This is a genomic window from Streptomyces incarnatus, assembly GCF_001027185.1.
GTDB classification, from domain to species: domain Bacteria; phylum Actinomycetota; class Actinomycetes; order Streptomycetales; family Streptomycetaceae; genus Streptomyces; species Streptomyces puniciscabiei.
The window spans coordinates 5932291-5986796 of sequence record NZ_CP011497.1 but is presented as its reverse complement, the minus strand read 5'-3'; the positions used below and the strand labels follow the sequence as shown (position 1 = coordinate 5986796).

At 71.4% G+C, this 54506-nt stretch carries 54 protein-coding genes, 1 tRNA gene and 2 pseudogenes (1 of these 57 running past the window's edge); 28 read left to right on the top strand and 29 right to left on the bottom strand.

What is annotated here, in order from left to right; translation table 11 throughout:
* Positions 1 to 1434, bottom strand: the 5' portion of a protein-coding gene (locus ABB07_RS26980; RefSeq protein ID WP_208901131.1) for an MDR family MFS transporter. The gene continues 606 nt to the left of window position 1, outside the view; 1434 of the gene's 2040 nt are visible here — the first part of the coding sequence; the start codon lies at positions 1432 to 1434; its stop codon lies off the left edge, out of view.
* Between the two features lie 140 nt (positions 1435 to 1574).
* Here ABB07_RS26980 and ABB07_RS26975 point away from each other — a divergent pair, with 140 nt between their 5' ends.
* Positions 1575 to 2489, top strand: coding sequence for a peptidoglycan-binding domain-containing protein (locus ABB07_RS26975; RefSeq protein ID WP_208901130.1), 915 nt, complete (start codon positions 1575 to 1577; stop codon positions 2487 to 2489).
* Positions 2490 to 2510: 21 nt separating this feature from the next.
* On the opposite strand, the gene ABB07_RS26970 is transcribed toward ABB07_RS26975, so the two are convergent.
* Both ABB07_RS26970 and ABB07_RS26965 read right to left on the bottom strand, forming a co-directional pair.
* Positions 2511 to 3179: an HAD-IA family hydrolase gene (locus tag ABB07_RS26970; protein WP_208901129.1), complete on the bottom strand. Its 669-nt coding sequence runs from the start codon at positions 3177 to 3179 to the stop codon at positions 2511 to 2513.
* Positions 3180 to 3381: 202 nt separating this feature from the next.
* Entirely contained in the window at positions 3382 to 3963 is a 582-nt protein-coding gene (locus ABB07_RS26965; RefSeq protein ID WP_208901128.1) for a TMEM165/GDT1 family protein, read from the bottom strand.
* Positions 3964 to 4357: 394 nt separating this feature from the next.
* On the opposite strand from ABB07_RS26965, the gene ABB07_RS26960 reads away from it, so the two are divergent.
* Positions 4358 to 5002, top strand: coding sequence for an HNH endonuclease family protein (locus tag ABB07_RS26960; RefSeq protein ID WP_208901127.1), 645 nt, complete (start codon positions 4358 to 4360; stop codon positions 5000 to 5002).
* A gap of 106 nt (positions 5003 to 5108) precedes the next feature.
* On the opposite strand, the gene ABB07_RS26955 is transcribed toward ABB07_RS26960, so the two are convergent.
* Positions 5109 to 5720: a DedA family protein gene (locus ABB07_RS26955; RefSeq protein ID WP_244189803.1), complete on the bottom strand. Its 612-nt coding sequence runs from the start codon at positions 5718 to 5720 to the stop codon at positions 5109 to 5111.
* A gap of 246 nt (positions 5721 to 5966) precedes the next feature.
* Between ABB07_RS26955 and ABB07_RS26950 the strand changes: the two genes are divergently transcribed.
* Positions 5967 to 6503, top strand: a complete 537-nt coding sequence (locus tag ABB07_RS26950; protein WP_208901125.1) for a superoxide dismutase family protein — start codon at positions 5967 to 5969, stop codon at positions 6501 to 6503.
* 68 nt (positions 6504 to 6571) lie between these two features.
* Here ABB07_RS26950 and ABB07_RS26945 read toward each other — a convergent pair whose 3' ends face one another.
* Both ABB07_RS26945 and ABB07_RS26940 read right to left on the bottom strand, forming a co-directional pair.
* Complete coding sequence (locus ABB07_RS26945; RefSeq protein WP_208901124.1) at positions 6572 to 7027, bottom strand: DoxX family protein; 456 nt, start codon at positions 7025 to 7027, stop codon at positions 6572 to 6574.
* A gap of 302 nt (positions 7028 to 7329) precedes the next feature.
* Positions 7330 to 7560, bottom strand: a complete 231-nt coding sequence (locus ABB07_RS26940) for a DUF2277 domain-containing protein (protein WP_208901123.1) — start codon at positions 7558 to 7560, stop codon at positions 7330 to 7332.
* 93 nt (positions 7561 to 7653) lie between these two features.
* Here ABB07_RS26940 and ABB07_RS26935 point away from each other — a divergent pair, with 93 nt between their 5' ends.
* The gene (locus ABB07_RS26935; protein ID WP_208901122.1) at positions 7654 to 8568 is read left to right on the top strand and encodes a ketopantoate reductase family protein; all 915 of its coding nucleotides are present in this window, start codon (positions 7654 to 7656) and stop codon (positions 8566 to 8568) included.
* Between the two features lie 98 nt (positions 8569 to 8666).
* Positions 8667 to 9008: a hypothetical protein gene (locus tag ABB07_RS26930; RefSeq protein WP_208901121.1), complete on the top strand. Its 342-nt coding sequence runs from the start codon at positions 8667 to 8669 to the stop codon at positions 9006 to 9008.
* A gap of 35 nt (positions 9009 to 9043) precedes the next feature.
* On the opposite strand, the gene ABB07_RS26925 is transcribed toward ABB07_RS26930, so the two are convergent.
* Positions 9044 to 9115, bottom strand: a tRNA-Val gene (locus ABB07_RS26925).
* 235 nt (positions 9116 to 9350) lie between these two features.
* Here ABB07_RS26925 and ABB07_RS26920 point away from each other — a divergent pair.
* From ABB07_RS26920 to ABB07_RS26905, 4 genes are all read left to right on the top strand, one after another.
* Positions 9351 to 10121 carry a DUF4097 family beta strand repeat-containing protein gene (locus tag ABB07_RS26920; RefSeq protein WP_208903645.1) on the top strand — a complete coding sequence of 257 codons (771 nt, stop codon included), beginning with the start codon at positions 9351 to 9353 and terminating at the stop codon, positions 10119 to 10121.
* Between the two features lie 35 nt (positions 10122 to 10156).
* Entirely contained in the window at positions 10157 to 11548 is a 1392-nt protein-coding gene (locus tag ABB07_RS26915; protein WP_425264765.1) for a coiled-coil domain-containing protein, read from the top strand.
* Between the two features lie 100 nt (positions 11549 to 11648).
* Positions 11649 to 12179, top strand: coding sequence for a DUF4383 domain-containing protein (locus tag ABB07_RS26910; protein WP_208901119.1), 531 nt, complete (start codon positions 11649 to 11651; stop codon positions 12177 to 12179).
* A 9-nt stretch (positions 12180 to 12188) separates the two neighbouring features.
* On the top strand, positions 12189 to 12407 hold the full coding sequence (locus tag ABB07_RS26905; RefSeq protein WP_208901118.1) for an FmdB family zinc ribbon protein: 219 nt from the start codon (positions 12189 to 12191) through the stop codon (positions 12405 to 12407).
* A 53-nt stretch (positions 12408 to 12460) separates the two neighbouring features.
* Here the strand turns inward: ABB07_RS26905 and ABB07_RS26900 are convergent, their stop codons facing one another.
* The 3 genes from ABB07_RS26900 to ABB07_RS26890 are packed head-to-tail and all read right to left on the bottom strand — an operon-like array spanning position 12461 to position 16942.
* Positions 12461 to 13297 (bottom strand): HAD family hydrolase, encoded by an 837-nt coding sequence (locus ABB07_RS26900; protein ID WP_208901117.1) that lies wholly within the window; start codon positions 13295 to 13297, stop codon positions 12461 to 12463.
* Positions 13297 to 15741, bottom strand: a complete 2445-nt coding sequence (locus ABB07_RS26895) for a phosphoribosyltransferase (protein WP_208901116.1) — start codon at positions 15739 to 15741, stop codon at positions 13297 to 13299. The genes ABB07_RS26900 and ABB07_RS26895 overlap by 1 nt, the downstream gene beginning before the upstream one ends.
* A gap of 34 nt (positions 15742 to 15775) precedes the next feature.
* Positions 15776 to 16942 carry an HpcH/HpaI aldolase/citrate lyase family protein gene (locus ABB07_RS26890; protein WP_208901115.1) on the bottom strand — a complete coding sequence of 389 codons (1167 nt, stop codon included), beginning with the start codon at positions 16940 to 16942 and terminating at the stop codon, positions 15776 to 15778.
* Between the two features lie 186 nt (positions 16943 to 17128).
* Between ABB07_RS26890 and ABB07_RS26885 the strand changes: the two genes are divergently transcribed.
* The gene (locus tag ABB07_RS26885) at positions 17129 to 17857 is read left to right on the top strand and encodes a TerD family protein (protein WP_208901114.1); all 729 of its coding nucleotides are present in this window, start codon (positions 17129 to 17131) and stop codon (positions 17855 to 17857) included.
* 117 nt (positions 17858 to 17974) lie between these two features.
* On the opposite strand, the gene ABB07_RS26880 is transcribed toward ABB07_RS26885, so the two are convergent.
* The 6 genes from ABB07_RS26880 to ABB07_RS26855 form a co-directional block, all read right to left on the bottom strand.
* Positions 17975 to 18709, bottom strand: a complete 735-nt coding sequence (locus ABB07_RS26880) for a TerD family protein (protein WP_208901113.1) — start codon at positions 18707 to 18709, stop codon at positions 17975 to 17977.
* Positions 18710 to 18862: 153 nt separating this feature from the next.
* Positions 18863 to 20002 carry a DUF475 domain-containing protein gene (locus ABB07_RS26875; protein WP_208901112.1) on the bottom strand — a complete coding sequence of 380 codons (1140 nt, stop codon included), beginning with the start codon at positions 20000 to 20002 and terminating at the stop codon, positions 18863 to 18865.
* 109 nt (positions 20003 to 20111) lie between these two features.
* A complete protein-coding gene (locus ABB07_RS26870; RefSeq protein WP_055704056.1) occupies positions 20112 to 20690 on the bottom strand; it encodes a TerD family protein in 579 nt (192 codons plus the stop codon).
* 107 nt (positions 20691 to 20797) lie between these two features.
* Positions 20798 to 21373, bottom strand: coding sequence for a TerD family protein (locus ABB07_RS26865; protein ID WP_208901111.1), 576 nt, complete (start codon positions 21371 to 21373; stop codon positions 20798 to 20800).
* Between the two features lie 148 nt (positions 21374 to 21521).
* Entirely contained in the window at positions 21522 to 21980 is a 459-nt protein-coding gene (locus ABB07_RS26860; RefSeq protein ID WP_055704058.1) for a peroxiredoxin, read from the bottom strand.
* Positions 21981 to 22114: 134 nt separating this feature from the next.
* Positions 22115 to 22552 (bottom strand): DUF3052 domain-containing protein, encoded by a 438-nt coding sequence (locus ABB07_RS26855; protein WP_208901110.1) that lies wholly within the window; start codon positions 22550 to 22552, stop codon positions 22115 to 22117.
* Positions 22553 to 22978: 426 nt separating this feature from the next.
* On the opposite strand from ABB07_RS26855, the gene aceE reads away from it, so the two are divergent.
* Positions 22979 to 25726 (top strand): pyruvate dehydrogenase (acetyl-transferring), homodimeric type, encoded by a 2748-nt coding sequence (gene aceE, locus ABB07_RS26850; protein ID WP_208901109.1) that lies wholly within the window; start codon positions 22979 to 22981, stop codon positions 25724 to 25726.
* Between the two features lie 158 nt (positions 25727 to 25884).
* A pseudogene (locus ABB07_RS26845) lies at positions 25885 to 26206 on the top strand (potassium channel family protein); the annotation flags it as partial.
* Positions 26207 to 26320: 114 nt separating this feature from the next.
* Here ABB07_RS26845 and ABB07_RS26840 read toward each other — a convergent pair.
* Positions 26321 to 26626: a hypothetical protein gene (locus tag ABB07_RS26840; protein ID WP_055704090.1), complete on the bottom strand. Its 306-nt coding sequence runs from the start codon at positions 26624 to 26626 to the stop codon at positions 26321 to 26323.
* A gap of 239 nt (positions 26627 to 26865) precedes the next feature.
* Positions 26866 to 28485, bottom strand: coding sequence for an MFS transporter (locus tag ABB07_RS26835; RefSeq protein WP_208901108.1), 1620 nt, complete (start codon positions 28483 to 28485; stop codon positions 26866 to 26868).
* A gap of 66 nt (positions 28486 to 28551) precedes the next feature.
* Between ABB07_RS26835 and ABB07_RS26830 the strand changes: the two genes are divergently transcribed.
* From ABB07_RS26830 to ABB07_RS26820, 3 genes are all read left to right on the top strand, one after another.
* Complete coding sequence (locus ABB07_RS26830) at positions 28552 to 29187, top strand: TetR family transcriptional regulator (protein ID WP_208901107.1); 636 nt, start codon at positions 28552 to 28554, stop codon at positions 29185 to 29187.
* Positions 29188 to 29270: 83 nt separating this feature from the next.
* On the top strand, positions 29271 to 30488 hold the full coding sequence (locus ABB07_RS26825; protein WP_208901106.1) for an alpha/beta hydrolase: 1218 nt from the start codon (positions 29271 to 29273) through the stop codon (positions 30486 to 30488).
* A gap of 66 nt (positions 30489 to 30554) precedes the next feature.
* Positions 30555 to 31403, top strand: a complete 849-nt coding sequence (locus ABB07_RS26820) for a DUF4429 domain-containing protein (protein WP_208901105.1) — start codon at positions 30555 to 30557, stop codon at positions 31401 to 31403.
* A gap of 1 nt (position 31404) precedes the next feature.
* Here the strand turns inward: ABB07_RS26820 and ABB07_RS26815 are convergent, their stop codons facing one another.
* Both ABB07_RS26815 and ABB07_RS26810 read right to left on the bottom strand, forming a co-directional pair.
* Entirely contained in the window at positions 31405 to 32421 is a 1017-nt protein-coding gene (locus ABB07_RS26815; protein WP_208901104.1) for an aldo/keto reductase, read from the bottom strand.
* Complete coding sequence (locus tag ABB07_RS26810; protein ID WP_208901103.1) at positions 32418 to 32882, bottom strand: MerR family transcriptional regulator; 465 nt, start codon at positions 32880 to 32882, stop codon at positions 32418 to 32420. Before ABB07_RS26810 ends, ABB07_RS26815 begins: the two co-directional genes overlap by 4 nt.
* Positions 32883 to 32978: 96 nt before the next feature.
* Between ABB07_RS26810 and ABB07_RS26805 the strand changes: the two genes are divergently transcribed.
* The 3 genes from ABB07_RS26805 to ABB07_RS26795 are packed head-to-tail and all read left to right on the top strand — an operon-like array spanning position 32979 to position 36170.
* Complete coding sequence (locus ABB07_RS26805) at positions 32979 to 33455, top strand: GNAT family N-acetyltransferase (protein ID WP_208901102.1); 477 nt, start codon at positions 32979 to 32981, stop codon at positions 33453 to 33455.
* A gap of 19 nt (positions 33456 to 33474) precedes the next feature.
* On the top strand, positions 33475 to 34311 hold the full coding sequence (locus ABB07_RS26800) for a serine hydrolase domain-containing protein (RefSeq protein ID WP_208901101.1): 837 nt from the start codon (positions 33475 to 33477) through the stop codon (positions 34309 to 34311).
* 53 nt (positions 34312 to 34364) lie between these two features.
* Positions 34365 to 36170: a serine/threonine-protein kinase gene (locus tag ABB07_RS26795; RefSeq protein ID WP_208901100.1), complete on the top strand. Its 1806-nt coding sequence runs from the start codon at positions 34365 to 34367 to the stop codon at positions 36168 to 36170.
* 4 nt (positions 36171 to 36174) lie between these two features.
* Here ABB07_RS26795 and ABB07_RS26790 read toward each other — a convergent pair whose 3' ends face one another.
* Positions 36175 to 36828, bottom strand: coding sequence for a pirin family protein (locus ABB07_RS26790; protein WP_208903644.1), 654 nt, complete (start codon positions 36826 to 36828; stop codon positions 36175 to 36177).
* Between the two features lie 73 nt (positions 36829 to 36901).
* On the opposite strand from ABB07_RS26790, the gene ABB07_RS26785 reads away from it, so the two are divergent.
* The 5 genes from ABB07_RS26785 (at position 36902) to fabF (ending at position 41896) form a co-directional block, all read left to right on the top strand.
* Positions 36902 to 38119, top strand: coding sequence for a PucR family transcriptional regulator (locus ABB07_RS26785; protein WP_208901099.1), 1218 nt, complete (start codon positions 36902 to 36904; stop codon positions 38117 to 38119).
* Positions 38120 to 38207: 88 nt separating this feature from the next.
* Positions 38208 to 39164, top strand: coding sequence for an ACP S-malonyltransferase (locus tag ABB07_RS26780; RefSeq protein WP_208901098.1), 957 nt, complete (start codon positions 38208 to 38210; stop codon positions 39162 to 39164).
* 10 nt (positions 39165 to 39174) lie between these two features.
* The gene (locus ABB07_RS26775) at positions 39175 to 40206 is read left to right on the top strand and encodes a ketoacyl-ACP synthase III (RefSeq protein WP_208901097.1); all 1032 of its coding nucleotides are present in this window, start codon (positions 39175 to 39177) and stop codon (positions 40204 to 40206) included.
* A gap of 81 nt (positions 40207 to 40287) precedes the next feature.
* Positions 40288 to 40536, top strand: a complete 249-nt coding sequence (locus ABB07_RS26770; protein WP_018545314.1) for an acyl carrier protein — start codon at positions 40288 to 40290, stop codon at positions 40534 to 40536.
* 88 nt (positions 40537 to 40624) lie between these two features.
* Complete coding sequence (gene fabF, locus ABB07_RS26765) at positions 40625 to 41896, top strand: beta-ketoacyl-ACP synthase II (protein WP_208901096.1); 1272 nt, start codon at positions 40625 to 40627, stop codon at positions 41894 to 41896.
* 71 nt (positions 41897 to 41967) lie between these two features.
* On the opposite strand, the gene ABB07_RS26760 is transcribed toward fabF, so the two are convergent.
* A complete protein-coding gene (locus ABB07_RS26760; RefSeq protein ID WP_208901095.1) occupies positions 41968 to 42462 on the bottom strand; it encodes a DUF3145 domain-containing protein in 495 nt (164 codons plus the stop codon).
* Between the two features lie 276 nt (positions 42463 to 42738).
* Between ABB07_RS26760 and ABB07_RS26755 the strand changes: the two genes are divergently transcribed.
* Both ABB07_RS26755 and ABB07_RS26750 read left to right on the top strand, forming a co-directional pair.
* On the top strand, positions 42739 to 43632 hold the full coding sequence (locus ABB07_RS26755) for an SGNH/GDSL hydrolase family protein (RefSeq protein ID WP_208901094.1): 894 nt from the start codon (positions 42739 to 42741) through the stop codon (positions 43630 to 43632).
* 25 nt (positions 43633 to 43657) lie between these two features.
* The gene (locus ABB07_RS26750; RefSeq protein ID WP_208901093.1) at positions 43658 to 44629 is read left to right on the top strand and encodes an aldose epimerase family protein; all 972 of its coding nucleotides are present in this window, start codon (positions 43658 to 43660) and stop codon (positions 44627 to 44629) included.
* Positions 44630 to 44651: 22 nt separating this feature from the next.
* Here ABB07_RS26750 and ABB07_RS26745 read toward each other — a convergent pair whose 3' ends face one another.
* Together ABB07_RS26745 and ABB07_RS26740 are read right to left on the bottom strand one after the other, a co-directional pair.
* Complete coding sequence (locus tag ABB07_RS26745; protein WP_208901092.1) at positions 44652 to 45656, bottom strand: hypothetical protein; 1005 nt, start codon at positions 45654 to 45656, stop codon at positions 44652 to 44654.
* 133 nt (positions 45657 to 45789) lie between these two features.
* A complete protein-coding gene (locus ABB07_RS26740; RefSeq protein WP_208901091.1) occupies positions 45790 to 48228 on the bottom strand; it encodes a glycoside hydrolase family 3 protein in 2439 nt (812 codons plus the stop codon).
* 106 nt (positions 48229 to 48334) lie between these two features.
* Here ABB07_RS26740 and ABB07_RS26735 point away from each other — a divergent pair, with 106 nt between their 5' ends.
* The gene (locus ABB07_RS26735) at positions 48335 to 48916 is read left to right on the top strand and encodes a TetR/AcrR family transcriptional regulator (protein ID WP_208901090.1); all 582 of its coding nucleotides are present in this window, start codon (positions 48335 to 48337) and stop codon (positions 48914 to 48916) included.
* A gap of 102 nt (positions 48917 to 49018) precedes the next feature.
* Here ABB07_RS26735 and ABB07_RS26730 read toward each other — a convergent pair whose 3' ends face one another.
* Genes ABB07_RS26730 through ABB07_RS26720 form a run of 3 tightly spaced genes read right to left on the bottom strand, consistent with a single transcriptional unit; the run spans position 49019 to position 50941 of the window.
* Positions 49019 to 49633 (bottom strand): LysE family translocator, encoded by a 615-nt coding sequence (locus ABB07_RS26730; RefSeq protein ID WP_208901089.1) that lies wholly within the window; start codon positions 49631 to 49633, stop codon positions 49019 to 49021.
* Positions 49630 to 50460, bottom strand: coding sequence for an EI24 domain-containing protein (locus tag ABB07_RS26725; protein ID WP_208901088.1), 831 nt, complete (start codon positions 50458 to 50460; stop codon positions 49630 to 49632). The genes ABB07_RS26730 and ABB07_RS26725 overlap by 4 nt, the downstream gene beginning before the upstream one ends.
* 43 nt (positions 50461 to 50503) lie before the next feature.
* The gene (locus tag ABB07_RS26720; protein ID WP_208901087.1) at positions 50504 to 50941 is read right to left on the bottom strand and encodes a MarR family winged helix-turn-helix transcriptional regulator; all 438 of its coding nucleotides are present in this window, start codon (positions 50939 to 50941) and stop codon (positions 50504 to 50506) included.
* Between the two features lie 91 nt (positions 50942 to 51032).
* Here ABB07_RS26720 and ABB07_RS26715 point away from each other — a divergent pair, with 91 nt between their 5' ends.
* Together ABB07_RS26715 and ABB07_RS26710 are read left to right on the top strand one after the other, a co-directional pair.
* Positions 51033 to 52031 (top strand): NADP-dependent oxidoreductase, encoded by a 999-nt coding sequence (locus tag ABB07_RS26715; RefSeq protein WP_208901086.1) that lies wholly within the window; start codon positions 51033 to 51035, stop codon positions 52029 to 52031.
* 108 nt (positions 52032 to 52139) lie between these two features.
* Positions 52140 to 52559, top strand: coding sequence for an organic hydroperoxide resistance protein (locus ABB07_RS26710; protein WP_208901085.1), 420 nt, complete (start codon positions 52140 to 52142; stop codon positions 52557 to 52559).
* A gap of 67 nt (positions 52560 to 52626) precedes the next feature.
* On the opposite strand, the gene ABB07_RS26705 is transcribed toward ABB07_RS26710, so the two are convergent.
* Positions 52627 to 53781, bottom strand: a complete 1155-nt coding sequence (locus ABB07_RS26705) for a serine hydrolase domain-containing protein (protein ID WP_208901084.1) — start codon at positions 53779 to 53781, stop codon at positions 52627 to 52629.
* A 320-nt stretch (positions 53782 to 54101) separates the two neighbouring features.
* Positions 54102 to 54506 (bottom strand): annotated as a pseudogene (locus ABB07_RS26700) (SCO2400 family protein); the annotation flags it as partial.

Sequence of the window (54506 nt, the reverse complement as noted above, 5' to 3'; positions counted from 1 at the left end):
CGCGTACGCGTGCAGGGCCGCCGGGCGCAGGGCGGGCGGCAGGGCGGCGATGCCGCGCGGGTCGGACTTCAGGGCGTTCGCGTTCACGCCGGGCGGCAGATGGGCGCCCCGGAAGGCGGCGGCGAGTTTGTCGCCGAGGCGGCTCGCGAACACCGTGCCGAAGATCGCCACGCCGAAGGAGGCGCCGATGGAGCGGAAGAAGGTCGCGCCGGAGGTGGCGACGCCCAGGTCCTCGTACGACACCGCGTTCTGCACGATGAGGACGAGGACCTGCATGACCAGGCCGAGTCCGAGGCCGAACACGAAGAAGTAGACGCTCATCTCGGCGGTCGAGCTGTGCTCGTCGAGCCGGTGGAGCAGGAGCAGGCCGATGGTGGTGACGGCGGTGCCGGTGAGCGGGAACACCTTCCAGCGGCCGGTGCGGCTGACGATCTGCCCCGAGATCGTGGACGACAGCAGCAGGCCGACCACCATGGGCAGCATGTGCACGCCGGACAGGGTCGGCGAGATGCCGTGCACGACCTGCAGGAACGTCGGCAGATAGGTCATCGCGCCGAACATGGCGAATCCGACGATGAAGCTGATGACGGCGGCGAGGGTGAAGGTGCGGATGCCGAACAGCTTCAGCGGCAGCACGGGTTCGGCGGCCGTCCGCTCGACGGCCACGAACGCCACGGCCAGCAGCAGGCCAAGCCCGATGAGCCCGACGATCTGCGTCGAGCCCCAGGACCAGGTCGTGCCGCCGAGGGAGGCGACCAGGACCAGGCAGGTGGCGACGGCCGCGATCAGGAAGGTACCCAGGTAGTCGATGACGTGGTGGGCGGTGCGGCGCGGGATGTGCAGGGCGGTGGCGATCACGACGAGCGCCACGGCACCGACGGGCAGGTTGACGTAGAACACCCAGCGCCAGCTCAGATGCTCGGTGAACAGCCCGCCGAGCAGCGGGCCGAGCACACTGGTCGCCCCGAACACCGCCCCGAACAGCCCCTGGTAGCGCCCGCGTTCACGCGGCGGCACGATGTCGCCGACGATCGCCATGGACAGCACCATCAGCCCGCCGCCGCCCAGCCCCTGCAGCGCGCGGAAGCCGATCAGCTCGGGCATGTTCCGCGCCATGCCGCACAGCGCGGAGCCGATGAGGAAGATGACGATCGCGGTCTGGAACAGCCGTTTCCGCCCGTATTGATCGCCGAGCTTGCCCCACAGCGGGGTCGCGGCGGTCGAGGCCAGCAGATAGGCGGTGACCACCCAGGACAGGTGCTCCAGACCCCCGAGATCGCTGACGATGGTGGGCAGCGCGGTCGACACGATCGTCTGGTCGAGCGCGGCGAGGAGCAGCCCGAGGAGCAGGGCGCCGATCGAGACGAACACGTTGCCGGGGACGTGCTCGGCGGCCTTGATCTCCTTCTCCGTGCCGTGCGTGTCCAGGGCCATGGAGACCTCCCGGGGCTCGGGTGCACCTCTTCCATCGTGGTCGGTGTCACCGTGTATGGCCTGTCGAGTCCCGCGTTTCCCCGGGCGGATGCGAAGAAGATGCGCATAGTGTCGGGAGGTGCCGAGGGGAGGGCGAACACGTGAGTGAATCCGAGGGCCACAGCTGCCCGGAGTGCGGGACGCCGAGGGGCCCGGATCTGAGCCCGGCCTGCGACTGCACCGAGCGCGCGGCCGAGGCCCTCCACGAGACCCGCACGGCCGAGGCGGCAGCGGCGGAGGACTTCGATCCGCTGCGCATACGCCCGTACGTGAAGGTGCAGCCGACCGAGACCACGCTGCCGTGGATGCGCCCCAAAGGGGCGCGGGGAACTGCGCGACCAGCCACAACGGCGCCGCACCCGAAAGACGACCCACCACACCCGAACGACAACCCCCCGCACCCGAACGACGACTCACCCCGGCCCAACCGGCGGAGCCCCCTCCGCACGCTCCTCCTGTCGGCCGCAGCCGCCGGCACGGCGATCGTCGCCGGCACCGCACTGGCGGGCGGCCTGCTCGCGTACCGCACGCCGTCCCGGGACCAGGCGGCCCAGGAGGTCAGGGAGCGGGTCCCGGCGGTGACCGCACCGGACCCCACGGCACCGGCACCGGCGTCCTCCCCCGCCCCGCCCCGCGTGCCCCCGCCCGCGCCCCCCGCTCCGGTGACCCGCCCGAGCCCGTCGGCCACGCCGTCCGCGTCGCCGACCCCGGCCGCGTCCGCCGGCCCGTCCCGCCCGGCCTCCCCGACCGCCGCCACGACGACCTTCGCCGCCCCGCGGAGCACCCCGGTCGCTCCGGTGCTGCAACGCGGCGACCAGGGCCCGCAGGTGACCGAACTGCAGGAGCGGCTGCGGCAGTTGAACCTCTACAGCGACCGGATCGACGGCGTCTTCACCCGCCCGGTCGAGGACGCCGTGCGCACCTACCAACTGGCCCGGGGCATCCAGGGCGACACCCTGGGGGTGTACGGGCACGCGACGCGACAGAGCCTGGAGGCGGAGACGTCCGAGCCGTGAGAGCGGGCGCAGGCCGGCGCGTCAGCCGATGTGGAGCCGGATCGCCCCGTCGCCGGTGGCCTCGACCCGCACCCGGGTGAGGTCCGGCACGACCACATCGGGCCCGTGCAGACCGGCGCGCGGCCCGACCCCCACCACCGTCATGCCCGCGGCCCGCCCGGCGGCGATGCCCGCACCGGAGTCCTCGAAGACGACACAGTCCGCCGGATCCACCCCGAGTTCGGCGGCGCCCTTCAGGAACCCCTCGGGATCGGGCTTGCTCGCGCCCACCGACTCGGCGGTGACGCGGACCTCCGGCAGCGGCAGCCCGGCGGCGTTCATGCGGGCGGTGGACAGCGGCACGTCGGCGGAGGTCACCAGGGCGTGCGGAAGACCGCGCAGGGAGGCGAGGAAGGTGCTCGCGCCGGGGATCTCGACCACGCCGTCGGTGTCGGCGGTCTCCTCGGCGAGCATGCGGGCGTTGTCGGCGAGGTTCTGCTCCACGGGCCGGTCGGGCAGCAGTACGGCCATGGAGGCGTGCCCCTGCCGGCCGTGGACGACCTTCATCACCTCGTCGCCGTCCAGCCCGTGCCGCCCGGCCCAGCGGCGCCAGATCCGCTCGACGACGGCGTCCGAGTTGACGAGGGTGCCGTCCATGTCGAGCAGGAGGGCGCGGGCGGTGAGGACGGTGGGCGTGGTGGTGGCCGTCATCGGCAGCTCCAGGAAGCTCCAGGGAGGAAAAGCCCCAGCGGACAGGACCCCGGGGCCAGGGACAAGGCGGCCCCGCCCGCCGGTCAGGGAAAACGGGCGGGAGCCACTTTGTTCCTCCACGGTACAAAACCCGGGGCGGATCCCGCCACCGCCTTCCGGAAGCGTTCACCCACCGTTCGGTTCGGACGCCTCGGGGCAGGGCTCAGCCCGCCACCGCCTCGTACAGGCTCCACGCGCCGAGCGCGAGCATCAGCAGCGCCGCGATCTGCGTGATCAGCCGCAGCGGCACCCTCTTCATCAGGGCCTTTCCGCCGACGATGCCGAGTCCGGCGACGGCCCACAGCCCGAGGACGGCGCCGAGGCCGACGGAGATCGGGTCGTCGTAGCGGGCGGCGAGGTTGGCGGTCATGATCTGGGTGAGGTCGCCGAACTCGGCGACGAGGATCAGCGTGAAGCCCGTACCCGCGACCCGCCAGAAGGACTGGTCGGCGGGCTTCCTGATCTCCTCCTCGTCCTCGTCCTTCTTCAGGAGCAGCATCGCGGCGCCGCCGAGGAAGAGGACGCCGGTGACGGCGTGCACGCTCTGCTGGGGCAGCAGGGTCAGCACGCTGCCGGCCGCGACGGCGAGCACGACGTGCAGCAGGAAGGCGGCGGCGACGCCCGCGAAGACGTAACTCGCGCGGTAGCGGGTGCCGAGGACGAGGCCGGCGAGCGCGGTCTTGTCCGGCAGTTCGGCGAGGAAGATGACGCCGAAGACGAGCGCCGTCACGGTGATGCTGATCAAGGTTCCTCAATCGGTCGGGGCCGCCCCGCCGAGAGTGCTGCGTCATGCGATGACACCTCGGCACGGCAGCACACTGGGCGTCCGTGTCGCGGGGACACGGACGTGCACTGCTTGCCGAAGGTCTCGCCGGCGGCCCTCGAAAGACTCGAAGATCCGCCTCCGGGCGCCGGCTCAGGCTGGCTGAGCAGTATGTCGACGGTCCGGCGGAGGGCTACTCCCCTTCTGCGCTCCCCATCGTAAGGGATGTGAAGGTTCCGCCCCGAAGTCCGCCATCGCCTTGATATGACATGAGCACGTCACTATTTTCTTACCGAGCGCTCACCTCACGGCAACGCGGCCTCGCGAGCATTCCCCCGCTCGCACCCAAAACCCCACCCTCGCAAGGGAGTTCACCATGTCCAGGCTCTACGCGCGTCGACGGCTGAGCATACTCGCCGCCCTTACCGGACTCATAGCCTCCGCCGCCCTGTTCGACTCCCCGAGCGCGTCCGCCGCCCTGCCCACGCCGGTCAGCGCCGCCACCGCCCGCGGCTACCTCTCCCAGCTCACCGTGGCCACGGAGAACCGCACCGGCTACAGCCGCGACAAGTTCCCGACCTGGATCACCATCTCCGGCACCTGCAACACCCGTGAGTGGATCCTCAAGCGGGACGGCACGAACGTCGTCACCGACTCCGCCTGCACCGCCACCAGCGGCAGCTGGTACTCCCCCTACGACGGGGCCACCTGGACCGCCGCCTCCGACGTCGACATCGACCACCTCGTCCCGCTCGCCGAGGCCTGGGACTCCGGCGCGAGCAAGTGGACCACCGCGCAGCGGCAGGCCTTCGCCAACGACGTCACGCGCCCCCAGCTCCTCGCCGTCACCGACAACGTCAACCAGGCCAAGGGCGACCAGGACCCGGCGACCTGGGTCCCGTCCCGGTCCGCCTACGTCTGCACCTACGTCCGCGCCTGGGTGCAGGTGAAGTACTACTACGACCTCGCGGTCGACTCCGCCGAGAAGACCGCGCTGACGAACTACCTGGCGAACTGCTGAACTTCGGCACCTCTGAGCCGGGCGGCACGACGCCAGTGCCCGTACCAGGGGGCTCCGCCCCCTGGACCCCGGTCCTGCCCGGCCGGCCCGGGAAGTGACCCGATCCCTACACCGCCCGGCGCCGCACGAGGAACCCCGCCGCCGCGCCCACGGCGAAGAGCGCCGCGAACGAGACGCCCGTGGCCACCCATGTCGCGCCGAGCCACTGGGCGCCGTAGTAGCCGAGGGCGACGCTGTACGCGGCCCAGGAGAGGCCGGCCAGGGCGGACCAGGGAACGAAGTCGCGGGCCCGGCGGTGGGCGGCGCCGGCGCCGAAGGAGACGACCGAGCGGCCCGCCGGGGCGAACCGGGCGAGCACGACCAGCGCGCCGCCGCCCCGCGCCAGGGCATCGCCGAGACGTTCCTGCGCGGTGGTCAGGCGCCGGGAACGGGCGATGGCCCGGTCCAGCCGCGCACCGCCCCGCCAGGCCAGGCGGTACGCCACCAGATCGCCGAGGACCGAGGCGGTCGCCGCCGAGAGGATCAGGGCCAGCAGGTCCGGTACGTCGTGCGGGACCCGGCCGGCCGCCGCGCCCGAGCCCGCCGCCGCTGCCGTGGCCGCCGTGATGACCAGCACGCCGCTCGGCAGCACTGGCACGAACACGTCAAGCAGGACGGACACGGCCACCGCGGCATAGATCCACGGTCCGGCGGCCAGTGACCCCACATCCTCGAACACCACGACTCCCGTTGCTCCCCCGTTGACAGCCATACAGCGTACGCCGGGGGTGTGACAGAAGGGGTCGTGGGGGCGAAGAGGGGCTCAAGCGGTCCATGAGGCCTCACGTGCGCCCTGGCTCACCCGAACAGCGCACGCTGTGCGGCGCAGCCCTTCCGCGTCCGTCGCAATGGAGACAGGCCTGTCCTGAACTTCAGGCACACATTCGAACGAAACGGCGCAGAAGCGCAGAAAAAGGTGCACATCATGGTGGCAGCCATATACGCGGGCACCCTCGCCGCAGCCCTGTTCGCGACCGGGACCGGAAGCCCCGCCCACGGTGGCTCCTGGCTGAATACGTTCGGCGTGTTCTCCCCGCCGAACGCCTCCCACACCTCGAAGGCGGTGGCGTACGACCAGGGCCTCGTCCCGGCGGGCTCGCGGATCCAGATCCGCCAGCTCACCAAGCCGAACGGTGTCACGACCGTCGAGCTGCGGGTGGCCGGCGTCAAGCCCAACCATCTCTTCGGGGTCCACGTCCATCAGAAGGCCTGTGGCGCCGACCCCGCCGCCGCCGGCATGCACTACCAGAACCAGCCCGGCATGGACGCCGCCCACACCACCAAGGACAACGAGATCTGGCTGGACTTCAAGTCCGACGCGCGCGGCAAGGGCACCGCCGTCACCAAGCACAGCTGGGCCGTCCGGAAGGGCGAGGCGGGCTCGGTGGTGATCCACAGCGAGCCCGGCACCAAGGGGGCCCGGGTGGCCTGCTTCACCGTGCCGTTCCGCAGCACGTCGTAAGCGGCGCCGGCCCCGGCGGACAGGACGGCGCCCTTCCCCCTCGTGGCAGGGAAGGGCGCCGTGCCGCGTCAGGCGGCTATCGGGGCCTGCTCGGTGGCGGCCCGGCCGTCCGCGGCGGTGCGGCGGGCGACGAGCCGGTCCAGCCCGAAGGCGCCGGACCCGGAGAAGACCAGCAGGAAGAAGGCCCAGCAGAACAGGACCGACAGTTCGCCGCCGTTCTGGATGGGCCACAGGGCGGCCTGCTGGTGCACGTCGAAGTAGGCGTACGCCATCGAGCCCGAGGCGATCAGCGCGGCCCCGCGGGTGCCGAGGCCGAGGAGCACCAGGCCGCCGGCGACCAGCTGGATCACGGCCGCGTACCAGCCGGGCCAGGTGCCGGCCGGGATGGTGCCGCCCTGGGTGCCGGCGGCGCCGCCGAGGACGCCGAAGAGGGACGCGGCGCCGTGCACGGCGAAGAGCAGGCCCACGACGATGCGGAAGAGGCCGAGGACATAGGGCTGAGCGGAGTTGAGACGTGCGGTCATGAGGGGGGGTTCTCCTCTTCGGTGTCGGTCGGACCGGCCGGGGACGTCCAAGTGGCCGGTCGTGGGGGAGCGGCGGTACCGAACGAGGAACACAGGTTAGGCCCACCTAACCTGTGCTTGCAAGTTCAACATTTGGCCATAACTCCGGTTCCGCTTGCGGCTCCCCTCCGGAAAAGCCGCACACACGGGACGGCCACGCACGCCCTCCACGGGCATGCGCAGGCCCAACTACCGTGGCACGATGCTGTCCTGATGGACGATCAGAAAGAAAACGGCTCCGCTGCTACGGGGAGCCGCTCGTTCTACGGGGCGCTGCGCGCCGACTGGCCCCGCACCTCCAAACCCCCGAGCAGTTCCGCCGTGGCCTCGGCCACCGCGGCCACGGCGCGGTCGAAGACCTCGCGGTTGTGCGCGGCAGGGGCCCGGAACCCCGAGACCTTCCGCACGTACTGCAGCGCGGCAGCGTGGATGTCCTCCTCCGTGGCCTCGGTGGGCAGCACGGGCGGACGCAGCGTCTTGATACTCCGGCACATGAACCCAGTCTCACGCACGCCGCGTCCCGGTGGGATGATCGCGCCGAAGGCGGCCACCGACTCCCGGGGCCGACCGTCGAAAGGAACAGCCTCATGGCGAACGCCCTCACGGCGACCAGGAACACCGTGGCCGTGCTCGGCCCCGGCGGCACCGGCGGACTCCTCGCCGCCCTGCTCTCCCGCTCCGGCCACCGCGTGATCTGCCTGGCGCAGGACCGCACGGCCGACACCCTGCGCCGTACCGGAATCACCGTCCGCAGCCCGCAGTTCGGCGAGTTCACCGCCCCCGTCGAGGCGGACACCGAGCTGCGCGAACCGGTGGACGCCTGCCTGATCGCCGTCAAGCACACCGCGCTGGACGCCGCCCTCACCCGGGTGCCGCCCGAGGCTCTGGGCGACGCCCTGGTCGTACCGCTCCTGAACGGCGTCGAGCACCCCGGCCGGCTCCGCGCCCGCTATCGCGCCGACCGGGTCGCCCCGGCGGTGATCCGCGTGGAGTCCACCCGGGTCGCTCCGGGGCTGATCGAACACGGCAGCCCGTTCACGGAGCTCGACCTGGCCGGGGACGCCGTACCCCGCGCCCGGCTCGACGGCCTCGCGGCCACCCTCGTCTCCGCAGGGGCGACGGCCCGTGTGACCGAGGACGAGACGGCGGCCCTGTGGGCCAAGATGGCGTTCCTCGCCCCGTTCGCCCTGCTCACCACGCGGTACGGCCTGCCCCTGGGCGAGGCGCGCACCCGGCACCGCGAGGAGCTGGCCGCCCTGGTCGCCGAGACCGCCGCGGTCAGCCGTGCGTGCGGCGCCCCCGCCGACCCGGCCCAGGCGCTGGCCCGGTACGACGCCTTCCCGCCGGGCGCCAAGTCGTCCATGCAGCGCGACGCCGAGGCGGGCCGTCCGCTCGAACTCGACGCCATCGGCGGCGCGCTGCTCCGCGCGGCCGAGCGGCACGGCGTCCCGGTGCCGGTGACGGCCCGTCTGGTCGCCGAACTGCGCGCCGCCGGCCAGTGAGGAGCCTCGCTCGCCCCGGGCCACCCGTTCGGCTGAACCTCCCTCGGACCCCAGGAACGAACTCGCCACCCAAAATCGAACAGGCGTAGCATTGGCGTGTGGCTACGACCTATGAATTCCCCAGTGACCTCCGCGCCGGTCAGGAGGAGCTGCATCAGGTCCGGGCCGAGCTGGCGGCCCTGCTCAAGCGCCTGCCCTGGTCGGTCGAGCCGATGGACGGCTTCAGCGACGACACCGGCTGGCGGAAGGTGGAGCGGCCCGCGTCCCCTGGCTGGACGGCGGACGAGCAGGCCGAGGTGGAGAAGCTGCGCCGGCGCGAGCACGAGCTCGCGGTGTTCGTCAGCACGCACCGGTTCTGGGCCGAGGTCGCGGCAGCGGACCGCATGGACGCCCGCACCAAGCTGAAGCACGCACACGAGCAGGACAGCGAGGAGGAATGACAGAGCCCCCGGCCGCAGGGCCGGGGGCTCGACTGTGGGCGCGGACGGTTTCGAACCGCCGACATCCTGCTTGTAAGGCAGGCGCTCTACCCCTGAGCTACGCACCCGGACACCCGGGCTGCGCGCCCAGGACGAGTCGACAGCCTACCTTGCCCGGACCGGTGCACCGCAAACCCGTAACGCCGGGCCACGGGCCGTTTACGGGGGTTAACCCCACCCCCGCTCCGGGAGGCTGCCGGATCGGGGCGGGACCCGGTGATCACTTAGGGTCGGCGGAGACCGAGTTGCTCCGGCCGCCGTCACCCGGCGGGCCGGTTCAGGGGGAGATGCCGCATGGCCCGTATGGCCCGTTCCGTTCTTGTCCGCACCGCCGCCACGGCCGTCGTCACCGGCGTGCTCGCCGCCGGGGTGAGCGCCTGCGGAGCCTCCGCCGGTGACGACAAGCATCCCGACCACCGGTCCTTCGCCCTGCCCGGCCGCACCCTCACCGTGGACTCCGACGACGCGGACCTCGAGATCGTCGCGGCGCCGGCCAACAAGGCGGGGACGGTCCAGGTCACCCGGTGGTTCAAGGGCCGGGTCGTCGTCGGCGGCTCACCCCGGGTGAGCTGGTCGTTCCAGGACGACCGGCTGAAGCTGCGCATGCACTGCGACGGGTTCATCGCCGACTGCTCGGCCAAGTACCGGATCGAGGTGCCGCGCGGGATCCGGGTCACCGTCGACGACGGGAACGGCGACGTGCAGGCGCGCGGCTTCACCGATCCCCTCGGCATCCACACCAGCAACGGTGCCGTGCACGTCACCGACTCCACCGGACCGCTGGACCTGCACTCGGACAACGGCGCGGTCCGCGGGGACGTCTCCGCGCCCCGGGTGCGGGCCGAGACCAGCAACGGCGAGGTGGACCTCACGCTCCGCCGGGTGCCCGACCGCGTGGACGCCACCTCCGACAACGGCGCGGTGACGGTCGCGCTGCCCCGCGCCGCCTACCACGTGACGGCGGAGTCGGACAACGGAGGGGTGTCGGTGTCCGTGCCCCGGGACGACAGGAGCCCGCGGACCGTGTCCGCCGACTCCTCGAACGGGAAGGTCACGGTCCGTACGGCGAACTGACCGGCCCGTGTGTTTCGTCTACAACGGGTGGGAGAATGACACCACCCACGGCGGATCACACACGGGAGAGGGATGTGACGGCGACACCGGGCACGCCAGCGACGCGGTCCGCCCTGCGTGACACCCTCACCCTGCTCGGCCTGCCGCTGCTGGCCGCGCTCGCGCTGCCCGCCGCGTTCGCCGGCGGCGGCACCCGGCGCTGGTTCGGCGGCCGGGCGGAGAGCCAGCGGGCCGAGGCACAGGCCGCGAAGGACGCCGCGGCAGCCGCGTTCTACGAACTCGACACCGCCCAGCGCGACTTGAGGATCTCCATCGAGACCATCACGGCCGTGGACGACTCCCCCGCCGCCCGGCGTGCCGCCACCGACTTCGCGGCGCTCGGGCAGCGGATCGACGAGGTCAGCCAACGCTACATCCAGGCCGTCGACGCCCATGACCTGGACCGCGACGATCTGGAGGCCGCCGCGGCCTCCCGGGCGCGTGCGGAGCTGACGTCCGCCAAGGACGAACTGGTCCGGGTCAAGCAGGAGCTGGACCGTTTCGGCAGCTCGCTCGGACCACTGCTCGGCAAGGCCGAGACCCAGCTGGCCCGGCTGGCGCCCGCCGTGGAGCGGGCCCGGCAGGCGCTGCTGGGCGCGAGCAACGCCCTGGACGCCGTACGGGAGCGGGGCCTCAGGGCCGATGACCTGGCCGGCCGGCTCGCGGCCCTCTCCCCCGAGCTCACCAAGCTGAACCAGGGCGCCGGGCAGCACGGCCTGGCGCAGACCCTGGAGCGCGCCGAGCGGGTGCAGCGGGAGGCCGGGGCGATACGGGCCGAGGCGGAGCGGCTGCCGGAGAAGGCCGCCGACATCGACCACCGGCTGGTCAGCCTGCGCACCCGGGCCCAGGCGCTGACCACCAGGGCCGGGCAGGTGGACCCGGTGCTGAGCGAGCTGCGGCGCCGGTTCTCGGCCGCCTGCTGGCAGGACCTGCAGCACGTGCCCGAGCAGGCCGCGGAGAACGTACGGCAGGCCGAGCTCAAGCTCCGCGAGGCCCAGGCGGCACGGGACGCCCAGCGCTGGCCGGACGCCACCTCGCTGCTGTCGACGGTACGGGCCCTGCTGAACGTCACCGACGAGGCCGTGTCGGCCGCGGGTGAGCGGCTGCGGCGGCTGAACGAGGTGCAGAAGGATCCGCAGGCGGAGATCGAGCGGACCCGGTTCGCCATCCGGGACGCCCAGCGGCTGGCCATGACCGGCCGTACGACGCCGGATCCCCGGCACGCCCGGCCGCTGGACGACGCGGTGGGGCGGCTGGAGCGGGCGATCGGTTCGCTGAAGACCGGGCGGCACCCTGACTACTGGCACTTCCTGACCGAGACGGAGGCCGTACGGCAGACGGCCGCCCGGGTGGTGGGGCAGATCCGGGAAGAGCGCGGAGGGAACTGAGCGGGTGCACGCGCTGTAGTCCCGTCGGTTGCAGAGCGCCGTGGGGCAGGCGGATATTGGATGGACGGATGGCCTCCGCTAGCGCCCGAGGGAGGCGGACATGGCCACACACGTGCACACGACGCCGCGACGGCGGATCCGGTTCGACGAGCACCTGCCCGTCGACCACCGGCTGAACACGGTCTACCGGATCGGGGCGGGCCTGATCGGCGCGTTCCTCGTCGCGTTCGGCATCCTGGGTCTGATCAACCACATCGGCTTCTTCGACACCGGCGGCAACTCGGTCGCCGGGCTGAACACCAACGGAACGCTGAGCGTGCTGTCCATCGTCGTCGGGGCCATCCTGCTCGCGGGCATGGCGATCGGCGGCAATGTGGCGTCCACGCTGAACATGGTGTTCGGAGTGCTGTTCCTGCTGAACGGCTTCCTGAACCTCGCCCTGCTGGACACCGACTACAACTTCCTGGCGTTCAAGATCCAGAACGTGTTCTTCAGCTTCATCGTGGGCCTGCTGCTGATGACCTTCGGCATGTACGGCCGGGTCGGCTCGACCCTGCCGCACGACAATCCGTACTGGCGGGCCCGCCATCCCGAGGCGACCGAGCGGGAGCGTCCCCGGGACGCCGGTTAGTCTGTGCGCATGCCTCGCTACGAGTACCGCTGCCGTACCTGCGGCGACACCTTCGAACTGAGCCGTCCCATGGCCGAGTCCGCCGCCCCCGCGACGTGCCCTGCGGGGCATGGCGACACCGTCAAGTTGCTGTCGACCGTGGCGGTGGGCGGGGTCGCACAGAGTGCGGGGTCGCCTGCGGGGCAGGGCGGGGGCGGGGGTTGCTGTGGTGGGGGCTGTTGCGGGTAGTCGCCTACGGGGGTGCCACGGGGCGCCGTCGTGCGGGTGCGGGTGCGTTGTGGTTATGCGCGCAGTTCCCCGCGCCCCTGGGTTGGCTGCCGTACCGCCCTCAGAAACTCCCGTACGATTCTCTCCCCCGCCAGGACCCCCCGCTCCGGCAGTGCGCTGACCTCCGGCGCCGCCCAACCCGAGTCGGCCAGTTCTCCGTGCCCCGGGCGCCAGCCCCGGTCGGCTGCGAGGAGGAGGTCGGCGTCCAGGAGGGAGTCGCCGGCCGCGAGGGTCAGGTCCGCGCCGGTGCGGCGGGCGATCTCGTGGACGGCGGCGCTCTTGGTGAGCGGCTTCGGGACGGCGTAGATCTTGCGGCCCTGGAGCGAGACGGTCCAGCCGCGGTTCTCCGCCCACACCGCGAGCTCCTTCACCCAGTCCTCGGGCAGCAGCTCGCGCTCGACGACGAGGTAGGCGAACAGGTCCTCGGCGATGCGCTGCTTGCGCACCCAGGCCGGGTCCGCCGCGCGCATCAGATGCTCGTGGACCTCCGCCAGCGGCGCGCACTCGTCGGCGAGGCGGGCGAGCACACCGGCATGCCAGTCGGCGTCCGTCACGCCGTCGACCAGCAGATGGCCGCCGTTGGCGCAGATCGCGTACTTCGGGGGCGGTCCGGGCAGGTTGATCCGCTGGTACTGCTTGCGCGTCCGGGTCGTCGTCGGCACGAAGACGGCCGTGTCACCGAGGTCGGTGAGCAGCTGGGCCGCCGTCTCGGTCATGTACGACAGCGGCCTGCTCTCGTGCACCTCCACGCACAGCAGCCGGGGTGCCCGCGCGTCCGGCATGGTCAGCGCGAGGGCCGCCGAGGAGTAGATCAGCGTACGGTCGAGGTCGCTCGCCACCAGCACCGGCATCAGACGTTCACCGCCTTGCCGTCGGCGCCCGTGGCACCGCGCGTGTACTTGGGGTGGATCAACCCGACACAGGTGTACGGCAGTTCTCCGACCTCCTCGACGGGGACGCCCCGTTGCCCGGCGAGCAGGCGTACGTGGTCGAGGTCGGCGCCGGCCCCTGCGCGCGCGAGGATCTTCCAGGGCACCCGGCGCAGCAGCACCCGGGTGGTCTCGCCGACTCCGGGCTTGACCAGGTTCACGTCGTGGATGCCGTACTCCTCGCTGATCCGCTCGACGGCCCGCCAGCCGGCCCAGGTCGGGGCGCGGTCCTCGGCCATCAGTTCCTTGACCGCGGTGCCGACGGCGTCGGCGACCTCCGGGAAGCGGGCGGATACGGCGTCGAGGAAGGCCACGGAGACGTCGGCACCGGCGAGTTCCCGGTAGAACTTCGCGCCGTGGAAGTCGTCCGGGCCGACCAGGTCGGCGCGCAGCACCGTACGGGAGATCAGGCCGGAGACGGTCGAGTTGAGGCAGGCGGAGGGTATGAGGAAGTCCTCCCGGGTGCCGTAGGTGCGCACGCAGGATCCCGGGTCGGCGAGCACGGCGATCTCCGGGTCGAAGCCGGTGATGCCCTCCTTCGCCTCGAACTCCTCGATGGCCTGGGCGAGTTCACGGGTGATGGCGCCCTTGCCGGTCCAGCCGTCGACGAACACGACGTCCCGCGGGTCGTGGTGGGCGGCGAGCCAGCGCAGCGCGTTGGCGTCTATGCCCCGGCCGCGCACGATCGACACCGCGTAGTGCGGCAGGTCCAGGCCGTGCCGGTACTGGGCCCAGCGGCGCATCAGGATGCCGACCGGCGTGCCCGCGCGGGCGAGCGAGACCAGCACCGGGCGCGGCGACCGCTCGGCGATGACGGCCTCGGTCACCACGCCGACCGCCTGGGCGATCCGGGCCGCGGAGGTGTCCAGGGCCGCGTGGAACAGCTCCTGGTACTGCTCGCTGGGCTGGTACTCCACCGGCAGCGACTCGGCGTAGTGCGCGCCACCGCTCTGGATGGCCTCCTCCCGCTCCTCGGTCGGCGCCTCCAGCGTGACGTCGGAGAGGTCCTGGAGCAGCCAGCCGACCTCCTCGGGCGCGTAGCTGGAGAATGCGGGGCCACGGAGGGGCTCGGGCAGCATGGCCGGCCTTTCGGGAGCGTGCGGTACGTACGACGGGACCACCGCGAGCAGGACGTGCGGGGTGTGGGCGGCGAGGCGGGCCAGCAGGCCGTCGGGCGCGTGCAGGGCGGGGGTGTCGGCGACCGAGTCGACCACGGCGACGACGGCGTCGAAGCCGCCGCCCGCGACGTTGTAGGCGTAGCGTTCGCCGGGGCCGTCGGCCGGGTCGTCGTGGGCGGGGAAGACCAGCCGGGTCCGGATCGCGTACCCGGGGTCGTCCAGCGCGAGGACGGGTGAGCGGGTGGTGGTGGAGAACCGCACGTCCGCGTCCGTGACCTGCTCCAGCTCACGGGCGAGCCGCAGCGGGGCGTACATCAGCTCTTCGAAGCCGAGGACGAGGACGCGACGGGCGTCGGGGGGCAGGGCGTCGCTCAGTCGGGCCGCCATCTCGGGGAGCGCGGTCTCCAGACGGTCCCGGTGGGCGGGGGTGAAGCCGTGGCGCCCGCCGTCGGGGAGCCGGTGCGGCCACCGCAGGTCCACACGAACCGCCGCGTGGGCGCGGGTCACCTCATCGGACCCGCACCCGGCGACGTCATGGTGCGCCACCAGTCGCCGCCCCTTCTCCAGCACATCCGACGGCAGCCGTACGATCCCGGACGCGGCGGCGACCAGGTCCACCCGCGCCCCGATCTCGTCGGCGAACCGCTCCATCCGCTCGACGTCCTCCGCCGACCGCATGTCGACCAGCGCGACCACCACGTACCGCCCCCGCGGATACCGTGTATGCAGGTCACGGATGGTGTTCAGCACGGTGTTACCGGTGGAGAACTCGTCGTCGACGAGCACCAGCGCGCCGTCACCGGCCAGCAGCCCGGGATCCTCGGGCAGCAGAAGATGCGACGTGGCATGCGAGTGCGACTCCTCGAAGCCGCCCGCCCGGGCGACCCCGGGCACCGGCCGACGCGTGGAGTGCAGATACGGCGCCGTGCCGAGGCCGTCGGCGACCGCGTGGCCCAGCCCGGTCGCGGTCTCCGCGTAGCCCAGGACCACCGCGTTCCGCGCCTCGGCCGCGGAGAGCAGCTCGGCGACCTGTCGGCCGAGCCGGAACCCATGGCCGTACACCACCGTCGGCGACTGCGGCACATGCTTGCCGAGGACGTTCGAGACCAGCAGATGGGCCCGCTTGGGGTTGCGCCGCAGGGCGAGCCCGAGCAGGGCCCGCAGGCCGTCGTCCCCCGCGAGTTCGACCCCGAGCCGCTCGGCGACCCAGCTGCCGGACCAGACCCCGTCGTTCACAGCGTTCTTCATGCGTTCCTTGACGTCGTTGAAAGATCGGCCCGGCTCAGCCGGGTATCCCGGCGGCGAGCAGCTCCACGAAGCCGACGTCCTCGTGGGCCACGCCGAAGACCTCGGCGCGCAGCAGAGTCCGCTCGGCCCAGGCGCGGTGCGGCTTCACCTCGTTCATCTTGTTCGTGTAGGCCGACCGGAGTACACCCCCGCCGCCGCGTTCCGGCCGCAGGATGTCCTGGGCGTCGCTGTACTCCTCGTGGCTGACCACGGACAGCGCGTGGACGGGCAGCACGTGGGAGGGGTGGATGCACGTCTTGCCGAGCAGACCGTTGGCCTGGTCGAGGGAGATCTCCCGCAGCAGTCCGTCCATGGCGTGCTCGATCAGCCGCTCGCGCAGCCCGACGGCCTGCACCTCCAGGAAGGGGCTCTGCCTCAGCTGCGGCTTGAACATGCGCTCGGAGACCCGGAAGTACTCCCACACGGGCCCGGTCACGGTGAATCCGGTGCCGTCGGCCCGGGCCAGCATGTTCACGACGTCGGCGATCACCGAGGCGACGATCTGGACGTCGTAGGCGGTCATGTCGGGGGCGCGGCGCAGGCCGTAGCTGGAGCAGAAGTCGGTCACGCCGAGGCGCAGCGCCAGGACCCGGTCGCGGTACTTGTCGACCGCGCGGGCGATGCCCTCCAGGGTGTCCACCCGGGACTCGCGGTAGAGCAGTTCCGGGGACTCCAGGACGGGCATGGCGAACAGCCGGTGCCCGCTGACCGCCTCGGCGGCCGTCAGGGCCTCGAGGAAGGGGATGCCGCGTTCCTCGGTGAACTTGGGCAGCACGAATCCGGACAGCAGCCGGACGGACGGGCCGAGGCGCCGTACGAGGTCGGGTATCTGCTCGGGCGCGCGCACCCGGATGAAGAGCAGCGGCGGCTCGACGCCGGGCCGGGCGGCCAGGTCGGCGAACTGGCGGACGAGGTTCTCCTCGCCGGCCACGACGTCCGCGTCGTCGATCGAGTCCTCCAGGCACAGCACCATCGAGACCACGCCGTTCCCGGCCTGCTTGACGATGTCGTCGGCGAGCCGCGGCCGGGTGGCCGGGCTGTACAGGGTGGCGCCGAGGGCGGCGGCGAGCAGCCGGGCCGGAGAGTCGGCGCTGAACGCGCACGGCTCCCGGTGGAAGAGGCGCTGCCGCACCTCGGGGGCGATGTGCCCGAAATGACGCATAGGACTCCCTCAGGGCGCGAGCCCGAGTCTCAGTGTTGGGTAAAGGGTGGCCGGTAATAGTACGTAGGGATCCGTGTCAGAGGTTCCCCGCGGGCATGAATTTCCGGTAACTCGCCCGTGTCGGCGGCGCTCTGCGACACCACCCCCGCATTGTCGTGGCCAGGACCGAGAAGGCAGGATGACCGCATGACGCACGCGATGCTGAAGGGGTCGAACGTCCCGCTGGAGGCCGACACGGTCCGCGCCGTGCTGCGCTGGACGCCCGGGCAGGCAGTTCCGGACGTGGACGCCTCGGCGCTGCTGCTGGGCCCCGACGGCCGTGTGCGCTCCGACGAGGACTTCGTCTTCTACAACCAGCCCCGGCACCCCTCCGGAAAGGTGTGGCGGCTGGGCAAGAAGCGCGTCGCCGAGGGGCTGACCGACACGATCCAGACGGATCTGCCCGGCGTCGAGCCGGACGTCGGCCGGATCCTGCTGGTCGCGTCCGCGGACGGGATCACCTTCGACCGGGTGCCGGCGCTGTGCATCCTGCTGTACGACGCCGCGGTCGTCGACGCCGAGCCGCTGGCCCGGTTCGAGATCAAGCCGGAGACGGGTGCGGAGACCGCGCTGATCTGCGGTGAGCTGTACCGGCGCGGGGAGGGCTGGAAGTTCCGCGCGCTGGGCGAGGGGTATTCGAACGGGCTGAAGGGGCTCGCGACGGACTTCGGTATCTCGGTGGACGAGTCGGAGGAGGTGCCTGAGCCTCCGGCGGTTCCGCAGCAGCCCCCGGCCTACGGGTATCCGCAGCCGACGTCGGCTCCGCCGGCGTATGGGTACCCCCAGCCTGTGGCAGCGCCGGTGCCGGTGCCCGTGGGGCCGGTGGATCCGAACTTCCGGTTGCCTCCGCAGGGGCCGCAGTTCATCGGGCGGTGAGTGCGCCTAATGGGTCGGGACCTTATGTGGTTCTGCGACTGCGGGTGCGATGTGGTTTCTCGCGCCCGCGCGGCGGAGCCGCATATCGATACGGCCCCGCGCCCCTTACGGGGCGCCTCACCTGTCCACCTTCGTCTTGTAGCCCCTCCCCCACTGCAACCCCCACCCGTAGAGGCGGTCCAGCTCGCCCTGGAAGCCGTACACGAACTTCACCTCGCGGCGGACGAGCAGTTCGCCCTTGACGTTCTCGATCATCACCACCGCGCAGGAGCGGGCCTGGGGGTGGCGCTCGTCGAGGCCTATCTCGATGCGGGGGCCGTTGCTGGGGTACAGGGTGACGATGGCGTGGGTGCGGTCGAAGGCCGGGGTCTGGTCGTAGATGTAGACGAAGACCAGCAGGCGCTTGATCGCGTCGCGGTGGTCGAGGTTGACGTACATCGTCTCGCCGGACGCCGAGCCGAAGCGGTCGTCGCCGCTGAGCTTGATGTACGGCGGTGCGTTGACGTCGCCGAGATAGTTACCGAGCGGCTGGACGACGCCCTTGGTGCCGTCGGTCAGTTCGTAGAGGCAGCCCAGGTCGAGGTCGACGTTGACCATGCTCTGGCCGTGGCCGAGGACCTCCGGTGGCCTGAGGGCCTTGAAGGGGTGCCGCAGGAGGCTGGTGCGCTGGTTGCTGTCGAAGTCGGAGGTGCGCATCCGCCAGGTGAGGTTGACGCGCAGGTGGCCGGTGGCCGCGTCCTGCTTGGTCAGGGACACCGTCTGGTGCCGCCTGGTCAGCTCGATCGTGTTCGTCGAGTTGCCCGCGTCGAATTCGGCGGCGCCGGCGCCCCGCAGCCCGTCGAAGAAACCCATGTCCGCCCCCAGGTGTTCACGTACTCGTTCACCACGCCGTCGGGGCGGCCGAGCGCGTCGGCCGCCCCGATTCAGAGCGTTCCTCGCCGGGCGGGGTGCCACACCCTGTCACGGCCCGGATCTGTCACGTACCCGTCCCGTAGGGGACCGGGGTCACACCCCTGAGGAGACCTCGGCCTTCTCGCCGGTGCCCTCGCCCTGGCCCGCGAGGGCGCGGTTGCGGCGGACGGAGGACCAGAAGGACCAGGCGATCAGGACGACGCCGACGAGACCGGTGATGACCTCGTTGATCTCGTACTGGATGGTGACCATGAGGATCACGGCCAGGGCGCCGATGGCGTAGTGGGCGCCGTGCTCCAGGTAGACGTAGTCGTCGAGGGTGCCCTGGCGGACCAGGTAGACCGTGAGGGACCGGACGTACATCGCGCCGATGCCGAGGCCGAGGGCCATCATCACGATGTCGTTGGTGATGGCGAAGGCGCCGATCACACCGTCGAAGGAGAAGGAGGCGTCCAGGACCTCGAGGTAGAGGAACATGAAGAACGCGGCCTGGCCGGCCAGGACGACCGCCGAGCGCTTCTTGCCGGTGCGGGCGGCCTCTTCCTCCTCCTCGTGCTCGCGCTCCTCCTCTTCCTCCAGCCGGTCCTCGAAGTACCCGGACAGACCGCCGACGATCATGTACGTGATCAGGCCGGCGATACCGGCGATCAGAACCGTCTGCGCCTTGTCGACATGGACGCCGCCGTGCTGGTGGGCGTGGGTGGCGAAGGTGAAGGAGGTGATCAGCAGGACGATCAGCGAGACGCAGACCGACAGCATGTCGATCTTGCCGAGCTTGGCCAGCGGCCGCTCCAGCCACTGCAGCCACTGGATGTCCCGGTCCTCGAAGATGAAGTCCAGGAAGATCATCAGCAGGAACATCCCGCCGAACGCGGCGATCGCGGGGTGGGCGTCGGTGACCAGCTGCTGGTAGCGGTCCTTGTCGGTGAGGGCCAGGTGGACCGCGTCGTACGGGTTGAGCTTGGCGGTGATGGCGACGATCACGACCGGGAAGACCAGCCGCATGCCGAACACCGCGATGAGAACGCCGACCGTGAGGAAGATCTTCTGCCAGAAGGCGTTCATCTTCTTCAGGATGCCGGCGTTGACCACCGCGTTGTCGAACGACAGCGAGATCTCGAGGACGGCCAGGATCGCCACGACGCCGAAGGCCTCCCACCCCCCGTAGAAGACCGCGGCGACCAGGCCGAGCGCGGTGACCGCGAACGACCAGCCGAAGGTTTTCAGAAGCACTGGCTACCCCATCTTGTCGGTACGGGTCTCCCCCGCGCCGTACTCGGCTTTGCGAAACGTTGACCCCGAGTCTAGGGGCACACCCTGTCGGCCGTACCGCCCAGGGCCACTAGGAGACGTTCACCCCGAAGTCGAGGGCGATGCCGCGCAGGCCCGACGCATACCCCTGGCCGACCGCGCGGAACTTCCATTCGCCCTGGTAGCGGTAGAGCTCGCCGAAGATCATGGCGGTCTCGGTGGAGGCGTCCTCGCTGAGGTCGTAGCGGGCCAGTTCCTGGCCGTCGGCCTGGTTCACGACCCGGATGAAGGCGTTGGAGACCTGGCCGAAGGTCTGGCCGCGCTCGTCCGCCATGTGGATGGAGACGGGGAAGACGATCTTCTCGCAGTGGGCGGGGACCTTGGTGAGGTCCACCAGGATCGTCTCGTCGTCGCCCTCGCCCTCACCGGTGAGGTTGTCACCGGTGTGCTCGACCGAGCCGTCGGGGCTCTTGAGCTGGTTGTAGAACACGAACCACTCGTCGCCCAGGACGCGGTTGCCGGCGCCGCACAGCAGCGCGCTGGCGTCCAGGTCGAAGGGGGCGCCGGTGGTGGAACGCGCGTCCCAGCCGAGCCCGATCGTGACGTTCGTGAGGTTCGGTGCGGCCTTGGAGAGGGAGACATTGCCTCCCTTGGCGAGCGTGACGCCCATGATGCTGGTCCTCCCCTAGTGGTGCTTTCCCTGGTTGTCCTGCGCGTCCGGCGCCGACCGTAAACGGTGCGGCGCCGGACGGTGCAGGTGTCGTGACCCTGCCGGGATCAGACGTTGACGCCGAAGTCCTGCGCGATGCCGCGCAGGCCGGAGGCGTAGCCCTGGCCGATGGCCCGGAACTTCCACTCCGCCCCGTGCCGGTACAGCTCGCCGAAGACCATGGCCGTCTCGGTGGAGGCGTCCTCGCTGAGGTCGTAGCGGGCGATCTCCTGCTGGTTGGCCTGGTTCACGACGCGGATGAAGGCGTTGCGGACCTGGCCGAAGGACTGCTGGCGGTTCTCGGCGTCGTAGATCGACACGGGGAAGACGATCTTCTCGATGTCGGTCGGGACGCCGCTCAGGTTGACCTTGATCTGCTCGTCGTCGCCCTCGCCCTCACCGGTGAGGTTGTCACCGGTGTGCTCGACCGAGCCGTCGGGGCTCTTGAGGTTGTTGAAGAAGACGAAGTGCTGGTCGCTCGCGACCTTGCCGGAGTTGTTCAGCAGCAGCGCGCTGGCGTCGAGGTCGAAGTCGGTGCCGGTCGTGGTGCGCACGTCCCACCCCAGACCGACGATGACGGCGGTCAGGCCCGGGGCCTCCTTCGTCAGCGATACGTTGCCGCCCTTGCTGAGGCTGACTCCCACGGGTCCTCCATGTGGTGTCCAGGGGCGGGGAGCCCCGTCGTGCTTCGGATATGGGATCAACGAGCCGATCCTAGTGACGGGTTCCCGCCCCCCGCAGAGCCTGGACCCGGAGAATCACAGGTGTCGGCCACGGTCGGCCTACAGGGGCCTAGAGGGTGTCGAGCGCCTTCACGTAGTCGTTCAGGTCGCGCGCGTCCGGCAGGCCGTTGACCACGGTCCACCGCACGACGCCCTCCCTGTCGATGATGAAGGTGCCCCGGACGGCGCATCCCTTGTCCTCGTCGAAGACGCCGTACGCGCGCGAGACGTTGCCGTGCGGCCAGAAGTCGCTGAGCAGCGGGTACTCCAGGCCCTCCTGCTCGGCGAAGACGCGCAGGGTGTGGATGGAGTCGTTGGAGACGGCGAGCAGCTGGGTGTCGCGGCCTTCGAACTTCGGCAGGTTGTCGCGCAGCTCGCACAGCTCGCCGGTGCACACGCCGGTGAAGGCGAAGGGGTAGAAGAGCAGGACCACGTTCTTCTCGCCGCGGAAGTCCGAGAGCTTCACGGTCCGGCCGTGGTTGTCCTTGAGCTCGAAGTCGGGCGCCTTGTCGCCGACCTGGATCGCCATCGTCGTGCATCCCTTCGGTGGGCCGTTCGGGTCGAGCGCGCAGCACACGCTCGGGTCCACCCTACGCAGCGATCACCGGGGCCTTCCGGACGGGCTGGGGCGAAATCCAGCCCGTCCGGTGGTGGGAGAGGAGATCACCTCTTGGACTTGGCCGCCTTCGGCGTGGCCAGCCGGCTTCCGCTCCAGTCCTTGCCCACGCTGACGCTCTTCGACGCCGTCAGGCCGGCCGTCGTGGCGGCGTCCTGGATGTCGCTCGGCTCCACGTACCCCGAACGGCCGGTCTTCGGCGTCAGGAGCAGGATCGCGCCGCCCTCTTCGATGTACGTGGTGGCATCCACCAGCGCATCCGTCAGGTCGCCGTCGTCGTCACGGAACCACAGCACAACGGCGTCGGCCACGTCGTCGTAGTCCTCGTCCATGAGGTCGCCCTCGATGGCTTCCTCGATGGCCTCGCGGAGCTCCTGGTCGACGTCGTCGTCGTAGCCGATCTCCTGGACCACCTGCCCGGGCTGGAACCCCAGCCTGGCGGCAGGGTTCGTCCGCTCCTCCGCGTGGTCCGCGGTCGCGCTCACGGGTTGCCTCCTGATCATGTCTTGGTGAATATCTCAGCCACGCGCGTGCGCGAAGCATTGGCCGTAGTCCACACGGGCGGGGCGGATCGCGCAAGTACCCGGCCGTCTGGACCGCCGAAACGGTGACGATCCGGGCCGTGTCGCCGCAACTCCTGGCACCGTATCTCGATTCCGAGTGAGTCACATCACACCGATGTGCCCGGTTTGCACCGTTCGAAATCATCTCAGAATCATCCGTCGATACGCGCCTCGAACACCTTTGCCAAGGGTGTCACACCCCGGGCGTATCGTTGCGTTTTGACCGACGGAGACCGACGGGTGACACCGAGAGATACCGAGGAGATGACGTACGCCGCCCCGAGGTACACGATGGGGAACGGTGTAGGCACGAGTAAGAAATCGGCCCTCTGACAGGTAAGGAACAGCGTGGCTTCCGGATCCGATCGCAATCCGATCATCATTGGCGGCCTTCCGAGTCAGGTTCCTGACTTCGATCCCGAAGAAACCCAGGAGTGGCTCGACTCCCTCGACGCCGCCGTGGACGAGCGCGGCCGGGAGAGGGCCCGCTACCTCATGCTCCGGCTGATCGAACGGGCCCGCGAGCGGCGCGTCGCCGTGCCCGAGATGCGCAGCACGGACTACGTCAACACGATCCCGACCAAGAGCGAGCCGTTCTTCCCGGGCAACGAGGAGATCGAGCGCAGGATCCTCAACGCGACCCGCTGGAACGCGGCCGTGATGGTCTCGCGCGCCCAGCGCCCCGGCATCGGCGTCGGCGGCCACATCGCCACCTTCGCCTCCTCCGCCTCGCTGTACGACGTCGGCTTCAACCACTTCTTCCGCGGCAAGGACGAGGGCGACGGCGGCGACCAGGTCTTCTTCCAGGGCCACGCCTCCCCGGGCATCTACGCGCGCGCGTACCTGCTCGACCGGCTCACCGAGGACCAGCTGGACGGCTTCCGCCAGGAGAAGTCGAAGTACCCCGACGGCCTGTCCAGCTACCCGCACCCGCGCTCGATGCCGGACTTCTGGGAGTTCCCGACGGTCTCCATGGGCCTCGGCCCGCTCGGCGCGATCTACCAGGCGCGGATGAACCGCTACATGGAGGCGCGCGGCATCGCCGACACCTCCAGGTCGCACGTGTGGGCGTTCCTCGGCGACGGCGAGATGGACGAGCCGGAGTCGCTCGGCCAGCTGTCCATCGCGGCCCGGGAGGGCCTGGACAACCTGACCTTCGTCGTCAACTGCAACCTGCAGCGGCTGGACGGCCCGGTGCGCGGCAACGGCAAGATCATCCAGGAGCTGGAGTCGATCTTCCGGGGCGCCGGCTGGAACGTGATCAAGCTGATCTGGGACCGCAGCTGGGACCCGCTGCTCGCGCAGGACCGGGACGGCATCCTCGTCAACAAGATGAACACGACCCCGGACGGCCAGTTCCAGACGTACGCCACGGAGTCCGGCGCCTACATCCGCGAGCACTTCTTCGGCGACGACCACCGGCTGCGCGCCATGGTCGAGAACATGACCGACGACCAGATCCTGCACCTGGGCCGCGGCGGTCACGACCACCGCAAGATCTACGCGGCGTTCAAGGCGGCCACGGAGCACAAGGGCCAGCCGACGGTCATCCTGGCCAAGACGATCAAGGGCTGGACGCTGGGCCCCAACTTCGAGGGCCGCAACGCCACGCACCAGATGAAGAAGCTGACGGTCGACGACCTCAAGCGCTTCCGGGACCGGCTGCACCTGCCGATCTCCGACAAGGAGCTGGAGTCCGGCCCGCCGCCGTACTACCACCCGGGCCGCGACACGGACGAGATCCAGTACATGCACGACATGCGCAAGCAGTGCGGGGGGTACGTCCCGACGCGCGTCGTGCGCTCCAAGCCGCTGGCTCTGCCGGACGACAAGGCGTACGCGACCGTGAAGAAGGGCACGGGCCAGCAGTCCATCGCCACCACGATGGCCTTCGTCCGGCTACTGAAGGACCTCATGCGGGACAAGGAGATCGGCAAGCGGTTCGTGCTGATCGCGCCGGACGAGTACCGCACGTTCGGCATGGACTCCTTCTTCCCGAGCGCGAAGATCTACAACCCGCTGGGCCAGCAGTACGAGTCGGTGGACCGGGAGCTGCTGCTCGCCTACAAGGAGTCGCCGACCGGCCAGATGCTGCACGACGGCATCTCCGAGGCGGGCTGCACGGCCTCGCTGATCGCGGCGGGCTCGGCCTACGCCACGCACGGCGAGCCGCTGATCCCGGTCTACGTCTTCTACTCGATGTTCGGTTTCCAGCGCACCGGCGACCAGTTCTGGCAGATGGCCGACCAGCTGGCGCGCGGATTTGTCCTGGGCGCGACCGCCGGCCGTACGACCCTGACCGGCGAGGGCCTGCAGCACGCGGACGGCCACTCGCAGCTGCTCGCCTCGACCAACCCGGCCTGCGTGGCGTACGACCCGGCGTACGGCTACGAGATCGCGCACATCGTCCAGGACGGCCTGCGCCGGATGTACGGCGGCGACGCCGAGCACCCGCACGGCGAGGACGTCTTCTACTACCTGACCGTCTACAACGAGCCCATCCAGCACCCGGCCGAGCCGGCGAACGTGGACGTCGAGGGCATCCTCAAGGGCGTCCACAAGCTGAGCGAGGGCACATCGGGCTCGGTCCCGGCGCAGATCCTGGCGTCCGGCGTGGCGGTCCCGTGGGCGCTCGAGGCGCAGCGGATCCTCGCGGCGGACTGGAACGTGCGCGCCGACGTCTGGTCGGCCACCTCCTGGAACGAGCTGCGCCGCGAGGCGGTGGAGTGCGAGGAGCACAACCTGCTGCACCCGGAGGAGGAGCAGCGGGTGCCGTATGTGACGCGCAAGCTCAGCGGAGCGGAGGGTCCGTTCGTGGCCGTGTCCGACTGGATGCGATCGGTTCCGGACCAGATCGCGCGGTGGGTGCCGGGCACGTACCAGTCGCTGGGCGCGGACGGTTTCGGCTTCGCCGACACCCGGGGCGCGGCGCGGCGCTTCTTCCACATCGACGCCCAGTCGATCGCCGTCGCGGTGCTGACCGAGCTGGCCCGCGAGGGCAAGGTGGACCGCTCGGTGCTGAAGCAGGCCATCGACCGGTACCAGCTGCTGGACGTGTCGGCGGCGCACCCGGGAGCGGCCGGTGGTGACGCGTAGCCGCTGCGCTCGGCTTTGACCGACGGCAACGGGGTAGGGGCTGCGGGTTCGTCGCCGGGTGCGGGTGACTGCGTGGCTGGTGGCGCCCGCGCGGCGGAGCCGCATGTCAGGCACTGCCCCGCGCCCCTTCGGGCGCGCCTTTACCATGCGTTTATGGGGACTCGCCGAACGGGAACATCCGGACGCCGGGTGACGCGGTGTGGTGGTCGTTCACGACGATGACGACCGTGGGGTACGGGGACCACGCGCCGACGACCGGGCTGGGGCGGAAGATCGCCGTCGGGCTGATGCTCTCCGGGATCGCGTTGCCCGGTGTGGTGACCGCGAACATCGCGGCGTGGTTCATCGCGCGGTTCGAGAAGGACGATTGTGGAGGAGCGGCGGCAGACGCAGGCCATCGCCGATCTGACCGAGGAGGTTCGCCTGCTGCGGTCGGAAGTGGCTCGGTTGGCGGACGAGCGGGAGCAGCAGCGGAGTTGACGAGTGCCCTGAAGGGCCGCGGGGCCGGACGTGCGGCTCCGCCGTGTGGGCCCGCTCTGGGCCACGACACGGCGGCACCGGCAGGCGGCCCGCATCCATGGCCGTTGCCGTCGGCTAGAACGGCCCGTGGCCCCACGTCGCCGCGCCCGCCAGGGCGATGACGGCCAGCAACGTGTCGATCGCACCCAGGACCAGCGCCACCAAGGCGGGGATGTCACGGTCGTTGGACCACTTGCGGCCCATGGCCTGCCAGCCGCAGAACATCGCGAGCGGGCCGAGGGCGATACCCAGTGCGAAGAAGCCGGCAACGGCACAGATCGTGCCGATGATCCCGAGCGTCGCACGGTCCGGCCCAGTCCGTTGCCACGTCCGGCGACGTGACCGGGGGTACCCGCGCGTGCCGTGCCCGAAGCCCGCCATCATCAACTCCCTGAGGTCCATGGACAGTTCGGCTTCGGTGTGCGGGTACCCCGGTTCCGTCCGGGCAGACCTGCGCGCGCCACCCCCCTCCGGCAGCGCGCGCCGCGGCCCGCGGCCCTCCCTTGCCCTGCGGAGGACTTGACCCACTGTGACCTGCGGCGCGCGCCCGGTGCGAGCGATCTTTAGCGGAGTCACCCTGATAGGGGAAACTCCGCCGGTGGAGGCCCGGAAGGACAGCCTCAGATGTGGCCCACGCCCGCACCCGACTCGGCGTTCACGCCCCGCTTGGTGAGCAGCGCGACGAGGACGGCGACCGCCGCCACGCCCGCCGCGACCAGGGAGGCGAGGCTCATGCCGGAGATGAAGGTGTGGTGGGCCACCTCGGTGATCTTCGCGGCGATCTGCTCCGGCACGCCCTTCGGCACCGGGGCGACGCCCACCTGGACCGCCTCCGCCGCCTTGTCGAGCTGACCCGGGGTCAGCTGCGGCAGCCCGGCGCCGGTCCAGTTGCCCGGCAGGTCGCTGTCGACCTTGGAGGCCATCACGGCGCCCAGCACGGCCGTACCGAGGCTGCCGCCGATCTGCATGGCCGCCTGCTGGAGGCCACCGGCGACACCGGACAGCTCCATCGGGGCGTTGCCGACGATGACCTCCGTGGCACCGACCATGACCGGTGCCAGGCCGAGGCCGAGCAGCGCGAACCACACCGACATCACGCCGCTGCCGGTGTCCGCCTTGAGCGTCGACATGCCGTACATGGCGATCGCGGTCGCGGCCATGCCGCCGGCCAGCGGGATGCGCGGGCCGAGCTTGGTGATCGCGGCACCGGCGAGCGGCGAGCCGACGATCATCATGCCGGTGAGCGGCAGCAGGTGCAGGCCGGCGTCGATCGGGCTCATGCCGTGGACGTTCTGGAGGTAGAACGTCACGAAGAACAGCCCGCCCATGAACGCTATGGCCATCAGGACCATCAGCACCACGCCCGCCGAGAGCGGGACGGAACGGAACAGGCCCAGCGGGATCAGCGGCTCCTTGACCCTGGTCTCCCAGACGGCGAACACGGCGAAGAGCGCCACGGACGCGGCGATGAAGATCCAGGTCCTGCCGTCGCCCCAGCCCCAGGCCGGGGCCTTGATCAGGGCCCAGACCAGGCAGAACATCGCGCCGGAGAGCAGCGCGATGCCGAGGACGTCGAAGGAGCGCGGGGCGTTCTGCGCACGGTGGTCGAGGAGGATCAGCACGCCCAGGACCAGGGCCAGCGCGCCGACCGGCACGTTGACGAAGAAGACCGACTGCCAGTTGACGTGCTCGACGAGGACGCCGCCGAGGATCGGGCCGCCCGCGGTGGACGCGCCGATCACCATGCCCCAGATGCCGATGGCCATGTTGAGCTTCTCGGCCGGGAAGGTGGCCCGCAGCAGGCCGAGCGCGGCCGGCATCAGCAGCGCGCCGAACAGGCCCTGGAAGACGCGGAAGGTGACGACCGCGGCGATGCTGTGGGACAGGCCGATGGCGCCGGAGGCGGCGGCGAAGCCGGTCACACCGATGAGGAAGGTCTGCCGGTGCCCGAAGCGGTCACCGAGCTTGCCGGCGGTGATCAGGGCGACCGCGAGGGCGAGGAAGTAGCCGTTGGTGATCCACTGGACCTGGGCGAAGGTGGCCCCCAGGTCCTTCTGGATCGCCGGGTTGGCGATCGCCACGATGGTGCCGTCGAGGGCCACCATCATGACGCCGACGGCGACGGTGATCAGGGTGAGCCAGGGATGGCCGCGCAGCCCCGCGGCCGGAGGCGACTCGAGCGGGGCCTGCGGTGCCGCGTCCCCCGGCCCCGTCGCGTCGATGGTGGTCTGACTAGTCATGTGTTCGAGGCTAGTGACAGCCTCTGACAATTGACAAATCATTTCATACGTCAGTAACTGACACCCATGGAAACACTGCGTGAACGCAAGAAACAGCGCACCCGGGAGGCGCTGCTGCGGGCCGCTCTGGAGCTGTTCACGAGCCAGGGATACGAGCACACGACCGTCGACGAGATCGCCGAGGCCGTCGACGTCTCGCAGCGCACCTTCTTCCGTTACTTCGCCGGCAAGGAGGACGCGGCCTTCGCGGTCCAGGCGATGACGGAGGCGCGCTTCGTGGAGGCCGTTCGCGCGCGTCCGCCGCACGAGGCACCGCTGGAGGCGCTGCGGCAGGCGGTCCTGGAGGGCTGGGACGGGATCCGGGAGACCGTCGAGTCGGCCGTCCCGGTCGAGCTGTACCTGCGCATGTACCGGGCGATCGAGTCGACGCCCGCGCTGCTCGCCGCCCATCTGCGCCGCTCGGCCGCCACGGAGGAGACGATCGCGCGCCTGCTGGCCGAGCGCGAGGGGGTGGACGTGGACGCCGACCCGCGACCGCGGCTCGCCGTGGCCGTGTTCGGCGGGGTGATAAGGGTCACCGAACGGCAGTGGTGCACGGGCGACGACTTCAGCCTGGAGGCGATCCGTCAACTCACCGCGTCCTACCTCGATCAGGTGGGTTCGGCACTCACCGGGAACTGGCGCGCGAGCCAAGATCGTTGACAGCCCGTTCGACGTCTGACGAAACGTGATACCTGTCACTCGGTTACCCCGAGACCCTCCCGTTCTCCTAGTGTGTCCTCCCAGTGACTTCCTTCGACACCTCCCCGCAACTGAACGTCTGGCGCGCCCTGCTGGCGCTGGCCGTGGTGTTCGTGATGCTCGCGACGACCGGCTGGACCGCCCTGCACAGCCACCGGGAGTCGACCGCGCTGCAGGCCTCGCTCGACAAGTGGGGGCACGGCAGCATCCACGGCCTCCACCTGCCGGACCCCAAGGCCGCGCCGACCCGGCTCGGCCGTTTCTTCGCCTCCCTCTCCCCCGCGGACCAGGACCGTCTCGCCCGCCGCTACCCGCTCGCGGTCGGCAACATGAACGGCGCCCCGGTCACGCTGCGCTACCGCGCCAACCACATCGCGCTGGAGCAGCAGCTCAGGGTCGAGAAGAAGCGCATGCACGACAGCCGGCTCAGCGCGGCCGGGCAGCAGGACGCGGGCCGCCGTATGCACCGCTACGAGTCCCTGCTGGCCCCGGGCCGCCAGATCCTGGCCTTCGACCCGGAGGGTTCGGGCCGTATCGCCGAGGTGTTCGGGGACCTGGACAAGGCGCGGCGGATCTCGGTCGTCGTGCCCGGCGTCGACACCGATCTGCTCACCTTCCAGAGGACCGACCGCCAGTACACCGCCCCGGTCGGCATGGCCAAGGCGCTGTACGCGGCGGAGCGCGCGCAGAGCCCCACGACCCGTACGGCCGTGATCGCCTGGGCCGACTACACCGCACCCGACGGACTGGGCGTGGACGCGGCCACCGGACTGCGCGCCGGGGAGGGTGCCGTACGGCTCAACGCGCTGCTGGGCGGCCTGCCCGGCCGCGCCCCGGTGGCCATGGTCTGCCACAGCTACGGCTCCGTGGTGTGCGGGGTGGCCGCGCACGCCATGCCGCGCCGGGTGACGGACATAGCCGTGGCCGCGAGCCCCGGCATGCGGGTCTCCAGCGCCTCCCACCTGCGGACCTCGGCGCGGGTGTGGGCCATGCGGGACGCCACCGACTGGATCCAGGACGTGCCGTACCTGGAGCTCGGCGGGCTCGGGCACGGTGCCGATCCGGTGTCCTCGGGGTTCGGTGCGCGCGTGCTGTCGGCCCGGGACGCGCAGGGCCACGCCGGTTATTTCCAGCCGGGCACGGACAGCCTGCGCAACCTCGCCGACGTGGCGGTCGGGGCGTACGACGAGGTGACGTGCGCACGCGAGAACGACCTGTGCCAGGCCGGTGTGCCCGGCACCACCACGGCCGGACGCGCGTAGAAACAGCAGGAAGTGCGGTCTGCGCGGGTGGCGACGGAGGGGCACGTGCCGCATACGATGAGCCGCATGGGTGACGTACTGGCGGGTTTTCATGCCGTCTGGGAGTTCGAGTCCGACTCCGTGCTCATCCGTTACGAACGGGGGATTCGGACACCGAAGCTGTTCCAGGCACTCGGGGAACGGCGGATCCCGCTGTCCGCGGTCGAGGGCCTGACGCTCTCCCCGGGCAGGCGCGGCACCGTCGTGCTGCGGCTGCTGCCGCGCGTCGGCGCCGATCCGCTGATGGAGGCGGCGGCCGGGCAGCTGAAGGAGGGCTCCGATCCGTACCGGCTGGTGCTCCCGGCCGAGCGGGAGACACTCGCCGAGTACTACGCCGACGAACTGAAGGGCCTGCTGACCGAGTCCGGGTCCACCGACCGCCATCTGGTGGCGCCGCCCGGGGCGCCGCTGTCGTTCAAGGCGTACGACGGGAAGGCGAGCTTCGACGGTACGGCCGTGCAGTTCCGCTGGTCGTGGACCGGCGCGTCCTCGGCGAAGTGGAAGGCCGGCGACCAGCGCTTTCCGGTCACGGAGCTGAGCGGGGTGGAGTGGCGGTCGCCGGAGGCGTTCGAGGGGCACCTGCGGCTGGTCAGGCGCTCGGCCGACGCGATGCCGGCCGTGCAGCCCGACCAGGACCCGGCGGCGGTGGTGTTCGGGCTCGGGTACGGCCCGGTGCACGAGTCGCTGCCGTTCGCCGCGGCCGTCCTGGCGGCCGTACGCACGCGGGGGCCGGTACCCGTGGTACCGGCCCCGTCCCGGCGCGACCCCGCCGACATCGCCGAACGGATCCGCCATCTCGGGGAGTTGCACCAGGCCGGGCTGGTCACCGATGAGGAGTTCTCCTCCAAGAAGGCCGAGTTGCTGGCGGAGCTCTGAGCTATTCCCTGCCCGCAGACGTGAACGTCATGTCCGCGTAGCGCTCGCCCGCCACCTTGTCCGCGATCGGCTCCAGCCGGGTCAGTTCCTCGTCCGTCAGGACGATCGCCGTCGCCGCCACGTTCTCCTCCACCCGGCCCGGCCTGCGGGTGCCCGGGATCGGGACGACCGGGAGGGCGTCGAGCGTGGCCCGCTGCTGGACCCAGGCAAGGGCGATCTGGCCGAGGGTGGCGCCGCGGGCCTCGGCGATCGCGCGGATCGGCTCCAGGAGGGCCGCGTTGGCGGCCGCGTTGGCACCGGTGAAGCGGGGCTGGTGGCGGCGGAAGTCGTCGGCCGTGAGCTCCTGTTCGGCGTTGGTGAAGGAGCCGGTGAGGAAGCCGCGGCCGAGCGGCGAGTACGGCACCAGGGCCACGCCCAGCTCCCGCGCGGCCGGTACGACCTTCGCCTCGATGTCCCGGCTGAACAGCGACCACTCCGACTGCACGGCGGCGATCGGGTGCACGGCGTGCGCGGCGCGCAGCTCGTCGGCGGTGACCTCGCTCAGCCCGAGGTGCTTGACCTTGCCCTCGCGGACCAGCTCCGCCATCGTGCCGACGGTCTCCTCGATGGGGACGTCCGGATCGCGGCGGTGCATGTAGGAGAGGTCGATCACATCGACGTCCAGCCGCTTCAGGCTCGCCTCGACCGCCCGGCGGATGTACGGCGCGTCGTTGCGGATGATCCGCTTGGTCGGGTCGTTTTCGGGGATCGACAGGGCGAACTTGGTGGCGATCACCACCTCGTCGCGGTGCGCGGTGAAGAAGGGGGAGAGGAAGCGCTCGTTCTCGCCGGCGCCGTAGGAGTCCGCCGTGTCGTACAGGGTCACGCCCAGCTCCAGCGCCCGCTCCAGCGCGGCGCGCGCCTGGCCGGCATCCGTCGGGCCGTAGGCGAAGCTCATGCCCATGCAGCCGAGGCCCTGTACGCCGACCTCCGGTCCGCCCTCGCCGAGCCGTACCGTCGGCATCCTGGCGTCGGTCATCGCGTGGTCCCCTCCATCGCGTAGAAGCTGATCTTGCGGTCGAGCACGGCGAGCGTGTCCCGCAGTTCGGCGATCCTGTTCAGGACGTCCCGGCGGGTCGACTCCAGCAGTTCCCGGCGTTCGGCGTAGGTGCTCTCGCCCTCCCGGACCAGTTCCGCGTACCGGACCATGTCCGCCACCGGCATGCCGGTCAGCCGCAGCTTGGTCACGAAGTCCAGCCAGTCCAGGTCGCGGTTGCGGTAGCGCCGCTGGCCGGTGTGCGAGCGGTCGACGTGCGGCATCAGGCCGATCCGCTCGTACCAGCGCAGGGTGTGCGCGGTCAGGCCGGTGAACGCGGCGACCTCGCTGATCGTGTAGCGGTCCTCGCCGTCGGGGCGTGGATGGCGTCTGGGCGGGGCGGAGCAGATGTCTGCCGGGGTGGTTCGTGCGGTGTCCGCTGGCGTGGTCTGCATCACCGTCATGGCCCCCACGCTATGGGGTTGGAGTGCACTCCAAGCAAGCGGATCCAGTGAGAAATCCCCGGACGCGGGCCGGGGCGCACGGTTAGCGTGCGGCACATGAGTCTCGTACGCCGGGCCGTGCCCGAGGATGCCATGGAAGTGCTGCGTCTGCGCCAGGTGATGATCGACTCCATGGGGAGCGGGGGAGGCGGCGGGGCGGCGGACTGGCATGCCGAGTCGCTGCCGACACTGCGCGGGCGGCTGGCCGGGCCGGACGGGGACTTCGCCGCCTTCGTCGTGGACCATCCGGACCGGCCGGGGGCGCTGGCCGCGCTGGTGGCCGGGACGCTGGAGTACCGCATCGGGAAGGCCGGCAATCCGCACGGGCGGGTCGGGTACGTCTTCAGCGTCGCGACCGACCCGGACGCCCGGCGCCGCGGGTACGCGCGCGCGTGCATGGAGGAGCTGCTGGCCTGGTTCCGGGAGCGTGGCGCGGGTCACGTCCTGCTGAACGCCTCCCCGCAGGGCGAGCCGCTGTACGCCTCGCTCGGCTTCACCCGTGACCCGGACCCGTCGATGCGGCTGCTGCTGTGAGCCGCATAGGCTCGGCAGCATGTCGTTGAACAGCCTGACGAGCTTGGCGTCGATCGAGAAGTGGCCCGTCCCCACTGCCGCGGCGGGTGTCGTACGAGCCGACGGGACCGTCCTCGGGACGCACGGCCCCGTCGGGCACCGTTTTCCGCTCGCCTCGGTCACCAAGCCGCTGGCCGCGTACGCGGCGCTGGTCGCCTACGAGGAGGGCGCCATCGAGCTGGACGAGCCGGCCGGGCCGCCCGGCTCGACCGTCCGCCACCTCCTCGCGCACACCTCCGGGCTGGCCTTCGACGAGCACCGGGTGACGGCGCCCCCCGGTGAGCGCCGGCTCTACTCCAACGCCGGGTTCGAGCAGCTCGGCGACCACATCGCGAAGGCCGCGGACATGCCGTTCGCCGAGTATCTGCGGCAGGCGGTGCTGGAGCCGCTGGGAATGACGTCGACGACGCTGGAGGGCTCCCCCGCAAAGGACGGCGTGTCCACGGTGGCCGACCTGCTGCGGTTCGCGGCGGAGGTGCAGGCGCCGCGGCTGCTGGATCCGCGGACGGTGGCGGAGGCGATGAGCGTGCAGTACCCGGGGACCAAGGGGGTGCTGCCCGGCTACGGCCACCAGAACCCGAACGACTGGGGTCTGGGCTTCGAGATCCGCAACGCCAAGTCACCCCACTGGACCGGCAGTTCCTCCTCACCCCGTACCTTCGGGCATTTCGGGCAGTCGGGTACGTTCCTGTGGATCGACCCGGACGCCGGGGTGGCGTGCGCCGCGCTCACCGACCGGGCCTTCGGACCCTGGGCGATCGAGGCGTGGCCGGTCTTCACGGACGCGGTGCTGGGGGAGGTCCGCAGCAGCGGTTGATCACTGTCGGCCGTGCAGCACGAGAGGGCAGTCACGGACATCGGGGGAGAATGATGGGCGGTCTCCAAAGCGACGGCCAGTTCCGGCCGTTGGAGAGCGGTGATCCTCAGACGGTGGCGGGCTACCGGCCGGTGGCACGGCTCGGTTCGGGCGGCATGGGCACGGTGTACCTGTCGTACACGCCGGGCGGGCATCCCATCGCGCTCAAGACCATCCGGCCGGAGCTGAGCGAGGACCCCGAGTTCCGCCGCCGGTTCCGGCAGGAGGTCCAGGCCGCACAGCGCGTGCAGGGCCTGTACACGGCGCCGGTCATCGACTACGACACCGAGGGCACCCGGCCGTGGCTGGCCACCGCCTACGTGCCCGGTCCCTCGCTGGCGGCGGCCGTCACGGAGCACGGCCCGCTCCCGGTGTCCACGCTCCTGCTGCTGATCGCGGGCGTGGCGGAGGCGCTGACGGTCATTCACGGCGCGGGCATCGTGCACCGCGACCTCAAGCCGTCCAACGTGCTGCTGGCCGGTGACGGGCCGCGGGTCATCGACTTCGGTATCGCGCGTGCCGCCGACGCCACCGCCCTCACCGGCACCGGTGTCTCCGTCGGCACCCCGGCGTTCATGTCGCCGGAGCAGGCCACCGGGCAGGAGATCACACCGGCGTCGGACGTGTTCGCGCTCGGCCAGGTCGCCGCGTTCGCGGCCCGCGGCTCGGGAGCGTACGGCGACGGGCCCTCGCACGCCGTGCTGTACCGGATCGTCCACGAGGAGCCCGACCTCACCGGCCTGCCCGAGGCCCTGGGGTTCGTCACCCGCTGCCTGGCGAAGGACCCGGCCGACCGCCCCTCCTGCGCGGAGGTCATCGCCCTGTGCCAGGAGGCGTCCCCGGGCGGGCTGCGCCAGTCCGGCGAGTGGCTGCCGGAGGCGATCGGCACCCAGATCACCCGGCGCGTCTCGGCGTCCGCGGCGCTGGCCGCACAGTCCGCCGTCACCACCGGGCCGCCCCAGGGACCGCCCGCGACGGCGCCGGCGACCCAGCTGACCGCCGCCGTACCGGCGCCGCCGCCGACCGCTCCGCTGACCCGGCCCGACCTGGCGACGCCGCACGCCGCACCCACCCTGACCGCGCCGCACACCCCGCCGCCAGCCACGCCTGCGGCGTCGTACCTCCCGCCGGCTCCCCCGGCCGCCGCCCCGCGCGCTCCCTGGCCCGGGGCACAGCCGCAGCCGCGGCGCGGGAGCCGGGCGGGCGTGATCGCCGCTGTGGTCGCGGCGGCGCTGGCCGTCGGCGTGGGCTGCGGCGTGTATCTGAGCAAGGCGCACACCGACACGAAGCGCGGCGGCACGAGCACCTCGGCGAAGGGCTCGGGCGACCACTCCGGCCCGGGTTCGGCCACCGGCTCCAGCGGCCCCTCGACCAGGCCCGACCCCAAGCCGGTCACCTTCAAGGGCATCAACATCCCCAAGGGCTACTGGGTGCGGTTCGCGGACTCGCCGCCGAAGCCGCTCCACGACGAAAACGGCTCCAACGCCCGCTTCGGGGACAGCGCCGACTTCTACTACGACGACGACGCGTTCGTCTCCGACGACCAGACACCCGTCGTCGGCGGCAACAGCAAGAAGGTCGTGCTGCTGAACAACGCGGAGAAGGGCTCGCTGGCGACCTGCCGGGCCGAAACGCGCTACGCCGAGGACATCCACCTCTCGCAACTCAGCACGGGCTCGCAGATCTGCGTGCACACCGTGTCCGGTCACATCGCGGTGGTCACCTACAAGGGGGCCGCACCCCGCAACGGCCCCAGCGACTACATCTCGGTCGACATCACCGTGTGGCGCAACGCGGAGCAGCCCAGCGGCGACCAGTGAACCCTCAGCCGGACAGCTCCCACACCAGCAGCTCGGCCCGTGTCACGCCCACCGCCTCCAGGCCCCGGGCACCGGTGATCCGGGCCGCGTCGCCAGGGCCGAGCGTCTCGCCGGCCAGCCGCACCTCCCCGTGCACGACATGGGCGTACAGACGTTCCGCGTCCGGCACCGCCGTCCGCTCGCCCGCTGCCAGCCGGCGTACGTGGAGCAGGGCGCCCGCGGCCGGCAGGGCGTACGGCGTCGCGTCGGCTATGCCGGGAACGATCGTGTACGACGGCTCGCCACCGGGTTCCAGGGGCGCCAGCCACATCTGGATGAAGGTGAGCGGTGACGGCCCGTCGTTGCGTTCCACGTGCCGGACGCCCGCCGCCGCGCTGAGGTGCTGGACGTCACCGGGGCGGACCTTGGTCTCGTGGCCGGTGGAGTCGCGGTGGGTCAGCTCGCCCTCGACGACCCAGGTGACGATCTCGGTGTGGCTGTGCGGGTGTTCGCCGAAGCCGGCACCGGGCGCGAGCCGCTCCTCGTTGCAGGCGATGATCGCGCCGAAGCGGAGGTTGCCGGGGTCGTAGTGGGGGCCGAAGGAGAAGGCGTGACGCGAGTCGATCCCGGCCTCCGGCTCGCCCCCCGGGTAGCGCTCGTCGGCGCGCCGTACGTCCATCACGGGCACCACCGTAGACCTCACCTGCGACCCGGCGGCACACGGTCCCGGCCCGATAAGGCAGTCTTGTCCCGTGCCCGAACCCGAATCCCGCAGCAGCGAGCGCCACGCCGACCCTCACGCACTCGACGTCCATCCGCACGCCGCGACCCTGAGGCGGCTGGAGAAGTCCTCCGGTTCTCTCGCCGCTCAGGCCATCGCGCGGATGGACGAGTCCCTGCCGTGGTACCGGGCCATGCCCCCGGAGAACCGTTCCTGGATCGGGCTCGTGGCCCAGGCGGGCATCGCCGCCTTCACCGAGTGGTTCCGGCACCCGGACGCCCCCCAGGCGATCTCCACGGACGTGTTCGGCACCGCGCCGCGCGAGCTGACCCGGGCCATCACGCTGCGCCAGACCGTGGAGATGGTGCGGACCACCATCGAGGTCATGGAGTCGGCGATCGACGAGGTGGCCGCGCCCGGTGACGAGAGCGTGCTGCGGGAGGCGCTGCTCGTGTACGCCCGGGAGATCGCCTTCGCCACCGCGCAGGTGTACGCCCAGGCCGCCGAGGCACGCGGTGCCTGGGACGCGCGGCTGGAGTCGCTGGTCGTCAACGCCGTACTGAGCGGGGAGGCGGACGAAGGCGCCGTGAGCCGGGCCGCCGCGCTCGGGTGGAACTCGCCGGAGCACGTGTGTGTCGTGCTCGGGACCGCACCGGACGGTGACAGCGAGCTGACCGTCGAGGCCATCCGGCGGGCCGCCCGGCACGCCAAGCTGCAGGTGCTCACCGGGGTGCTCGGGGACCGGCTCGTCGTCATCGCGGGGGGCAGCCCCAATCCGCTCGCCGTCGCCAAGTCCCTCATCGGGCCCTTCGCCGCCGGGCCGGTCGTCGCGGGGCCGGTCGTACCCGATCTGCTGGCCGCCACGCGGTCCGCGCAGGCCGCCGCCGCGGGCCTGAAGGCGTGTTCGGCCTGGCAGGACGCGCCGCGGCCGGTGCTCGCGGACGATCTGCTGCCGGAGCGCGCGATCGCGGGCGACCCGAGCGCCCGCGAGCAGTTGGTGGAGGAGATCTACAGACCTCTCGAAGAAGCCGGTTCGGCGCTGCTGGAAACACTGAGTGTCTATCTGGAGCAGGCGAGCAGCCTCGAAGGCGCGGCCCGGATGCTCTTCGTTCACCCGAACACCGTGCGCTACCGGCTCCGACGTGTGACTGACGTCACCGGTTGGTCGCCATCGGATGTACGATCCGCGTTCACGCTGCGGATCGCGCTGATCCTGGGGCGTCTGGCCGACGGCGAGTTCCCGGCATAGGTTTTGTCGGGGGCCCACAAAAGCCCTTCGTGTTCTTCGTCCCTGTCCTCACGGGCGGCTCCGGCCGTCCCCAAGAGAGAGTGTGAGAGTGCTCGTACTCGTCGCTCCCGGCCAGGGCGCCCAGACGCCCGGCTTCCTGACTCCCTGGCTCGAACTGCCCGGCGCCGCCGACCGTGTGGCCGCCTGGTCGGACGCCATCGGACTGGACCTGGCCCATTACGGCACCCAGGCCGACGCCGACGCCATCCGTGACACCGCGGTGGCCCAGCCGCTGCTGGTCGCCGCCGGGATCCTGTCCGCCGCGGCACTCGGTGCCCGGACATCAGCCGCTGACGCGGTGGGCACCGAGATCGCGCCGGGCGCGGTCGCCGGTCACAGCGTCGGTGAGATCACCGCCGCCGCCTTCGCGGGTGTGCTGGACGACATCGCCGCGCTGAGCCTGGTCCGCAAGCGGGGTCTGGCGATGGCCGACGCCGCCGCGGTCACCGAGACCGGCATGTCGGCGCTGCTCGGCGGAGATCCCGAGACCTCCGTCGCGCACCTGGAGAAGCTGGGCCTAACCCCGGCGAACATCAACGGCGCGGGCCAGATCGTCGCCGCCGGCACGCTGGAGCAGCTGGCGGCGCTGAGCGAGGACAAGCCCGAGGGCGTCCGCAAGGTCGTCCCGCTGAAGGTCGCCGGCGCCTTCCACACCCACCACATGGCCCCCGCCGTCGAGACGCTGGCCAAGGCCGCCGCGGAGCTGACCCCGGCCGACCCGAAGGTCCGTTACGTCTCCAACAAGGACGGCCGGGCCGTCGCGACCGGCGCCGAGGTGCTTCAGCGGCTGGTCGGCCAGGTCGCCAGCCCCGTGCGCTGGGACCTGTGCATGGAGACCTTCAAGGAGCTCGGCGTCACCGCGCTCATCGAGGTGTGCCCGGGCGGCACCCTGACCGGCCTGGCCAAGCGCGCGCTGCCCGGCGTCAAGACGCTGGCCCTGAAGACCCCCGACGACCTCGACACGGCCCGCGAGCTCATTGCCGAGCACGCCGGCGCCGGCGCCTAAGGAGCCGTACATGGCGAAGATCAAGCCCAGCAAGGGCGCCCCGTATGCGCGCATCCTCGGTGTCGGCGGCTACCGGCCGACGCGGGTGGTGCCCAACGAGGTGATCCTCGAGAAGATCGACTCCTCCGACGAGTGGATCCGCTCGCGCTCCGGCATCGAGACCCGGCACTGGGCCGGTCCCGAGGAGACCGTGGCCGCGATGGCGATCGAGGCCTCCGGCAAGGCGATCGCGGACGCCGGCATCGACGCCGAGCAGATCGGTGCCGTGGTCGTCTCCACGGTCTCGCACTTCAGCCAGACCCCGGCCGTGGCCACCGAGATCGCCGACAAGCTGGGCACGAACAAGGCGGCCGCCTTCGACATCTCGGCCGGCTGCGCGGGCTTCGGCTACGGCCTCACCCTCGCCAAGGGCATGGTGGCGGAAGGTTCCGCCGAGTACGTGCTCGTCATCGGCGTGGAGCGGCTCAGCGACCTGACCGACCTGGAGGACCGGGCCACGGCCTTCCTGTTCGGCGACGGCGCCGGTGCGGTCATCGTCGGTCCCTCGCAGGAGCCGGCGATCGGCCCGACCGTGTGGGGCTCCGAGGGCGACAAGGCCGAGACCATCAAGCAGACCGTCCCCTGGGACCGCTTCCGGCTCGGTGACCTGTCCGAGCTGCCGCTCGACGCCGACGGCAACGTCAAATTCCCCGCCATCACGCAGGAGGGCCAGGCGGTGTTCCGCTGGGCCGTGTTCGAGATGGCGAAGGTCGCCCAGCAGGCGCTGGACGCGGCCGGTATCACCCCGGAAGAGCTGGACGTCTTCATCCCGCACCAGGCCAACGTGCGGATCATCGACTCGATGGTGAAGACCCTCAAACTGCCGGAGCACGTCACGGTCGCCCGTGACATCCGCACCACCGGCAACACCTCGGCCGCCTCGATCCCGCTCGCGATGGAGCGGCTCCTGGCGACCGGGGAGGCGAAGAGCGGCGACACCGCGCTCGTCATCGGATTCGGGGCGGGTCTCGTCTACGCCGCCACGGTCGTTACCCTCCCCTAGGCACTCCGTGCCGGATCATGCGATCCGGCAGGGGGACAACTGCCACAAACCGTCTGGAACATCGAAGAAGGAGCGCCTGACATGGCCGCCACTCAGGAAGAGATCGTCGCCGGTCTCGCCGAGATCGTGAACGAGATCGCCGGGATCCCCACCGAGGACGTCCAGCTGGACAAGTCCTTCACCGACGACCTGGACGTCGACTCGCTGTCCATGGTCGAGGTCGTCGTCGCCGCCGAGGAGCGCTTCGACGTGAAGATCCCGGACGAGGACGTCAAGAACCTCAAGACCGTCGGTGACGCGACCGACTACATCCTCAAGCACCAGGCCTAAAGGCACCCCCTTAGGCCGCAAGGCTGCAAGGCCCCGCCACCCGGCGGTGGCGCCGTAGAATCCCGTATCCGTTGGAGAAAGAATTCCCGTGAGCCCGACCAATCGCACCGTGGTCGTCACCGGTATCGGCGCAACCACACCGCTGGGTGGCGACGCAGCCTCGACCTGGGAGGGTCTGATCGCCGGCCGGTCCGGCGTCAAGCCCCTGGAGCAGGACTGGGCGGCCGAGCAGGCCGTCAAGATCGCGGCCCCGGTCGCCGTGGAGCCCACCGAGGTCATCCCGCGGCCGCAGGCCCGCAGGCTGGACCGTTCGGCGCAGTTCGCGCTGATCGCCACTCAGGAGGCCTGGAAGGACGCGGGCTTCACCGGCAAGGCCGGGGAGGACAGCAGCGTCGACCCGGACCGGCTGGGCGCCGTCATCGCCTCCGGCATCGGCGGCGTGACCACGCTGCTCGACCAGTACGACGTGCTCAAGGAGAAGGGCGTCCGCCGCGTCTCCCCGCACACCGTCCCGATGCTGATGCCCAACAGCCCCTCGGCCAACGTGGGCCTGCTCGTGGGCGCCCGCGCGGGCGTGCACACGCCGGTCTCCGCGTGCGCCTCGGGTGCCGAGGCCATCGGCTACGCCATCGAGATGATCCGCACCGGCCGCGCCGACGTCGTCGTCGCCGGCGGTACGGAGGCCGCCATCCACCCGCTGCCGATCGCCGCGTTCGGCAACATGATGGCGATGTCCAAGAACAACGAGAACCCGCAGGGTGCCTCGCGTCCCTACGACGTCGACCGCGACGGCTTCGTCCTCGGCGAGGGCGCCGGCGTGCTGGTCCTGGAGTCCGCCGAGCACGCGGCCAAGCGGGGGGCGCGCGTCTACGCCGAGGCCGTCGGGCAGGGCGTCTCCGCCGACAGCCACGACATCGTGCAGCCGGAGCCCGAGGGCCGCGGCATCTCGCACGCGCTGCAGAACCTGCTGGACAACACCGACCTGGACCCGGCCGAGATCGTGCACGTCAACGCGCACGCCACGTCGACGCCGGCCGGTGACATCGCCGAGCTGAAGGCGCTGCGCAAGGTGTTCGGCGACGACGCGGACCACATGGCGGTGTCCGCGACCAAGTCGATGACCGGTCACCTGCTCGGTGGCGCGGGCGGCGTGGAGTCCGTCGCGACCGTGCTCGCGCTGTACAACCGGGTGGCGCCGCCGACGATCAACGTCGAGAACATCGACCCCGAGGCGGAGGCCAACGCGGACGTCGTCCGCGGGGAGGCCCGCAAGCTTCCGGTCGAGGGCCGGATCGCCGCGCTGAACGACTCGTTCGGCTTCGGCGGCCACAACGTGGTGCTGGCGTTCCGCACCGTCTGAGAACGTGACGAAGGGCCCCTGCCGACCGGCAGGGGCCCTTCGTCATGTCCGGAAAACCTGCGCTGAGGTGCTCAGACCACCTGGTGCAGCCAGCGGACCGGGGCGCCCTCGCCCGCGTACCTGAAGGGCTCCAGCTCGTCGTCCCAGGGCTTGCCGAGGAGCTTGGCGATCTCGGCCTCCAGGTCGGTCTCGTCCCGCTGGGACCGGGTCAGCGCGGCCCGCAGGCGGTCCTCGGGGATGAGGATGTCGCCGTGGATGCCGGTGACGGCGTGGAAGATGCCGAGGTCGGGGGTGCAGCTGTAGCGCTCGCCCTCGGCCGTCGGGCAGGGCTCGGCGGTGACCTCGAAGCGGAGCAGGTGCCAGCCGCGCAGGGCCGAGGCCAGCTTGGAGGCCGTGCCCGCCTCGCCCTGCCAGGAGAACTCCGAGCGCCAGGTGCCGGGTGCCGCGGGCTGCCGGATCCAGTCGAGGTTGACGCGCGTGCCGAGCACCCCGGCGACGGCCCACTCGACGTGCGGGCACAGCGCGCGCGGCGCGGAGTGCACGTACAGAACTCCACGTGTCGTCACCGGAACCTCCGGGCAGAGCGGGACATCTTGCGGACTGGCTGGCGGCAGTGGCACGACGGCCGCGTTGATGGCGAGGCTACCCTGCGGCGGTGCAAGGAGTGTGACGTACCGTCGGTCCCGGTGCCAGGAAACCCCCGCCATTCACCCAGGGGGACGCTTGTACGGGGGTGCTCCGTTCCAGGGTGCCCGGTCGGGAACCCTCGCACGTTGTTATGGGAGGGAGCACATACGCACGCCCGGGGGCACCGGGTTCGACGACGAGGGGATCAGCAGGGGATGCGGAAGCCGAGCCGCCGTGCGCGAGCCGCCCTCAGCCTCATGGCTGCCGCCGTGCTGGGCGTCGCCGGGTGTGACACCGGGGGCCGGAGCGCGCCCGCGCCGGAGGGCACCAAGGCACGCGCGGCCAGACCGGCGCCGGTGTGGAACCGCAGCCCCGGCTCGATCGCCGCGGTCGGTGACTCCATCACCCGCGGATTCGACGCGTGCACGGTGCTCTCGGACTGCCCCGAGGTGTCCTGGGCGACCGGCAGCGACGCGCAGGTGGACAGTCTGGCGGTGCGGCTGCTCGGGGCCGCGGGCGCGGCGGAGCACAGCTGGAACTACGCGGTGACCGGCGCCCGGATGGCGGACCTGCCCGGGCAGATGGAGCGGGCGGCGGCGCGCGACCCGGAGCTGGTGACGGTGATGGTGGGCGCGAACGACGCCTGCCGGTCCTCGGCGCGTGCGATGACCTCGGTGGCCGGCTTCCGCGCGGACTTCGAGGAGGCGCTGCGCACTCTGCGCGAGGCGTCGCCGAAGACCCAGGTCTACGTGGCGAGCGTGCCGAACCTGAAGCGGCTGTGGTCCGAGGGGCGGGCCAATCCGCTGGGCAAGGAGGTGTGGAAGCTCGGCATCTGCCCGTCGATGCTGTCCGCCGCGGACGACCTGACCAGCGCGGCCACGCTCCGCCGGGACCGGGTGCAGCAGCGGGTGGTGGAGTACAACAAGGTGCTGAAGGAGGTCTGCGCCAAGGACAGCCGCTGCCGCTTCGACAACAACGCGGTCTACGACTACCGCTTCGGCACCGGCCAGCTCAGCCACTGGGACTGGTTCCACCCCAGCAGGGACGGCCAGGCGCGGCTCGCGGCGATCGCGTACCGGACGGTCACCGCGGCAAATCCGGTTGCCTAGGACACTCATCGCCTACTGTTTTCACATGAGCGAACTTTTCGGCACACTTTCCGACGGCACCGAGGTCCAGCGCTGGACGCTGCAGCGCGCCGGGACACGCGTGGAGGTCCTGACGTACGGCGGGATCGTGCGGTCGGTCCAGGTGCCGGACCGGGAGGGCCGGACGGCGAACGTGGTGCTGGGCTTCACCGGCCTGGACGGTTACCTCGCCCACCCGGAGCCGTACCTCGGCGCCCTGGTCGGCCGGTACGCCAACCGGATCGCGCACGCCCGCTTCCCGCTGGACGGCGCGGTCTACGCCCTGGAGCCCAACGACGGCCCGAACTCCCTGCACGGCGGCGCGTTCGGCTTCGACAAGCGGGTGTGGGAGGCGCGGCCGGTCGAGCACGGCGTACGGCTGAGCCGGGTGAGCCCGCACGGCGAGGAGGGCTTCCCGGGCCGCCTGGAGGTGTCGGCGACCTACACCCTGGACGCGTCCGGCGCGCTGCGGATCGCCTACGAGGCGGTGACCGACGCCCCGACCGTGATCAACCTCACCAACCACAGCTACTTCAACCTGGCCGGCTCGGGCCATGCGGGCGGGCATGAACTGCGGCTGGCGGCCTCCCGTTTCACCCCGGTCGCCGCGGACCTGATCCCGACCGGCGCGCTCCAGGACGTCACCGGCTCCCGGTTCGACTTCCGCACCTCCCGCAAGGTCGGCTCGGGATACGACCACAACTTCGTCCTGGACAAGGGCGTGACCGGCACCCCGCAGGAGGTGGCCGAGCTCCACGACCCGGCCTCCGGCCGCACCCTGACCGTGGCGACGACCGAGCCGGGCCTCCAGCTGTACACCGCCGACCACCTGGCCGAACCCTTCGCCCCGGGAGACGGCATCGCCCTGGAGACCCAGCACTTCCCGGACTCCCCGAACCACCCGGAGTTCCCGAGCACGGTGCTGAGGCCGGGGGAGGTCTTCAGGTCGGAGACGGTGTACGGGTTCGGGGTCCGCTGAGAGGTCTCGCCAAGAGTTCTCGCTAGGGGGACTCGCCCCGCATCCGCTTGGCCGCCTTGCCCAGCAGGGACATCGCGCCGCCGCAGATCAGCAGGGTCACGGCGCCGGCCGCCGTCTGCCCCACGGCCATCCCCTTGATCCCTTCCACCGTCACCGTCGTGGCCAGCACGAAGATGATCGAGTAAAGGCTCCGCCCCACCTTCGCCCCGGCCGGAATCACCTGGAGCAGCTGCGGAATGGTGGTCACGGCGGCCACCGCCATCCCGAAGGGCAGGGCGGCGGCGGTCATCAGGGCGCCGAAGCCCAGCGAGTTGCCGTACGCGCCCCAGCCGGCGCCCTTGTAGAGCAGGTAGCCGGTCGCGGCGAGGGACAGCAGGACCAGCAGGCCGTTGAGGTAGGCGGCCTGCGTGGCGGCCTTCCGCGCGCCGGGCAGGTGCGCGGCCGGGGAACGCCAGGCGTCGGCCGTGATGAGCCGCAGCTGCCGCTTGAGGGCCTGCATCTGCATCAGCGAGAAGACGCCGAAGGCCAGCAGGGCCAGTCCGGCGAGCGCCGCGACGAATCCGAGGGGCTTCTGGGTGATGCCGTAGTGGACTCCGCCGAAGGCGAGCGGGATGCCGAGCACCATGCCGTAGGCCATGGGCTTGGACTTCGCCTGGATCTTCAGCGCCAGGTCCCGCTGGGCGGGCGTGAGGTTCGGGTCCAGCCGCATCCGGCCCTCGCCGACGTGCTGGGCGTGCGGCTGCGCGGCCTGCTGGGGCGGGTAGGGCTGCTGCGGCGGGTACGGCTGTGGGTGCTGCTGCGGCTGTGGTGCGTACGGCTGTTGCGGCGGGTACGGCTGCTGCGGGTGGCCCTGTGGCGGGTACGGCTGTTGCGGGTACGGCTGCTGCGGGTGACCCTGCGGCGGGTACGGCTGCTGCGGGTACGGCTGCTGTTGCTGCGGCGGCTGCCCGTACGGCCCTGTCGGCTGCTGCTGGCCATGGGGCCCCGGCTGCCGGCCGTACGGCCCCTGTTGCTGGCCTGGATACACGTTGTCTCTCCCCCGTGCCCGGTGTCTTCCGGTGTTCGCGGGCCGGGAGTCTATCCGTGTGTCCGGAGGGGGCGAGCCCCGGTCCAGGGGTCAGGTCCCGGACCGGGGCTGCTCGTGGGGGACTTGTCCCGGATCAGACGTTAATCCGCGCGGTGAGCCTGCGGTCCGCGATCGAGCGTCCGGCGGCGATCTCGTACGAACCCTTCACACTTGCCCACGCGTTCGCCGTCTCGTCCCAGCTCTCGAAGGCGCGGCGCGGCAGCGCGACGGTCACCTCGACGCTCTCCCCGGGACCGGCCTCGGCGGAGCCGAAGCCGGCCAGGCGGCGGGCCGGGCGCCCGGGGTCGGGCTCGGCCGGGGAGACGTAGACCTGGACGACCTCGCGGCCGGGCCGCTCGCCGGTGTTGCGCAGGCGGACGCGGGCGGTGGTGCCGTCGACGGCCAGGGACTCGTAGGTCCACTCGGTGTAGCCGAGGCCGTGGCCGAAGGGGTAGGCGGGGGTGCGGCCGGCCTTTTCCCAGGCGCGATAGCCGATGAACAGACCCTCGGTGTACGGCAGTTCGCCGTCGGTCGGGACGACCTGGGTGACCGGGGCGTCGGCGAGGGAGCCCCAGGTGGTGGGGAGCCGGCCGCCGGGCTCGTGGGCGCCGGTGAGGACGTCGGCGAGGGCGGCGCCGCCCTCCTGGCCGGGGAACCAGCCGAGCAGCACGGCGGCGACCTCCTCGCGCCAGGGCAGTTCCACCGGGGAGCCGGCGTTGACGACCACGACCGTGCGGGGGTTGGCGGCGGCGACCGCGCGGACCAGGTCGTCCTGGCGGCCGGGGAGCCTGAGGTCCGTACGGTCGAAGCCCTCGGACTCGACGCGGTCGGTGGTGGCGACCATGACCACGGCCGTGTCCGCGTTCCGCGCGGCCTCGACGGCCTCGGCGATCAGGTCGTCGGGATCGCGCTGCGGCTCGGAGTGGGCGAGCGCGAAGGTGACGACCTGCAGGGGGATGTCCTCGGGGAGCTGGACGACGTGGGTGAGGGAGACGTCGACCGGTTCGCCGGCGGTGAGTTCGGCCTGGGCGCGGGGCACGGGGGCGCCGAAGAAGGCCTCGAAGGGGTCGTCCTTGTCGGGGCGCTGGACGTCGTCGTAGTACGTCGTCCCGTCGATGGTGAGCGTGAAGGGGCCCATGCCCTTGATGCCGAAGGTGTGCGGGCCGGTCTCGCGCGGGGTGAAGGTGCCGGTCAGCTCGACGGTGTGCAGGGAGTCGTGGGTGACGCCCTCGGGGAGGTCCGAACCCATCCACTGGATCAGGCCGTTCGGGGCGGAGCGGGTGCCGATGACCTTTCCGTCGGCGTCACGGCAGACGGCCCGGAGGCCGAACCCCTGGTCGGCGACGGCGAGTTCGATGGCTGGGTCGGCGCCGACGGCGTAGGTGAGGGCGCCCTCGGGCAGGGCGGCGGTGAGGCCGTCCAGCGGGGAGACGATCCGGGCCGGGAAGACGGTGGCGGAGCCGCCGCCGAGGACACGGGCGTCGCGGGCGGCGGCGCCGATCAGGGCGACGGTGCCGCCGTTCAGCGGGAGTGCGTCCCGCTCGTTGCGGACCAGGACGAAGGAGCGGCGGGCGATCTCGCGGGCCAGTCCGGTGCCGTCGACGGTCTCCGGCAGCTCGGTGACCACGGGTTCGGCGCCCTGGAGGATGCCGACGCGGGCGGCGAGGCGCAGGACGCGCCGTACGGCCGCGTCGACGGTGGCCTCGGCGACCTCGCCGTCCCGGACGGCCTGCGCGAGGGCGTCGCCGTACACGGTGCGCGGTCCGGGCATGGCCACGTCCAGGCCGCCGTTGATGGCCCTCACCGTGTCCCGGGCGGCCGTCCAGTCGGAGACGTTGAAGCCGTCGAAGCCCCATTCGCCGCGCAGGACCTCGTTGACCAGGTGGTGGTGCTCGGTCATCGTCGTGCCGTTGACCGTGTTGTAGGCGGTCATGATGCCCCAGGGACGGGCGTTTTCGACGATGGCCTCGAACGGGGCGAGGTACAGCTCGCGCAGGGCGCGTTCGGAGACCAGGTTGTCGACGGTGAAGCGGTCGGTCTCGGCGTCGTTGGCGACGAAGTGCTTGACGGTGGTGCCGACCCCGCCGGACTGGACGCCGGTGACATAGCCGCTGCCGATCACGCCCGTGAGGTACGGGTCCTCGCTGTAGCACTCGAAGTGGCGGCCGCCGAGCGGGGAGCGGTGCAGGTTGACGGTGGGCGCGAGCAGGACGTGGACGCCCTTGCGCCGGGCCTCCTGGGCGAGCAGCACGCCTGCCCGGCGGGCCAGTCCGGGGTCCCAGGTGGCGGCGAGCGCGGTCGGCGAGGGCAGGGCGACGGAGGGGTCGTCGGCGGTCCAGCGCACGCCCCGGACGCCGATCGGGCCGTCGGACATGACCAGGGAGGCGAGGCCGATCTGCGGCAGGGCGGGCAGGGTCCACATGTCCTGGCCGGCCAGGAGCCGCGCCTTGGTGTCCAGGTCGAGCTTGCCGAGAGCGGCCTCGACGACCGCCTCGCGGGCCGTGTCGTCCGGGGTGGGCTGGGGTCCCGCCATCGCGGTGCCTCCTCGTGTGTGCGTCCGTGCGGCGTGCCTCCATCGTGCATGGGTTACCTGTAGAGCGGTAGGTTTCGTTATCTTGCCGTTACTTTCGGGTGGTGGGATGCCGTACGGTGACGTCATGAACGCGAGGGTCAGGAGCGAGGAGCGGCGCGCGGAGATCGTCGGGGCGGCTCTGGAGGTGATCGCCGAGCGCGGTTACCGGGGGGCGAGCCTCGCCGCGGTGGCCGAGCGCGTCGGTCTCACCCAGCAGGGTCTGCTGCACTACTTCCCCACGAAGGAGGCGCTGCTGGTGGCCGTGCTCCAGGAGCGGGACCGGTGGGACGCCGTACCGGACAGCCAGTGGCGGGTGGATCTGCTGGCCTCGCTGGTGGAGTACAACGCGATGCGACCGGCGATCATCCAGACGTTCTCCGCGCTGCTCGGCGAGAGCGTGACGGAGGGGCATCCGGCGCGCGCGTACTTCACCGAGCGGTACGCCCGCGTCCGCGCGTCCATGACCTCGGTCCTGCGCACCGCGTACGGCGACCGGCTGCCGAACGGCCTCACCCCCGAGCGCACCGCTCCCCTGCTCGTCGCGGTGATGGACGGCCTGCAGTACCAGTGGCTGCTGGACCCGGAGTCGGTGGACATGCCGGGCACCTTCCGGGACTTCCTGCGGCTGCTCGGGGAGCCGGTGGACTGAGAGCGGCCCGCGGACGCACGCTCACGACGGCGGCGCGGGCCTTCGTCACGGCGCTGCGGAAGGCCGCTGAGCGGATCCCGGGGCCGCGCCGGACGGGTGGGTTCAGTGCGACGGCGCGAGTGCCAGGCTGATGCCGAGGCCGGCCAGGACCGAGCCGATGACCTTGTTGAGGATCTTCTGCCCGTGCAGCATCAGCGCCCGCATCCGGGCCTGCGAGAAGAACGTGGCGACCACCCCGAACCACAGCAGGTGGGCCAGCGACATGAACAGGCCGTAGCCGACCTGCTGGTACACCGGGGTGCCGGGGCTGACGACCTGGGCGAAGGTGGAGACCACGAAGAGGGTCGTCTTCGGGTTGAGGACGTTGGTGAGGAAGCCGGTGCGCAGAGCGGCGAACGGGGTCAGCTCGCGGCGGTCGTCCAGGTCGATCCTCAGCTCGCCACGGGTGCGGTAGGTGCGGATGCCGACGTGGACGAGGTAGGCCGCGCCGATCAGCTTGATCACCGTGAACAGGGCGGTGGAGGAGGCGATCAGCAGGCCGACGCCGAGCAGGGTGTAGGTGACGTGGACCAGGACGCCGGCGGCGACACCCGCGGCGGCGAGCAGGCCGGTGCGGCGGCCGTGCAGATAGCTGTTGCGGACGATCATGGCGAAGTCGGCGCCGGGGGCGATCACGGCGAGGACCGTGATGACGGCGACGGCGAGTATCTGGGTCACTTGGCTGCGTCCTCCGAATCGGGCCACCCGCCGAAGGCGCCGGGGGCGTCGGGAGCATGGGGAGCCCAGTCGCCGTCGGCGTTCTCCTCGCCCAGCAGGTCACGGGCGAGCAGCGTCGCGCCCGCGACCGCGCCCGGCATCAGGAACACCGCGGCGAACGGGACCAGGAAGGCCAGGGCGAGGGGCATGCCGAAGCCCCAGACCAGGGTCTTGCGGGAGCGGAGCAGGGCGAGCCGGGCGTGCAGTTCCACGCCCCGGCGCTGGAGGGCGACGGCGGTGAGTTCCTCGGTGACGAAGAAGCCGGTGACGAAGAGGCCGAGCACCGGGACGACGGTCTGGCCGACGAACGGCAGGAAGCCGAGGGCGAAGAGCAGCACGCCCCACAGCGCGGCCCGCACCAGGACGCGCAGGCTGTCCCGGGCCGAGATCCACAGCTCGCGCCAGAGCGGCAGCCGGGAGCGCGGGGCGGTGCCGTCGGGCGAGACCTCGGCGTCGACCCGCTCCGACAGGTTCTCGTAGAAGGGCTGGCCGACGAGCAGGGTGACGGCCGTGAACGTCAGCACGGCGAGCAGCAGGCCGAGGGCGAAGAGCACGGCGGTGAGGAAGCCGCGGAACAGGCCCTGCCAGGGGCTGGACCAGTGGTCCGCGAACGGCGTCGCCCAGCTGACCGCGTCCTCGCCCCAGACCGCGAGCGCGACCAGCGCCGCCGCGTAGAGCACCAGGGTGATCACCCCGGGCAGCAGCCCGAAGCCGTAGCTCCGGCCGTGCCGGGCCATCCAGCGCTGGCCCTTCAGCAGCCGGCCGAACCCCACCCCAAGATCGCGCATGGCGGAGACTTTACCGATCCCCCGCCGCCCCGCACGCGCCGTCTCAGGCGTCCAGCATCCGGCGCAGCAGATCGCGCAGGGAGCGGCGCTCCTCCTCCGACAGGCCGGCGAGGGGCTCGCGGGCGAAGCGGAGACCTTCGCGCAGGTCCTTGGCCATGCGCACGCCCTCGTCCGTGGCGGCGGCCAGCTTCACCCGGCGGTCGGCCGGGTCCGGGCGGCGTTCGACCAGCCCCCGGGACTCCAGGCGGTCCACGATCCCGGTGACGTTGGACGGCTCGCACTTGAGCTTCTGCGCCAGCTTGCGCATGGGCAGCGGCTCCAGCGAGAGCAGGCTGAGCAGCCGGGCCTGCGGTCCGGTCAGCGTGTGCTCGCCCGCCGCCTTCTCGTAGTCCGCGTAGAAGCGGGCGACGACGTCACCGATCAGTTCGACGACCTCCATGGTCAGGGCGTCGGGGCGGCGGGTCTGCGATGGGGTGGACATGCGCTCCAGGATACCCGGTTACTTGACATCATGAAATATTCAGGAGCATGGTTGTTTCAGGTTCTGAAGTATTTGAGAAAGGCCCCCCGTCATGACCAACCGTGAGTGGCACCTGCTCAGCCGTCCCGTCGGCTGGCCGAAGCCCGAGGACTTCGCCCTCGTGGAGACCCCCGTACCGACGCCCGGCGAGGGCCAGCTGCTGGTGCGGAACAAGTACCTCTCCGTGGACCCGTACATGCGCGGCCGAATGAGTGCCGCGAAGTCGTACGCCGCCCCGTACGAGCTGGGCAAGGTCATGCAGGGCGGCGCGGTCGGCGAGGTGATCGCCTCCAACGCCGAGGGCATCGCGGCCGGCGACCACGTCCTGCACTTCTTCGGCTGGCGCGAGCACGCGGTCCTGGACGCGCAGCACGCCGTCAAGGTCGACCCCGACGCCGCGCCCCTCTCGACGTACCTCGGTGTGCTCGGCATGACCGGGCTGACCGCCTACGCCGGCCTGCTGCGCACCGCCTCCTTCAAGGCGGGCGACATCGTCTTCGTGTCCGGTGCGGCGGGCGCCGTCGGCAGTCAGGTCGGCCAGCTCGCCAAGCTCCTGGGCGCCTCGCGGGTCATCGGCTCGGCCGGTTCCGACGACAAGGTCAAGCTGCTGGTCGAGGAGTACGGCTTCGACGCGGCGTTCAACTACAAGAACGGGCCGGTCGCCGAGCAGCTGCGCGAGGCCGCGCCCGACGGCATCGACGTGTACTTCGACAACGTCGGCGGGGACCACCTGGAGGCGGCCGTCGGCGCGCTCCGCGAGGGTGGCCGGATCGCCGTCTGCGGCATGATCTCGGTCTACAACAACACCGAGCCCGCGCCGGGACCGCGCAACCTCGCCCGGCTCATCCAGACCCGTGGCCGCATCGAGGGCTTCCTGGTCGGCGACCACTACGACCTGCAGCCCGAGTTCGTCCAGAAGGTCGGGCCCTGGGTCGCCTCGGGCGAGCTGAAGTACCGCGAGACGGTCGTCGAGGGCATCGAGAACACGCTGGAGGCGTTCCTCGGGGTGCTGCGCGGCGACAACGTCGGCAAGATGATCGTCAAGCTCTGAGACCCGGCGGGCTCTGGCCTGATCTTTCCGGGATGCGGTAACTTCTTTCCGAAATCCGTCGGCGATCGTGGGCGCGAGTCGCGGCGGACCGAGGAAGAGGACAACCGCATGCCCATCACGCAGTCCGACGTCGTGTACACCGCCGTCGCCACCGCCGAGAACGGGCGGGACGGCCGGGTCGCCACGGACGACGGCCGGCTCGACGTCGTCGTCAACCCGCCCAAGGAGATGGGCGGCAGCGGCGCCGGGACCAACCCGGAGCAGCTGTTCGCCGCCGGGTACTCCGCCTGCTTCCAGGGGGCGCTCGGCGTCGTCGCCCGGGCCGAGGGAGCCGATGTCTCCGGGTCGACCGTCACCGCGAAGGTCGGCATCGGCAAGAACGACGAGGGGTTCGGGATCATCGTCGAGATCTCGGCCAGCATTCCGAACGTCGACGCCGGCAAGGCCCGGGAGCTGGTCGAGAAGGCGCACCAGGTGTGCCCGTACTCGAAGGCGACTCGGGGCAACATCACCGTGACGCTTGTCTGACAGCAGTCGTTGCGTACTGCGGAGACCGCACCCTTGGACGTGGGGTGCGGTCTCTCTCTTTCCGCCGTCAGCTGCTCTTCAACGCCGCCCGGTGCACCGCGCGCACGAACCCGTCGTTCTCCGGTGCCGCCCCGCCCGGGAACGCCATCCGGCGTCGCGTGTAGCCGTAGGCGAGGCCGCTGCGCGGGTCGGCGAAGGCCTGGCTGCCGCCCGCGCCGCTGTGGCCGAAGGTGCCGGCGCCCAGGACCGGGTGCCAGATGTCGGCGGTGGCCTGGAAGCCGAGGCCGTACGACTTGTGGGCGCGGGCCACCAGGTCGTAGCCCACGGAGTGGATCTGGCCCACCTCGGCGACCGTGTCCGGTTTCAGCAGAGGCGGCCGGTCGTCCAGCTCGCTGATCGCCGCCGCGTACATCTGGGCGAGACCGCGCGCGGAGGCCACGCCGCCCGCCGACGCCGGGCCCTTGGCCCGTACCAGACGGGAGTTGGCGTAGTCGGCCAGCGTGCCCGCCCCCGGCACGTGCGCGTTGAAGGCGATCGAGGCCAGCGTGTGCGGGCCGGTGGGCTGGGCGTCCAGCAGGGCCTGCTGCTCGGCGGTCGGGAGCATCGGCTGGACCGGGCGGAAGCGGGGCTCCTCGGACTCGGGCAGGCCCAGGAAGAAGTCCGTGCCGTACGGCGCGCGCACCCGCTCCTCGTACACCTCCTGGAGCGTGTGGCCCGTGGCCCGGCGGACCACCTCGCCGGTGAGGGCGCCGATCACCAGCGCGTGGTAGCCGAACGCCGTGCCCGGCCGCCAGAACGGCTTCTGGTCGGCGAGCCGTTCGGCCATCGCCCGGTCGTCGGCCAGCTCCTCGGCGGAGAACCCGGCGTCGATGCCGACCAGGCCCGCGCGGTGCGCCAGCAGGTCCCTCAGGGTCACTGCGGCCTTGCCCTCGGCGCCGAACTCGGGCCAGTAGTAGGTCACTTTGCGGTCCAGCTCCAGCGTGCCGTCCTGCACCAGGAGGGCGACCACCAGGTGGGCGGCGCCCTTGGTGGACGAGAACACGCCGTACAGCGAGTCCGCCTCCGCGCCCGCCCACAGGTCGACGACCCGCCGCCCGTGCACATACGCGCACAACTGACCCTCGTAGTCCTCGCGTTCCCCGGCGACGAAGGCGGCGAACACCTCGCGCACCGCCTCGAAGCCCTCGGCGACCGCGCCGTGGACGGTGATCTGCTGCGTCATCCGCTCTCCTCAACTGAGCCGCTGCTCCCCCTCGGCACAACGCCCGTTCCGGCTGTGGACGTTCCCCAGACCGGTACGGCGCGATGCACTCGTTCGACTCAACCGCCGTGGGCGCCGGTGGGTGTCACCCCGGTGTCACAGCCGCCCCGGATGGCGGATGGCGCGGGGGTGGCGCGCGGATGCGCGGCGGAACTCAGACGCACCACCGGCTCAGCCCGCCCCCGCCCCAGGCGCACCGCCGAACCGGCCCAGACGCACCACCGGCTCAGCCCGCCCCCGCCCCAGGCGCACCGCCGAACCGGCTCAGGCTCACCACCGGCTCAGGTGCACCACCACAGGAAACGGTTGCAGGTCTTGGTGGGCGACGGGGTCGGGGACGGGGCCGACGTCGTCGGGGCGCTGGTGGGGGTGGAGGTGGGCCGGGAGGTGGCGGTGGGCGCCGGGGCCCTGGGGGTGGTGCCGGAGCCCGGCGCGCCGGTCTGCTGGGCCTTGCCGGTGTCCTTGGCGTCGGGCGACTTGGAGGGCTTGTCCTTGGGGGACTTGGAGGCGGAGGCGGAGGCGTCCGGGGAGGCGGAGCCGGCCGCGCCCGGGGTCGCGCCGGAGGTGTCGGAGGCCGGGTGGGCCGTGGCGCCGGGGGTCGCGGAGGACGTGCCGCCGTCGGCCGCGGTGTCCCCGGCCGGGTCCGGCTGTCCGCTGGAGAAGGGCGAGAAGGGCGCGTCCGTACC

What these genes read in the sequence shown, in the direction of transcription:
- ABB07_RS26970 (WP_208901129.1), bottom strand. Translation starts at nt 3,179, where the DNA reads ATGACGGCCACCACCACGCCCACCGTCCTCACCGCCCGCGCCCTCCTG.
- ABB07_RS26960 (WP_208901127.1), top strand. Translation starts at nt 4,358, where the DNA reads ATGTCCAGGCTCTACGCGCGTCGACGGCTGAGCATACTCGCCGCCCTT.
- ABB07_RS26950 (WP_208901125.1), top strand. Translation starts at nt 5,967, where the DNA reads ATGGTGGCAGCCATATACGCGGGCACCCTCGCCGCAGCCCTGTTCGCG.
- ABB07_RS26945 (WP_208901124.1), bottom strand. Translation starts at nt 7,027, where the DNA reads ATGACCGCACGTCTCAACTCCGCTCAGCCCTATGTCCTCGGCCTCTTC.
- ABB07_RS26940 (WP_208901123.1), bottom strand. Translation starts at nt 7,560, where the DNA reads ATGTGCCGGAGTATCAAGACGCTGCGTCCGCCCGTGCTGCCCACCGAG.
- ABB07_RS26935 (WP_208901122.1), top strand. Translation starts at nt 7,654, where the DNA reads ATGGCGAACGCCCTCACGGCGACCAGGAACACCGTGGCCGTGCTCGGC.
- ABB07_RS26920 (WP_208903645.1), top strand. Translation starts at nt 9,351, where the DNA reads ATGGCCCGTTCCGTTCTTGTCCGCACCGCCGCCACGGCCGTCGTCACC.
- ABB07_RS26915 (WP_425264765.1), top strand. Translation starts at nt 10,157, where the DNA reads ATGACACCACCCACGGCGGATCACACACGGGAGAGGGATGTGACGGCG.
- ABB07_RS26910 (WP_208901119.1), top strand. Translation starts at nt 11,649, where the DNA reads ATGGCCACACACGTGCACACGACGCCGCGACGGCGGATCCGGTTCGAC.
- ABB07_RS26905 (WP_208901118.1), top strand. Translation starts at nt 12,189, where the DNA reads ATGCCTCGCTACGAGTACCGCTGCCGTACCTGCGGCGACACCTTCGAA.
- ABB07_RS26900 (WP_208901117.1), bottom strand. Translation starts at nt 13,297, where the DNA reads ATGCCGGTGCTGGTGGCGAGCGACCTCGACCGTACGCTGATCTACTCC.
- ABB07_RS26895 (WP_208901116.1), bottom strand. Translation starts at nt 15,741, where the DNA reads ATGAAGAACGCTGTGAACGACGGGGTCTGGTCCGGCAGCTGGGTCGCC.
- ABB07_RS26890 (WP_208901115.1), bottom strand. Translation starts at nt 16,942, where the DNA reads ATGCGTCATTTCGGGCACATCGCCCCCGAGGTGCGGCAGCGCCTCTTC.
- ABB07_RS26885 (WP_208901114.1), top strand. Translation starts at nt 17,129, where the DNA reads ATGACGCACGCGATGCTGAAGGGGTCGAACGTCCCGCTGGAGGCCGAC.
- ABB07_RS26880 (WP_208901113.1), bottom strand. Translation starts at nt 18,709, where the DNA reads ATGGGTTTCTTCGACGGGCTGCGGGGCGCCGGCGCCGCCGAATTCGAC.
- ABB07_RS26870 (WP_055704056.1), bottom strand. Translation starts at nt 20,690, where the DNA reads ATGGGCGTCACGCTCGCCAAGGGAGGCAATGTCTCCCTCTCCAAGGCC.
- ABB07_RS26860 (WP_055704058.1), bottom strand. Translation starts at nt 21,980, where the DNA reads ATGGCGATCCAGGTCGGCGACAAGGCGCCCGACTTCGAGCTCAAGGAC.
- ABB07_RS26840 (WP_055704090.1), bottom strand. Translation starts at nt 26,626, where the DNA reads ATGGCGGGCTTCGGGCACGGCACGCGCGGGTACCCCCGGTCACGTCGC.
- ABB07_RS26835 (WP_208901108.1), bottom strand. Translation starts at nt 28,485, where the DNA reads ATGACTAGTCAGACCACCATCGACGCGACGGGGCCGGGGGACGCGGCA.
- ABB07_RS26830 (WP_208901107.1), top strand. Translation starts at nt 28,552, where the DNA reads ATGGAAACACTGCGTGAACGCAAGAAACAGCGCACCCGGGAGGCGCTG.
- ABB07_RS26820 (WP_208901105.1), top strand. Translation starts at nt 30,555, where the DNA reads ATGGGTGACGTACTGGCGGGTTTTCATGCCGTCTGGGAGTTCGAGTCC.
- ABB07_RS26815 (WP_208901104.1), bottom strand. Translation starts at nt 32,421, where the DNA reads ATGACCGACGCCAGGATGCCGACGGTACGGCTCGGCGAGGGCGGACCG.
- ABB07_RS26810 (WP_208901103.1), bottom strand. Translation starts at nt 32,882, where the DNA reads ATGACGGTGATGCAGACCACGCCAGCGGACACCGCACGAACCACCCCG.
- ABB07_RS26805 (WP_208901102.1), top strand. Translation starts at nt 32,979, where the DNA reads ATGAGTCTCGTACGCCGGGCCGTGCCCGAGGATGCCATGGAAGTGCTG.
- ABB07_RS26800 (WP_208901101.1), top strand. Translation starts at nt 33,475, where the DNA reads ATGTCGTTGAACAGCCTGACGAGCTTGGCGTCGATCGAGAAGTGGCCC.
- ABB07_RS26795 (WP_208901100.1), top strand. Translation starts at nt 34,365, where the DNA reads ATGGGCGGTCTCCAAAGCGACGGCCAGTTCCGGCCGTTGGAGAGCGGT.
- ABB07_RS26790 (WP_208903644.1), bottom strand. Translation starts at nt 36,828, where the DNA reads ATGGACGTACGGCGCGCCGACGAGCGCTACCCGGGGGGCGAGCCGGAG.
- ABB07_RS26775 (WP_208901097.1), top strand. Translation starts at nt 39,175, where the DNA reads ATGGCGAAGATCAAGCCCAGCAAGGGCGCCCCGTATGCGCGCATCCTC.
- ABB07_RS26770 (WP_018545314.1), top strand. Translation starts at nt 40,288, where the DNA reads ATGGCCGCCACTCAGGAAGAGATCGTCGCCGGTCTCGCCGAGATCGTG.
- ABB07_RS26755 (WP_208901094.1), top strand. Translation starts at nt 42,739, where the DNA reads ATGCGGAAGCCGAGCCGCCGTGCGCGAGCCGCCCTCAGCCTCATGGCT.
- ABB07_RS26750 (WP_208901093.1), top strand. Translation starts at nt 43,658, where the DNA reads ATGAGCGAACTTTTCGGCACACTTTCCGACGGCACCGAGGTCCAGCGC.
- ABB07_RS26740 (WP_208901091.1), bottom strand. Translation starts at nt 48,228, where the DNA reads ATGGCGGGACCCCAGCCCACCCCGGACGACACGGCCCGCGAGGCGGTC.
- ABB07_RS26735 (WP_208901090.1), top strand. Translation starts at nt 48,335, where the DNA reads ATGCCGTACGGTGACGTCATGAACGCGAGGGTCAGGAGCGAGGAGCGG.
- ABB07_RS26725 (WP_208901088.1), bottom strand. Translation starts at nt 50,460, where the DNA reads ATGCGCGATCTTGGGGTGGGGTTCGGCCGGCTGCTGAAGGGCCAGCGC.
- ABB07_RS26720 (WP_208901087.1), bottom strand. Translation starts at nt 50,941, where the DNA reads ATGTCCACCCCATCGCAGACCCGCCGCCCCGACGCCCTGACCATGGAG.
- ABB07_RS26715 (WP_208901086.1), top strand. Translation starts at nt 51,033, where the DNA reads ATGACCAACCGTGAGTGGCACCTGCTCAGCCGTCCCGTCGGCTGGCCG.
- ABB07_RS26710 (WP_208901085.1), top strand. Translation starts at nt 52,140, where the DNA reads ATGCCCATCACGCAGTCCGACGTCGTGTACACCGCCGTCGCCACCGCC.
- ABB07_RS26705 (WP_208901084.1), bottom strand. Translation starts at nt 53,781, where the DNA reads ATGACGCAGCAGATCACCGTCCACGGCGCGGTCGCCGAGGGCTTCGAG.